General features: G+C 61.7%; 52 protein-coding genes (1 of these 52 only partly in view). 15 read left to right on the top strand and 37 right to left on the bottom strand.

Going from position 1 to position 56834, the window contains the following annotated elements:
* The 3 genes in view from uvrA to ATY78_RS25360 are tightly spaced (at most 24 nt apart) and all read left to right on the top strand, a layout consistent with a single transcriptional unit that may run on beyond the window.
* Nucleotides 1-886: the 3' portion of an excinuclease ABC subunit UvrA gene (gene uvrA / locus ATY78_RS25350; protein ID WP_088685052.1), read on the top strand. 2036 nt of this gene lie to the left of the window's left edge; only the last 886 of its 2922 coding nucleotides appear in the window; its start codon lies off the left edge, out of view; it ends in the stop codon at nt 884-886.
* Nucleotides 883-1344, top strand: coding sequence for a GNAT family N-acetyltransferase (locus tag ATY78_RS25355; RefSeq protein ID WP_088685053.1), 462 nt, complete (start codon nt 883-885; stop codon nt 1342-1344). Before uvrA ends, ATY78_RS25355 begins: the two co-directional genes overlap by 4 nt.
* A 24-nt stretch (nt 1345-1368) precedes the next feature.
* A complete protein-coding gene (locus ATY78_RS25360) occupies nt 1369-2175 on the top strand; it encodes a DUF72 domain-containing protein (RefSeq protein ID WP_088685054.1) in 807 nt (268 codons plus the stop codon).
* 100 nt (nt 2176-2275) lie between these two features.
* Here ATY78_RS25360 and ATY78_RS25365 read toward each other — a convergent pair whose 3' ends face one another.
* Entirely contained in the window at nt 2276-3295 is a 1020-nt protein-coding gene (locus tag ATY78_RS25365) for a DUF808 domain-containing protein (protein ID WP_088685055.1), read from the bottom strand.
* 180 nt (nt 3296-3475) lie between these two features.
* Nucleotides 3476-4945 carry an NAD(P)H-hydrate dehydratase gene (locus ATY78_RS25370; RefSeq protein ID WP_088685056.1) on the bottom strand — a complete coding sequence of 490 codons (1470 nt, stop codon included), beginning with the start codon at nt 4943-4945 and terminating at the stop codon, nt 3476-3478.
* 345 nt (nt 4946-5290) lie between these two features.
* On the opposite strand from ATY78_RS25370, the gene ATY78_RS25380 reads away from it, so the two are divergent.
* The 3 genes from ATY78_RS25380 to hspQ all read left to right on the top strand — a co-directional run bounded on the left by ATY78_RS25380 (nt 5291) and on the right by hspQ (nt 7619).
* Nucleotides 5291-5629 (top strand): P-II family nitrogen regulator, encoded by a 339-nt coding sequence (locus tag ATY78_RS25380; RefSeq protein WP_003539626.1) that lies wholly within the window; start codon nt 5291-5293, stop codon nt 5627-5629.
* 89 nt (nt 5630-5718) lie between these two features.
* The gene (gene glnA / locus ATY78_RS25385) at nt 5719-7128 is read left to right on the top strand and encodes a type I glutamate--ammonia ligase (protein WP_003579238.1); all 1410 of its coding nucleotides are present in this window, start codon (nt 5719-5721) and stop codon (nt 7126-7128) included.
* A gap of 161 nt (nt 7129-7289) precedes the next feature.
* Complete coding sequence (gene hspQ / locus ATY78_RS25390) at nt 7290-7619, top strand: heat shock protein HspQ (protein WP_088685058.1); 330 nt, start codon at nt 7290-7292, stop codon at nt 7617-7619.
* Between the two features lie 137 nt (nt 7620-7756).
* Here the strand turns inward: hspQ and ATY78_RS25395 are convergent, their stop codons facing one another.
* Entirely contained in the window at nt 7757-8407 is a 651-nt protein-coding gene (locus tag ATY78_RS25395; RefSeq protein ID WP_088685059.1) for an invasion associated locus B family protein, read from the bottom strand.
* Between the two features lie 284 nt (nt 8408-8691).
* On the opposite strand from ATY78_RS25395, the gene ATY78_RS25400 reads away from it, so the two are divergent.
* From ATY78_RS25400 to ATY78_RS29025, 3 genes are all read left to right on the top strand, one after another.
* Nucleotides 8692-10497, top strand: a complete 1806-nt coding sequence (locus ATY78_RS25400; protein ID WP_088685060.1) for an extracellular solute-binding protein — start codon at nt 8692-8694, stop codon at nt 10495-10497.
* Between the two features lie 62 nt (nt 10498-10559).
* On the top strand, nt 10560-11231 hold the full coding sequence (locus tag ATY78_RS25405) for a DsbA family oxidoreductase (RefSeq protein WP_088685061.1): 672 nt from the start codon (nt 10560-10562) through the stop codon (nt 11229-11231).
* An 8-nt stretch (nt 11232-11239) separates the two neighbouring features.
* Entirely contained in the window at nt 11240-11518 is a 279-nt protein-coding gene (locus tag ATY78_RS29025; RefSeq protein ID WP_280950461.1) for a GrpB family protein, read from the top strand.
* Here ATY78_RS29025 and ATY78_RS25415 read toward each other — a convergent pair.
* The 3 genes from ATY78_RS25415 to ATY78_RS25425 are packed head-to-tail and all read right to left on the bottom strand — an operon-like array spanning nt 11466 to nt 15755.
* A complete protein-coding gene (locus ATY78_RS25415; RefSeq protein ID WP_088685062.1) occupies nt 11466-11933 on the bottom strand; it encodes an OsmC family protein in 468 nt (155 codons plus the stop codon). The two genes, ATY78_RS29025 and ATY78_RS25415, sit on opposite strands and share 53 nt — an antisense overlap.
* A gap of 16 nt (nt 11934-11949) precedes the next feature.
* A complete protein-coding gene (gene mfd, locus ATY78_RS25420; protein WP_088685063.1) occupies nt 11950-15453 on the bottom strand; it encodes a transcription-repair coupling factor in 3504 nt (1167 codons plus the stop codon).
* The gene (locus tag ATY78_RS25425; protein WP_003579224.1) at nt 15450-15755 is read right to left on the bottom strand and encodes a succinate dehydrogenase assembly factor 2; all 306 of its coding nucleotides are present in this window, start codon (nt 15753-15755) and stop codon (nt 15450-15452) included. Before ATY78_RS25425 ends, mfd begins: the two co-directional genes overlap by 4 nt.
* 92 nt (nt 15756-15847) lie before the next feature.
* On the opposite strand from ATY78_RS25425, the gene recG reads away from it, so the two are divergent.
* Nucleotides 15848-17953, top strand: a complete 2106-nt coding sequence (recG, locus tag ATY78_RS25430) for an ATP-dependent DNA helicase RecG (protein ID WP_088685064.1) — start codon at nt 15848-15850, stop codon at nt 17951-17953.
* On the opposite strand, the gene ATY78_RS25435 is transcribed toward recG, so the two are convergent.
* From ATY78_RS25435 to pcsA, 14 genes are all read right to left on the bottom strand, one after another.
* On the bottom strand, nt 17950-18657 hold the full coding sequence (locus tag ATY78_RS25435; protein ID WP_088685065.1) for a DUF502 domain-containing protein: 708 nt from the start codon (nt 18655-18657) through the stop codon (nt 17950-17952). The genes recG and ATY78_RS25435 overlap by 4 nt on opposite strands.
* Before the next feature lie 136 nt (nt 18658-18793).
* Nucleotides 18794-20620, bottom strand: a complete 1827-nt coding sequence (gene glmS / locus ATY78_RS25440) for a glutamine--fructose-6-phosphate transaminase (isomerizing) (protein ID WP_088685066.1) — start codon at nt 20618-20620, stop codon at nt 18794-18796.
* 108 nt (nt 20621-20728) lie between these two features.
* Complete coding sequence (gene glmU / locus ATY78_RS25445) at nt 20729-22090, bottom strand: bifunctional UDP-N-acetylglucosamine diphosphorylase/glucosamine-1-phosphate N-acetyltransferase GlmU (RefSeq protein WP_088685067.1); 1362 nt, start codon at nt 22088-22090, stop codon at nt 20729-20731.
* A gap of 142 nt (nt 22091-22232) precedes the next feature.
* On the bottom strand, nt 22233-23018 hold the full coding sequence (locus ATY78_RS25450; RefSeq protein WP_088685148.1) for a FadR/GntR family transcriptional regulator: 786 nt from the start codon (nt 23016-23018) through the stop codon (nt 22233-22235).
* Nucleotides 23019-23034: 16 nt separating this feature from the next.
* Complete coding sequence (gene yjfF / locus ATY78_RS25455; RefSeq protein WP_088685068.1) at nt 23035-24003, bottom strand: galactofuranose ABC transporter, permease protein YjfF; 969 nt, start codon at nt 24001-24003, stop codon at nt 23035-23037.
* On the bottom strand, nt 24000-25013 hold the full coding sequence (locus ATY78_RS25460) for an ABC transporter permease (protein WP_088685069.1): 1014 nt from the start codon (nt 25011-25013) through the stop codon (nt 24000-24002). The genes yjfF and ATY78_RS25460 overlap by 4 nt, the downstream gene beginning before the upstream one ends.
* Nucleotides 25010-26533 carry a galactofuranose ABC transporter, ATP-binding protein YtfR gene (gene ytfR, locus ATY78_RS25465; protein WP_088685070.1) on the bottom strand — a complete coding sequence of 508 codons (1524 nt, stop codon included), beginning with the start codon at nt 26531-26533 and terminating at the stop codon, nt 25010-25012. Before ytfR ends, ATY78_RS25460 begins: the two co-directional genes overlap by 4 nt.
* A 223-nt stretch (nt 26534-26756) precedes the next feature.
* Nucleotides 26757-27719 (bottom strand): galactofuranose ABC transporter, galactofuranose-binding protein YtfQ, encoded by a 963-nt coding sequence (gene ytfQ, locus ATY78_RS25470; RefSeq protein ID WP_088685071.1) that lies wholly within the window; start codon nt 27717-27719, stop codon nt 26757-26759.
* A 145-nt stretch (nt 27720-27864) separates the two neighbouring features.
* The gene (locus tag ATY78_RS25475; protein ID WP_088685072.1) at nt 27865-28941 is read right to left on the bottom strand and encodes a BMP family ABC transporter substrate-binding protein; all 1077 of its coding nucleotides are present in this window, start codon (nt 28939-28941) and stop codon (nt 27865-27867) included.
* 55 nt (nt 28942-28996) lie between these two features.
* Nucleotides 28997-29917, bottom strand: coding sequence for an ABC transporter permease (locus tag ATY78_RS25480; protein WP_088685073.1), 921 nt, complete (start codon nt 29915-29917; stop codon nt 28997-28999).
* On the bottom strand, nt 29914-30996 hold the full coding sequence (locus ATY78_RS25485) for an ABC transporter permease (protein WP_088685074.1): 1083 nt from the start codon (nt 30994-30996) through the stop codon (nt 29914-29916). Before ATY78_RS25485 ends, ATY78_RS25480 begins: the two co-directional genes overlap by 4 nt.
* The gene (locus ATY78_RS25490; RefSeq protein WP_088685075.1) at nt 30986-32554 is read right to left on the bottom strand and encodes an ABC transporter ATP-binding protein; all 1569 of its coding nucleotides are present in this window, start codon (nt 32552-32554) and stop codon (nt 30986-30988) included. Before ATY78_RS25490 ends, ATY78_RS25485 begins: the two co-directional genes overlap by 11 nt.
* 40 nt (nt 32555-32594) lie before the next feature.
* Nucleotides 32595-33575, bottom strand: coding sequence for a quinone oxidoreductase (locus ATY78_RS25495; RefSeq protein ID WP_088685076.1), 981 nt, complete (start codon nt 33573-33575; stop codon nt 32595-32597).
* Nucleotides 33576-33587: 12 nt separating this feature from the next.
* On the bottom strand, nt 33588-34316 hold the full coding sequence (gene pcsA / locus ATY78_RS25500) for a phosphatidylcholine synthase (RefSeq protein ID WP_088674054.1): 729 nt from the start codon (nt 34314-34316) through the stop codon (nt 33588-33590).
* A 344-nt stretch (nt 34317-34660) separates the two neighbouring features.
* Here pcsA and ATY78_RS25505 point away from each other — a divergent pair, with 344 nt between their 5' ends.
* Nucleotides 34661-35473 (top strand): ferredoxin--NADP reductase, encoded by an 813-nt coding sequence (locus tag ATY78_RS25505; RefSeq protein ID WP_010060954.1) that lies wholly within the window; start codon nt 34661-34663, stop codon nt 35471-35473.
* A 50-nt stretch (nt 35474-35523) separates the two neighbouring features.
* Here ATY78_RS25505 and ATY78_RS25510 read toward each other — a convergent pair whose 3' ends face one another.
* From ATY78_RS25510 to ATY78_RS25565, 12 genes are all read right to left on the bottom strand, one after another.
* Complete coding sequence (locus ATY78_RS25510; RefSeq protein WP_088685077.1) at nt 35524-36138, bottom strand: GntR family transcriptional regulator; 615 nt, start codon at nt 36136-36138, stop codon at nt 35524-35526.
* Between the two features lie 105 nt (nt 36139-36243).
* Nucleotides 36244-36609 carry a VOC family protein gene (locus ATY78_RS25515; protein ID WP_088685078.1) on the bottom strand — a complete coding sequence of 122 codons (366 nt, stop codon included), beginning with the start codon at nt 36607-36609 and terminating at the stop codon, nt 36244-36246.
* A 69-nt stretch (nt 36610-36678) separates the two neighbouring features.
* Nucleotides 36679-37881: an ABC transporter permease gene (locus ATY78_RS25520; protein ID WP_088685079.1), complete on the bottom strand. Its 1203-nt coding sequence runs from the start codon at nt 37879-37881 to the stop codon at nt 36679-36681.
* Nucleotides 37871-38587, bottom strand: coding sequence for an ABC transporter ATP-binding protein (locus ATY78_RS25525; RefSeq protein ID WP_088685080.1), 717 nt, complete (start codon nt 38585-38587; stop codon nt 37871-37873). The genes ATY78_RS25520 and ATY78_RS25525 overlap by 11 nt, the downstream gene beginning before the upstream one ends.
* Before the next feature lie 12 nt (nt 38588-38599).
* Nucleotides 38600-39889 (bottom strand): efflux RND transporter periplasmic adaptor subunit, encoded by a 1290-nt coding sequence (locus tag ATY78_RS25530; protein WP_088685081.1) that lies wholly within the window; start codon nt 39887-39889, stop codon nt 38600-38602.
* Nucleotides 39890-40073: 184 nt separating this feature from the next.
* Entirely contained in the window at nt 40074-40448 is a 375-nt protein-coding gene (locus ATY78_RS25535; RefSeq protein ID WP_088685082.1) for a GFA family protein, read from the bottom strand.
* A 9-nt stretch (nt 40449-40457) separates the two neighbouring features.
* A complete protein-coding gene (locus ATY78_RS25540) occupies nt 40458-40667 on the bottom strand; it encodes a hypothetical protein (RefSeq protein ID WP_088685083.1) in 210 nt (69 codons plus the stop codon).
* A gap of 321 nt (nt 40668-40988) precedes the next feature.
* Nucleotides 40989-42068, bottom strand: coding sequence for a sn-glycerol-3-phosphate ABC transporter ATP-binding protein UgpC (ugpC, locus tag ATY78_RS25545; protein ID WP_088685084.1), 1080 nt, complete (start codon nt 42066-42068; stop codon nt 40989-40991).
* A gap of 18 nt (nt 42069-42086) precedes the next feature.
* The gene (locus ATY78_RS25550; protein WP_088685085.1) at nt 42087-43136 is read right to left on the bottom strand and encodes a carbohydrate ABC transporter permease; all 1050 of its coding nucleotides are present in this window, start codon (nt 43134-43136) and stop codon (nt 42087-42089) included.
* The gene (locus tag ATY78_RS25555) at nt 43133-44170 is read right to left on the bottom strand and encodes a sugar ABC transporter permease (RefSeq protein WP_088685086.1); all 1038 of its coding nucleotides are present in this window, start codon (nt 44168-44170) and stop codon (nt 43133-43135) included. The genes ATY78_RS25550 and ATY78_RS25555 overlap by 4 nt, the downstream gene beginning before the upstream one ends.
* Before the next feature lie 11 nt (nt 44171-44181).
* The gene (locus tag ATY78_RS25560) at nt 44182-45441 is read right to left on the bottom strand and encodes an ABC transporter substrate-binding protein (protein WP_088685087.1); all 1260 of its coding nucleotides are present in this window, start codon (nt 45439-45441) and stop codon (nt 44182-44184) included.
* Between the two features lie 65 nt (nt 45442-45506).
* Nucleotides 45507-48023: a hypothetical protein gene (locus ATY78_RS25565; RefSeq protein ID WP_088685088.1), complete on the bottom strand. Its 2517-nt coding sequence runs from the start codon at nt 48021-48023 to the stop codon at nt 45507-45509.
* Between the two features lie 219 nt (nt 48024-48242).
* On the opposite strand from ATY78_RS25565, the gene ATY78_RS25570 reads away from it, so the two are divergent.
* Nucleotides 48243-49298 carry a LacI family DNA-binding transcriptional regulator gene (locus tag ATY78_RS25570; protein ID WP_088685089.1) on the top strand — a complete coding sequence of 352 codons (1056 nt, stop codon included), beginning with the start codon at nt 48243-48245 and terminating at the stop codon, nt 49296-49298.
* Entirely contained in the window at nt 49295-49822 is a 528-nt protein-coding gene (locus tag ATY78_RS25575) for an NADPH-dependent FMN reductase (RefSeq protein ID WP_088685090.1), read from the top strand. Before ATY78_RS25570 ends, ATY78_RS25575 begins: the two co-directional genes overlap by 4 nt.
* Here the strand turns inward: ATY78_RS25575 and ATY78_RS25580 are convergent, their stop codons facing one another.
* The 5 genes from ATY78_RS25580 to ATY78_RS25600 are packed head-to-tail and all read right to left on the bottom strand — an operon-like array spanning nt 49823 to nt 54938.
* Nucleotides 49823-50566, bottom strand: a complete 744-nt coding sequence (locus tag ATY78_RS25580; RefSeq protein ID WP_088685091.1) for an ABC transporter ATP-binding protein — start codon at nt 50564-50566, stop codon at nt 49823-49825. It abuts the gene before it with no gap.
* Nucleotides 50563-51408, bottom strand: a complete 846-nt coding sequence (locus tag ATY78_RS25585; RefSeq protein ID WP_088685092.1) for an ABC transporter ATP-binding protein — start codon at nt 51406-51408, stop codon at nt 50563-50565. The genes ATY78_RS25580 and ATY78_RS25585 overlap by 4 nt, the downstream gene beginning before the upstream one ends.
* The gene (locus ATY78_RS25590; protein ID WP_088685093.1) at nt 51395-52297 is read right to left on the bottom strand and encodes an ABC transporter permease; all 903 of its coding nucleotides are present in this window, start codon (nt 52295-52297) and stop codon (nt 51395-51397) included. The genes ATY78_RS25585 and ATY78_RS25590 overlap by 14 nt, the downstream gene beginning before the upstream one ends.
* Nucleotides 52294-53322, bottom strand: a complete 1029-nt coding sequence (locus tag ATY78_RS25595) for an ABC transporter permease (protein WP_088685094.1) — start codon at nt 53320-53322, stop codon at nt 52294-52296. The genes ATY78_RS25590 and ATY78_RS25595 overlap by 4 nt, the downstream gene beginning before the upstream one ends.
* A 20-nt stretch (nt 53323-53342) precedes the next feature.
* Entirely contained in the window at nt 53343-54938 is a 1596-nt protein-coding gene (locus tag ATY78_RS25600) for an ABC transporter substrate-binding protein (protein WP_088685095.1), read from the bottom strand.
* A 134-nt stretch (nt 54939-55072) separates the two neighbouring features.
* Between ATY78_RS25600 and ATY78_RS25605 the strand changes: the two genes are divergently transcribed.
* Together ATY78_RS25605 and ATY78_RS25610 are read left to right on the top strand one after the other, a co-directional pair.
* Nucleotides 55073-55783, top strand: coding sequence for a FadR/GntR family transcriptional regulator (locus tag ATY78_RS25605; protein ID WP_088685096.1), 711 nt, complete (start codon nt 55073-55075; stop codon nt 55781-55783).
* Between the two features lie 64 nt (nt 55784-55847).
* Complete coding sequence (locus tag ATY78_RS25610) at nt 55848-56822, top strand: mannonate dehydratase (protein ID WP_088685097.1); 975 nt, start codon at nt 55848-55850, stop codon at nt 56820-56822.
* Nucleotides 56823-56834 lie beyond the last annotated feature (12 nt).

Genomic DNA, 56834 nt, shown 5'->3' on the forward strand with positions numbered 1-56834 from the left:
GGCGGCGCGCCGCGTCATGGGCGCGCGCGAAATTCCCGCCGACCACGACCGTATCGACGGTTTCGAGCATATCGACAAGGTAATCGACATCGACCAGTCGCCGATCGGCCGCACGCCGCGCTCGAACCCGGCGACCTATACCGGCGCCTTCACGCCGATCCGCGACTGGTTCGCCGGCCTGCCGGAAGCCAAGGCGCGCGGCTACCAGCCGGGCCGCTTCTCCTTCAACGTCAAGGGCGGCCGCTGCGAGGCCTGCCAGGGCGATGGCGTCATCAAGATCGAGATGCACTTCCTGCCCGATGTCTACGTCACCTGCGACGTCTGCCACGGCAAGCGCTATAACAGAGAGACGCTCGACGTCACCTTCAAGCAGAAGTCGATCGCCGACGTGCTCGACATGACGGTGGAGGAAGGCGTCGATTTCTTCGCGGCGGTGCCTGCCGTGCGCGACAAGCTGCAATCGCTGAAGGATGTCGGCCTCGGCTATATCAAGGTCGGCCAGCAGGCCAATACGCTTTCCGGCGGCGAAGCACAGCGCGTCAAGCTCGCCAAGGAGCTGTCGAAACGCTCGACCGGACGCACGCTCTACATTCTCGACGAACCGACGACCGGCCTGCATTTCCACGACGTCGCCAAGCTCTTGGAAATGCTGCACGAGCTGGTCAATCAGGGTAACTCCGTCGTGGTGATCGAGCACAATCTCGAAGTCATCAAGACCGCCGACTGGGTGCTCGATTTCGGTCCCGAAGGCGGCGATGGCGGCGGCGAGATCGTCGCGACCGGCACACCCGAGGCAATCGTCAAGGAGAAGCGTTCCTATACCGGACAGTTCCTTAAGGAGTTGCTGGAGCGGCGGCCGGCGAAGAAGGCGGTTGCGGCGGAATGACGATGCAGCTGGCGTCGCCCGATGATCTCCCGATGATCGCGACGCTGACGGCAGCCGCCTACCGGCCCTATACCGAGCTGTTCGGCGCTCCACCGATCCCGGTGACGGAGGATTACGCGCCGCGGATCGACCGCGGCGAGGTCTGGCTGCGCCACGTCGGCGGCGAAACGGCGGGCCTCGTCGTCATCGAGCGGCATTCCGATCACCTCATGCTGTTCAGCATCGCGGTCTCGCCGGCCTTTCAGGGCGCCGGACATGGGCTCTCGATGCTGCGCTGGCTCGAAGGCAAGGCGCGGGAATGGGACATTCCGGAGATCCGGCTCTACACCAATGCGCGGATGGAGCGAAATATCGCGCTTTATCGCGCCTTCGGATTTCAGGAAACGGGTCGCCGGCCGAGCCGTTACCGGCCAGGATGGACGCTCGTCGACATGGTGAAAGAGATCGAAGCAGCCTGAACGGCTGCAAACAGGGAGGACGACATGACGAAATCCGGCACTATCCGCACCGGCATCGGCGGCTGGACCTTCGAGCCCTGGCGCGGGCATTTCTTTCCCGATGACCTGAAACAGAAGGACGAGCTGCATTATGCCAGCCGTCAGCTGAAGGTCATCGAGGTAAACGGCACCTATTACAGCACGCAGAAGCCCGCGGTCTTTGCCAAATGGGCGGCTGATGTGCCCGATGGCTTCATCTTTTCGCTGAAGGCAACACGCTTCGTCACCAACCGGCGGGTACTGGCCGAGGCCGGTGAATCGATGGAGCGCTTCCTGTCATCCGGAATCAGCGAACTCGGCGATCATCTCGGGCCGCTGCTCTGGCAATTCGCGCCGACCAAGAAATTCGATGCGGAAGATTTCGAGGCCTTCCTGAAACTGCTGCCGGAAAAACAGGATGGGCTGAAACTGCGCCATGTGGTCGAGGTTCGGCACGATTCCTTCAAGGTGCCGGAATTCGTGGCGCTGCTTGCCAAATATGGCGTGGCGCCGGTGTGCGCCGAACATTTCGAATATCCGATGATCGCCGACGTCACGGCCGATTTCGTTTATGCCCGGCTGCAGAAGGGATCGGACGATATCGCTACCTGCTACCCTGACAAGGAGCTGAAGGCCTGGGCAAAGCGGCTCGAAACCTGGGCCGAAGGCAGGGTTCCTGACGACCTGCCGCTGATCGATGGTGATCGCAAGGTGAAGGCCGAGCCGCGCGACGTCTTCGCCTTCATGATCCACGAGGGCAAGGTCAATGCGCCGCACGGGGCAATCGCGCTGCAGCAGGCGCTGGCGAAATAAGCCGGGCCCATCTCGCGGCCAGCAGCGGCGTCGGCGCTCATCGCCATCAAGCGCTAAGAAGCCTGCGGAACCACGACTTTTGAGATGCGCAAACGCTGTTTCACTTCTTCCCGTCCGCCGGCGCCTCTTTCCGGTGGCGCGGCAGCAGTGATTTGATGTACCGCCACGTCGGCGAGACGACGTAGCCTGCGAGCGGGATTGCGATCAGACCGATGACAATACCGACGATGCCCGCCCCTGCGGCCTCGACGATCCAGCGCAGCACGGAAGGCAGAACGGGAACAGCATGCGCGGTCGCCTCGCCGGCATCATGGATCAGATGCGCAAGACCGCCCGCCCCATAGGTTTCGAGGCCGTGAACGATGATACCGCCACCGACCCAGATCATGGCGGCCGTTCCCACGATGCCGAGGACTTTCAGAAAATAAGGCATGCCAGTGACGAGCCCCCTTCCGATCGAACGCAAGACCGCGCCCATCGAAGATGCCGTGCGGACACGCGCCAGCATCAAGCCCAGATCATCGGCCTTCACGATAAGCGCCACGCCGCCATAGACAGCGGCAGTTATGCCCATTCCAACGACGGCAAGGATGATGGCCTGGGTAACCATGCCGCCTGAGGGCACCGCGCCGAGTGTGATCGCCATGATTTCGGCCGACAGGATGAAATCCGTCTTGATCGCGCCGGCAACTTTCTCGTCTTCTATCGATCTGGGATCGAGGCTCGTTGCCTCGAGGGCCGCCTCGTGAGCATGAGCCGCATGCGGCATGACCAGCCCGTAGACTTTTTCCACGCCCTCGTAGCAGAGATAAAGTCCGCCGATCATCAGCAGCGGTGTGATCGCCTGCGGTGCGACAAGGCTCAGGACGAGTGCTGCGGGGAGCAGGATCAGAAGCTTGTTCTTCAGCGAGCCCAGCGCGATCTTGCCGATGATCGGCAGTTCGCGTGCCGCCGAAAATCCGGTGACATAGCGGGGCGTGACCGCTGCATCGTCAATGACGACGCCAGCCGCTTTCGCGCCTGCCTTGGCAGCCTGACCGGCAATATCGTCGAGCGATGCCGCAGCCAACTTGGCCAATGCCGCGATATCATCAAGAAGGGCGATCAGGCCAACACTCATTCGAGCCTCCGTCGAAAGGCAGATTTACACAGAAAACGGGAAATCCATTACCCGAGACCTACTGCATAATTCCTTAAATCGAAATCGATCCAAGGATAAAATCGTTCAGTAATTTAAACTGTTGCAGCATCCCTCGCGTCGATAGAAGGAAGCGCGCATCGGAAAATCCTGGCGCAGGCGCTAAAGCGGCAACACCGCTGCCGCGAGCTCCTCCGCCGTCAGCCCCTTGCCGGCGCGATGGCCGGCCTGCCCATGCAGCCAGACACCGGCGGCCGCGGCCTCGAAGGCCGGCAGGCCCTGGGCGAGCAATCCGCCGATGATGCCGGCAAGCACGTCGCCGGAGCCGGCCGTGGCGAGCCATGCCGGGGCATTGGTGTTGATGAGCGCACGCCCGTCCGGCGAGGCGATGACGGTATCGGCCCCCTTATAAACGATCGCGGCATTGGCGCGGCGGGCGGCGGCCACTGCCTTGTCCACCTTGCCGAGCGATTTGTCGCCGCCGATATCGGGAAAGAGCCGCGTGAATTCGCCCTCGTGCGGCGTCAGCACCAGACGCGGCTCGCCGCGGAAAAGGTCATAGAGCTCATGCGGATCGTCCTTGAACGAGGAGATGCCATCGGCATCGAGCACCAGCCGGCGTTCGGCAAAGGCCTTGACGAAACCCCGCGCCCTGGCGCCGATACCGAAGCCGGGACCGAGGATGAAGGTCTGCATCCGTCGGTCGGAGAGCCAGTCTTCGAGCTCGGCTTCATCGTCGACCGCGTGCAGCATCACGGCAGTCAGATGGGCCGCATTCGCAGCCATCGCCGCCCGGGGCGCTGCGATCGTCACAAGGCCGGCGCCGGCCTTCAGGCCGGAGATGGCCGACATGCGCGCGGCGCCCGTCTTGTCAGCCTCGCCTGAGAAGACCACCAGATGGCCGCGCTTATATTTGTGTGTTTCCAGATGCTCGGCCGGCAGCACCCCTTTCCAGGCCTCGGGCGTGTTCTCGGCGACGATACCGCTTGCCTCGGCCCTGATGATGCGGGCGGGAATGCCGATATCGAACACCTCCAGCTCACCGCAAAGCTCCCTGCCCGGCATCAGGAGATGACCGGGCTTGCGCGTCATGAAGGTGATGGTGTTATGCGCTGCGAAGGCCGCGCCCAGCACCTTGCCGGTGCGGCCATCGATGCCGGACGGGAGATCGATGGCGAGCACGGGAAGGCCGGCCTCGGCGACGCGCCCGATCAAAGCACGCACATCCTCCGGCACCTCGCGGGTAAGCCCCGCACCGAACAGGCCGTCGATGACGACGTCGCCGGTTGCGGGCCGGTAGAGGCCGAGTCCCTGCCCCTTCAATGCGCAGCCGGCGCGGGCGCGGGCGGCATCGCCCCTCCGCCGGGAGGGATCACCGAGATGGAAGAGCGCCACCGCCGCCCCGCTCTCCCGCAGATGTCTTGCCGCGACATAGGCATCGCCGCCATTGTTGCCGGGGCCGCAGAGCACGACGAAACGCAGAGAGCCTGGATACAGCCGCAGCGCGGCTGCCGCGACGGCAGCACCCGCCCTCTCCATAAGGCCGAAAGAATCGATACCCGATGCGGCGGCGGCCGCATCTACGGCGGCCATTTCAGCGGGCGTGACGAGAAGGTCGGACAGATCGCTCATGGCCCTATTCAATTCAAAAAACGCCTAAAAAACAACCGCCCAGCACAACAAACAGAAGCACTCAATTTATGCATTTGCCTATATTTTAATCTCAATGGACCATATTTTCGTAATTGCGAATACGTGTGGATTTTCCGGCTTTCGATATGATTTTGATCGGCAGACGAAAGTTTTCCCATATCTCCGTCACCAAAACGACATAGAATCCCCCGCAAACGCACCGGTTTCGTCAAAAACGGCATCTTTTTTCGAAAAGATGGATTTCAAACTGGCATGATATCTGCATCATATCCGGCGAGCGGGAACGGTCCTGCCATAACGGGAGAAGCGGAGAGACATTTTCTCATGAAAAAGATCGAAGCGATCATAAAGCCCTTCAAGCTGGACGAAGTGAAGGAAGCCCTTCAGGAAGTCGGCCTGCAGGGTATCACAGTCACGGAAGCCAAAGGCTTCGGCCGTCAGAAGGGCCACACGGAACTCTACCGCGGAGCCGAATACGTCGTCGACTTCCTGCCGAAGGTAAAAGTCGAGGTCGTTCTGGCCGACGAAAACGCGGAAGCCGTCATCGACGCGATCCGCAAGGCGGCGCAGACCGGCCGCATCGGCGACGGAAAGATCTTCGTCTCCAATGTCGAAGAAGTTATCCGCATCCGTACCGGCGAGACCGGCATAGACGCCATCTGAGCCACTTTGCCAATCGCGCAAAGTCCGATACCGTCATCGCGAAATCGAACACCTACCTATTGTCATTGCAAATCGGAGGAACGTATTTAATGGCGACCGCAAGCGAAATTCTGAAGCAGATCAAGGAAAACGACGTGAAGTTCGTCGATCTGCGCTTCACCGACCCGAAGGGCAAACTGCAGCATGTGACGATGGACGTCGTCTGCGTCGACGAAGACATGTTCGCTGACGGCGTGATGTTCGACGGCTCCTCGATCGGTGGCTGGAAGGCCATCAACGAATCCGACATGGTGCTGATGCCCGATACCGAGACGGTGCATATGGACCCGTTCTTCGCTCAGTCGACCATGGTCATCATGTGCGATATCCTCGATCCGGTTTCCGGCGAGGCCTACAACCGCGATCCGCGCGGCACCGCCAAGAAGGCCGAAGCCTATCTCAAGGCATCCGGCATCGGCGACACGATCTTCGTCGGCCCCGAAGCCGAATTCTTCGTTTTCGACGACGTCAAGTACAAGGCCGATCCCTACAATACCGGCTTCAAGCTCGATTCGACCGAACTGCCGTCGAACGACGACACCGATTACGAAACCGGCAACCTCGGCCATCGCCCGCGCGTCAAGGGCGGCTATTTCCCGGTTCCTCCTGTCGACAGCGCCCAGGACATGCGCTCGGAGATGCTGACGGTGCTCTCGGAAATGGGCGTCGTCGTCGAAAAGCATCACCATGAAGTGGCTGCCGCCCAGCACGAACTCGGCATCAAGTTCGACACGCTGGTGCGCAACGCCGACAAGATGCAGATCTACAAATATGTCGTGCATCAGGTGGCGAACGCCTACGGCAAGACGGCGACCTTCATGCCGAAGCCGATTTTCGGCGACAACGGCTCGGGCATGCACGTGCACCAGTCGATCTGGAAGGGCGGCAAGCCGACCTTCGCCGGCGACGAATATGCAGGCCTTTCGGAAAGCTGCCTCTACTATATCGGCGGCATCATCAAGCATGCCAAGGCGATCAACGCCTTCACCAATCCGTCGACGAACTCCTACAAGCGTCTCGTCCCGGGTTATGAAGCGCCGGTCCTGCTGGCCTATTCGGCCCGCAACCGCTCGGCATCCTGCCGCATTCCGTTCGGCTCCAACCCGAAGGCCAAGCGCGTCGAAGTCCGCTTCCCGGATCCGACCGCCAACCCCTACCTCGCCTTCGCCGCCATGCTGATGGCCGGCCTCGACGGCATCAAGAACAAGATCCATCCCGGCAAGGCCATGGACAAGGATCTCTACGACCTGCCGCCGAAGGAGCTGAAGAAAATCCCGACCGTCTGCGGCTCGTTGCGCGAAGCGCTCGAAAGCCTCGACAAGGACCGCAAGTTCCTGACGGCAGGCGGCGTCTTCGATGACGACCAGATCGACGCCTTCATCGAACTGAAGATGGCGGAAGTGATGCGTTTCGAAATGACGCCGCACCCGGTCGAATACGACATGTACTACTCGGCCTGATCGGCCCGAACACGGAAAGCCCCGGTCCCGCCGGGGCTTTCGCCTCCCAGGTCACGGACGGCAGATGGCGAGGACATGACGTTCATGTGACGAACGGCGCTCAAAAATCTTGATTTATGGAGCGCCAATCACCAACTTTGGTGATGAAAGGAAGTCGTACCATGAAAGAAAGAGTTGCAAAGTTCAGTATTGGCGAAGTGGTCCGGCATAAGGTTTTTCCGTTTCGCGGCGTCATCTTCGACGTCGATCCGGAGTTCGCGAATACGGAAGAATGGTGGAATTCGATTCCTGCCGAGGTGCGTCCGAGCAAGGACCAGCCCTTCTATCACCTGCTCGCCGAAAATGACGAAAGCGAATATGTCGCTTATGTCTCCGAGCAGAACCTTGTGAACGACGAAAGCGGTACGCCGCTTCGCAATCCGCAGATCTACCAGATTTTCGATCAGGCCCCGTCCGGGCAGCTCAAACCCAAGATGAGTTTCGCCCATTGATATCGGTCTGACTGCTGAATGAACCAAGGCCTCGCATCTCCCAGCGGGGCCTTTTTCTTTGCGCGATGGCGGGCACATCCTTGTGCAACAAAAAACCCGGCGCGAAGCCGGGTTTCTGTTCAAGCCTGTCGGCTGAATTACTGCGCCTTGGCTGCCTTCTGGGCGTCTTCCAGCTTCTTGCGGGCTTCCTCGGCCTTCTTCTGCATGCCTTCCTGCAGGCTGCGCTGGGTCTCAGCAAGCTTGGATTCGGAGACTGGTTCGCCGTCATAAGCGCCGGTGAAGCCTTCGAGCGAGATCTTGATCGGGGTCGGGGCACGGCGGAAGTTGATCGAGGTGAAGATCACGTCGCTGCCCTTCTTGAGGCTGGCGATCATCGCGTCGGTCAGCGGAACTTCGGCGGTGCACTTGTCCGGCAGGCAGACGACGTAGTCGAGCTTCTGACCCTTGCCACCGTCGATCTGCATCATGATGCCCGGGGGAATCAGGCGCGCGCTGGGGACGGAAACCTGGAGGAGCTTGCGGTTGATCTTGCCGGAAACCGAGATCAGACCGGCAGCCGTGACGAATTGACCACCATTGGCAAGGATCAGGTTCTGGACGACGCAGATGTCGTTGTCTTCCTGCTTGCTGCAGGTCTTGTACCAACCGAGCTTGGGCGCGCCGACACCTTGGGCCGGCGCCTGCGCCGCCGCATCCTGTGCGAAGGAGGAGACCGGTGCCGAAGCGCCGAACACCACTGCCAGAACGGACAGTGCTGCCCGCATTTTCTTTTCAGACTTGAACATCATAACGAATTCCGTCTCCTGATATCCGTTCGGAGCAGCGACGTGCCGCCCCAACCATCGGGTCGTTCGGCACTCCACCTCATGGAAAAATAAGGCAAATGCATGACCCCGAAACTTCGGGTTCACCTGTTACATCGCAGCGTTCAAGATATCCAGCATTTCTTTGGCAATTCGGGCAGCAATTTCGTCGCCAGGCCAAAGAAATGGCGTCTACGTGTTGGAATCGGTCGACCAGATGGTAATCTCGCGGTGAATCATGCCCGTTTTCACGGATCAAGGATTGCTGAATGCTCCGGATTGTCGTCCCCCTCGTCCTTTCGCTGCTGCTTTGCGGCACTGTTGCTGCCGAACCGCTGCACGGTATTGCGATGCATGGCGAGCCGGCCCTGCCGCCTGACTACAAGCACTTCCCTTACGTCAATCCGGACGTCAAGAAAGGCGGCAAGATCACTTACGGCGTCGTCGGCACCTTCGACAATCTCAACCCCTTCATCCTGAAGAGCATGCGCACGACGGCGCGCGGCATGTGGGACCCCGAGTATGGCAATCTCGTCTACGATTCGCTGATGCAGCGCTCCAGGGACGAGCCCTTCACGCTTTACGGCCTGCTTGCCGAAACCGTCGAATGGGACGAGGCTAGGAGCTTCATCCAGTTCAACCTCAACCCGAAGGCGAAATGGTCCGACGGCCAGCCGGTGACGCCTGAAGACGTGATGTTCACCTTCGATCTGTTGCGCGACAAGGGCCTGCCGCGTTATTCGATCCCGCTGAAAACCGTCGCCAAGATGGAAAAGGCCGGCGAGTATAGCGTGCGTTTGACCTTCAACGATGAAGCTAACCGCGAGACGCCGCTGATCTTGGGCCTTTTCCCGGTGCTTCCAAAACATGCGCTCGATCCCGAAACCTTCGACCGCACGTCGTTGACGCCGCCGGTCGGTTCCGGTCCCTACAAGGTAAAGACGATAAAGCCTGGTGAAAGCATCACCTATGAGCGTGATCCGAACTATTGGGGCAAAGACATTCCCGCCAAGATCGGCACCGACAATTACGACCAGATCACCGTCCAATATTTCCTACAGGACACCTCGCTGTTCGAGGCCTTCAAGAAGGGCGACGTAGACCTCTATCCTGAGGGTAATCCCGGCCATTGGGCCAATGCTTATGATTTCCCCGCCGCCACCTCCGGGGCTGTGATCAAGGACGTGTTTACGCCGAAACTGCCGAGCGGCATGTTCGGCTTCGTGTTCAACACGCGCCGGCCGATTTTTGCCGATCCAAAAGTGCGTGAAGGCCTGTCGCTGGTGTTCGATTTCGAGTGGGCGAATAAGAACCTCTATTCCGGCGCCTATAAGCGAACGCAGAGCTTCTGGCAGAATTCCGAGCTTTCGAGCTTCGGCATTCCGGCCAGTGCGGCCGAGCTTGCCCTGCTCGGGCCGATCAAGGACAAAATCGCGCCCGCGATCCTCGACGGCACCTATAAGCTGCCAGTCACCGACAGCTCCGGTCGCGACCGCAACGTGCTGAAGCAGGCTGTCGATCTGTTGAAACGGGGCGGTTACACGATTCAGGGCGGCAAGATGGCCGATGCCTCGGGTCATCAGCTCGCCTTCGAAATCATGACGCAGAATGCCGACCAAGAGAAACTTGCCATCGCCTATCAGCGTTCGCTGCAGACGATCGGCATTACCGTTTCGATCCGCACGGTCGATGATTCGCAATATCAAAGTCGGACGAACAGCCGTGATTATGACATGATCATCAAGGCCTATGTGTCAACGCTGTCGCCTGGAATAGAGCAGGTCGGTCGCTGGTCGTCAGCCGTGCGTGCAAAGGAGGGTAACGACACCTTTGCCGGCGCCAACGATCCCGATCTCGACACGCTGATCGACCATCTACTGAGAGTGCGCTCGACGGAAGAGTTCACCGCGGCCGTGCGCGCCTACGACCGACTGCTACTTTCGGGCCATTACGTGCTGCCACTTTATCATATCGGCCAGCAATGGGTGGCGCGCAGCAAGCGCATCGGCCATCCCGATACGATGCCGCTTTACGGCTATCAGCTGCCGGTATGGTGGGATGCGAGCGTGCAGTAAACGCCGCCGAACCGCCGCGGCCCCATGTCTCTCCGGAGACGCATAGAACAAGGAAGACCCTCATGGAGCGTATCACCATCGACGTCGTCTCGGACGTCGTCTGCCCCTGGTGCTATCTCGGCAAGGCGCGGCTGGAGCTCGCCATCGCCGAAGTGCAGGACGAGATCGGCGTCGACATCAACTGGCGGCCGTACCGCCTGAATCCGGACTATCCCAAGGAAGGCGTCGACCAGAAGAAGGCGTTGGCGCAGAAGCTCGGCGGCGAGGAGCGCGTGGCGCAGGCGCACAAGATGCTCACCGACCTCGGCCGAGAGGTCGGCATCGCCTTCGATTTCGAAGCGATCAAGATCGGCCCGAACACGCTCGACGCCCACCGGCTGGTCCATTGGGCGATGGTCGAAGGCCGCGAAAAGCAGGACAAGGTCGTCACTGCCCTGTTCAAGGCGAATTTCGAGGAAGGCCGCAATGTCGGCGATCACGCGGTACTGCTCGATATCGCCGAAAAGGCCGGCCTCGACCGCTCGGTCATCGCCTCGCTGCTGACCTCCGATGCCGATAGCAATCTCGTCACCAGTGAAATCACGGCGGCACAGGAGATGGGCGTCAACGGTGTGCCGTTCTTCATCTTCGACCAGCAATATGCCGTCAGCGGCGCGCAGACGCCCGACGTGCTGGCGAATGCGCTGCGCGACATCGCCAAGGCAAAGGCCGAGGCGCGGTCGGGGCTGAACTGAGTCTATCGATGCGAATCGAGATCGAACTGCCGCGACAAAGTTGGGCCGAGGATTTCGCAGCGCTCAAGCGCGCCATCATGCGTGCAGCACCCGCCGGAGCCTATCTGCATCATATTGGCTCGACGGCGATTTCCGGCCTTCCAGCAAAGGATATCATCGATCTCCAGTTGTCGGCTGGTCGGAGCCGCCAGGTGACTGAGGCCACCAGCTTTTATTTCACGCAATGCTGCAAGGTCAGCCCAAAACCGGAATGCAGCGCACCTCGGTCTTCACCGAATTGGCGATGAAGCATTCGTCGTGCGCGCGATGGTGCAGGGCTTCGAGCTCGCTCAGCGAGGGCTGCTTTTCGCCAGTGAAAACGACATGCGGCCTCAGCGTCACCACGGTCATGGCGAGGCGGCCTTCGTCATTCTTCTCCATGACGCCCTCGGCCGCATCAGTGTAGCCGTCGACGCAAAAGCCCTGTTTGGCTGAAATCGACAGGAACCAGAGCATGTGACAACTGGAGAGCGAGGCGACGAAGGCCTCCTCCGGATCGACCGCGTCTTCGGCCGAATAGGGCAGCGGAACGACGTGCGAGGAAGAGGACGCCCTCACCTCGACCCCGCCGTCGAAGGTCCAGCGATGGACGCGGCTGTAGCGGTTGTCGGTGAAAGTTTCGCCGTTCCGCTCCCAGGCGATCGTTGCGCCATATGTCGCCATACCTATCTCCCTCTGTTTACTTCGCCATCTCCGCCAATTGCGTCATGATAACAGCGGCACCCTGCAGGCGCTTCTCCGGTGTCGGCAGGTCGCGGGTCAGGAACAGGCTGTGGTCGGGGCGGATCTTCGCCATCGTGCCCTGCTTGCCGATATAGCCGACGAGATTTGCCGGATTGGGAAATTCCTTGTTGCGGAACTGCACGACGACGCCCTTCGGGCCGGCGTCGAGCTTTTCGACATTGGCGGTGCGGCAGAGCGACTTGATATAGACGATCTTCAGGAGATGCTGGACTTCGACCGGCATCGGCCCGAAGCGGTCGATCATCTCGGCGCCAAAACCGTCGATCTCCTTGAGCTCGGTGATTTCGCCGAGACGGCGGTACAGCGCCATGCGCAGATGCAGGTCGGGCACATAGTTCTCGGGGATCATCACCGTGGTGCCGACCGATATTTGCGGCGACCAGCCGGTATCCTGGATCTCGTCGACACCCTTGACCTCGGCGACCGCCTCCTCCAGCATCTGCTGATAGAGTTCGAAGCCCACTTCCTTGATGTGGCCGGACTGCTCCTCGCCGAGCAGATTGCCGGCGCCGCGGATATCGAGATCGTGGCTTGCGAGCTGGAAACCGGCGCCGAGCGTGTCGAGGGACTGCAATACCTTGAGCCGGCGCTCGGCCGTTGCCGTCAGCACCTTGTTGACAGGCAAGGTGAAGAGCGCGAAGGCGCGCACCTTCGAGCGGCCGACGCGGCCACGCAGCTGGTAGAGCTGGGCCAGGCCGAACATATCGGCGCGGTGGACGATCAGCGTATTGGCCGTCGGCACGTCGAGGCCGGATTCGACGATGGTGGTCGAGAGCAGCACATCGTAACGGCCTTCATAGAAGGCGTTCATGATGTCTTCGAGTTCACCGGCCGGCATCTGGCCGTGGGCGACGGCGACCTTCAATTCCGGAACGTCGGACTGCAGGAAGGCGTGCACGTCAGCGAGATCGGCAAGCCTGGGGCAGACATAGAAGCTCTGGCCGCCGCGATAATGCTCGCGCATCAGTGTCTCGCGGATGACCAAGCTATCGAAGGGCGAGATGAAGGTGCGCACCGCCATGCGGTCGACCGGCGGCGTTGTGATCAGCGACAGTTCGCGCACGCCGGTCATAGCCAGCTGCAGCGTGCGCGGGATCGGCGTTGCCGACAGGGTCAGCACGTGCACGTCGCTCTTCAGCTCCTTCAGCCGCTCCTTGTGCTTGACGCCGAAATGCTGCTCTTCGTCGATGATCAGCAGGCCGAGATTGGCGAATTTGATGCCTGCGCCGAGCAGCGCATGGGTGCCGACGACGATATCGGTCTTGCCGTCGGCCACTTCCTTTTTGGTCAGTGCCAGCTCCTTCGAGCCGACAAGGCGCGAAGCCTGCTGGACGCGCACAGGCAGACCACGGAAACGCTCGGAAAATGTCTTGAAATGTTGGCGGGCAAGCAGCGTCGTCGGCACGACGACGGCAACCTGGACGCCGTTCATCGCCGCGACGAAGGCGGCGCGCAGCGCCACCTCCGTCTTGCCGAAGCCGACGTCGCCGCAGATCAGGCGGTCCATCGGCCGGCCGGCGCCGAGATCGGAGCGCACCGCATCGATGGCGTTGTCCTGGTCTTCGGTCTCGTCATAGGGGAAGCGGGCGGCAAATTCGTCATAAAGACCGTCCGGCGCCGTCAGCATCGGCGCATGGCGAGTCAGGCGCTCGGCTGCAATGCGGATCAGTGCATCGGCCATGTCGAGCAGGCGTCGCTTGAGCTTCGCCTTGCGCATCTGCCATGCGCCGCCACCGAGCTTATCGAGTTGGGCTTCGGTACCCTCGCCGCCGTAGCGCGAGAGGAGATCGATGTTTTCGACCGGCAGGAAGAGCTTGGCCTCGTCGGCATATTGCAGTTCGAGGCAGGCATGCGGAGCACCCGCCGCCTCGATGGTCCGGAGCCCCACGAAGCGGCCGATGCCGTGTTCGGCATGGACGACGATCGAGCCTTCGTCGAGGCCCGCGACCTCCGAGATGAAGTCGGCGGCGCGCTTGCGGCGCTTGGAGCGGCGCACCATGCGGTCGCCGAGAATATCCTGTTCGCCGATGACGATGAGATCGCCGGCCTCGAAGCCGGATTCGAGATTGAGCACGGCAGCGGCCGCCTCGCCTTTGCCCAGCGAACCGAGCTCCTTCAGCGCCTCGATCGGTTTTATCTTTTCGAGGCCGTGTTCATTCAGCACCTGCAGCAGGCGCTCCAGCGAGCCCTCGGTCCAGGCAGTGACGAGCACTTTTGCCCCGCCGGCGCGCCGATCGGCGATGTGCTTGACGACGGCGTCGAATACGTTGACGCGCTCAGCATCGCCGCCGCCTTCGGCATTGGAGCGAGCCCAGCGCAGGCCCTGGCGGGCGTCGATATTGACGACCCGCCTCGCCTCGCCTTCATGTTCGTTGAAGGGGCTGATGCGGACGGCTCCGAGCGCATCCAGGGTTTTTGCGAAAAGCTTGCCGTCGAGATAGAGCTGGCCCGGCGTCACCGGCTTGTAGGGCGTGCCCTGCGCCATCTGGCCCTTCGCCGGCTGGCCGGAATTCAGGCGGGCGTCGTAATAATCGAAGACGAGCTTGGAGCGTTCTTCGGCTGCTTCACGCACGGTATGATCGGTCACGATACGGAAGCCGCTCAAATAATCGAAGACGGTATCGAGCTTCTCATAGAAGAGCGGCAGCCAATGCTCCATGCCGGGGTAGCGCCGGCCTTCGGAAACAGCGAGATAAAGCGCGTCGTCGCGCGTCGTTGCGCCGAAAGCCGAGAGATAGTTCTTACGGAAGCGGCTGATCGTATCCGGGGTCAGCGTCACCTCGCTCATCGGGTTGAGATCCAGCGAGCGCACCTGGCCCGTCGTGCGCTGGCTGGCGGGATCGAAGCTGCGGATCGATTCCAGCGTATCGCCGAAGAAATCGAGGCGGACCGGCTCTTCCGAACCTGGCACGAAGACATCGAGAATGCCGCCGCGCACGGCATATTCGCCGACCTCGCGAACGGTCGCGACGCGATCGAAGCCGTTACGCTCCAGGCGGCCGGCAAGATCGTCCATGCGCAGCTGGTTGCCGGGACGGGCCGAAAAGCTCAGGCTTTCGATCACATCCTGCGGCGCCACCTTCTGCAGCATGGCATTGGCGGTGACGAGCACGATTGCTGCATGCGGTTTCTTGCGGTGGGCGATGAGGCCGCCGAGCGCGGCAAGCCGGCGGGCCGAGGTATCGGCGCTCGGCGAGACGCGGTCGTAAGGCAGACAGTCCCAGGCCGGCAGGGTGAGAACCGGAATGTCGGGGGCGACGAAGCCGAGCATCTGTTCCAGATCGGCCATGCGGTGGCCGTCCGACATGACATAGGCGACCGGTTCTCCCGCTCGCGCGAGTTCGGCGAGCAGCAGCGGTTCGAGGCCGGCAGGCACGTTGCCGATCGTCAGCGGCTCGGCAATGGCCGCAAGCTTCTTCGCATCGAAACCAGGGATCATTCCGGCGTCCTGAGGGGCTTGTCGAAATCGGGCGTATAGGCGGCAAGGCGGGCAAACATCGGTGTCTGGAAACGCTCAGGCACCGGCCATGTTCCCATGATCCAGCGGACGAGATCGTTGTCCTCTTCGGCCATGATCGTCTCGAACTCGTCGAGTTCGGCTTCCGAAAGCGTCGCGATTTCGGCTTCGGCGAACTGGCCGAAGACCAGATCCATCTCGCGTATGCCGCGATGCCAGCAGCGGAAAAGGATCCGGCGGCGGCGCGGGTCGAGACCGGCACTCGTGAGCGTCACACCTGTCATGGCATTACCTTCCTGTTGATGCGCCTCTATAGACCCTCGAAAGCGGCTTGTCAGCCTTGCCAAGGCCGCATTGTTCATCGCATTTTGGCCGCATGCGCCCCGCCATTCTCGATCCGCTGTTTTCTCCCATTTCGGGCCTTCCGGGCGTCGGCCCGAAGATCGCAGAACTGCTCGTCAAGCTGCTCGGGCGCGAGACAGCGGAGGATTGCCGGGTCATCGATCTGCTGTTCCACGCGCCCTTCTCGCTGATCGACCGCCGTAACCAGCCAGGAATCGCCCGCACGCCGCAGGGCGCGATCGTCACGATCACGGCGCGCGTCGACCGGCATCAGGTGCCGCCGCGCGGCAAGAGCAACATCCCCTACCGCGTCTTTCTGCATGACGAGACCGGCGAGCTGACCTTGGTTTTCTTCCGCGGCCAGGCGGCATGGCTGGAAAAGCAGCTGCCTGTTGATGCCGAAGTGACGGTCAGCGGCAAGATCGACTGGTTCAACGGCCGCGCCTCGATGGTGCATCCCGACTATATCGTCAAGGCGGAGGAGGCGGAGAACCTGCCGCTCGTCGAGCCCATCTATCCGCTGACGGCGGGGCTTTCGCCGAAGACATTGCGCAAGATCATCGATGCCGCCCTGCCGCGGTTTCCGGAGATGCCGGAATGGATCGATCTGGCGCTGACGCAAAAACAGGGCCTGCCGTCGATCCGCGACAGCTTCCTCATGCTGCACGAGCCGCGCGACCCCGGAGATATCGACCCGCAGGCCCCCGCCCGGCGGCGGCTCGCCTATGACGAGTTCCTCGCCGGCCAGCTGTCGCTCAGCCTGGTGCGCCAGAGGCTGCGCAAGGTGGCAGGCCAGCCAGTGCACGCGACCGGCGAAATCAGCGGCAAGATTTTGAAGACATTGCCTTTCTCGCTCACCGGTAGCCAGAACGAGGCGATCGCCGACATTTTGAAGGACATGGCCGGAACCGAGCGCATGCTGCGGCTGCTGCAGGGTGATGTCGGCGCCGGCAAGACGCTGGTGGCGCTGATGGCGATGGCGGCCGTGATCGAAAGCGGCGGCCAGGCCGTGCTGATGGCGCCGACCGAAATCCTGGCGCGACAGCATCACGCGACGATCTCGAAATTCGCCGCCTCATCAGGGCTCGGCATCGAGGTGCTGACCGGGCGCACCAAGGGACGCGAACGGGAAAAGATCGTCGAGCGCATCGCCTCCGGCGAAGCGCAAATCATCATCGGCACGCATGCATTGTTCCAGGACAGCGTCGCTTACGCCAACCTGATGCTTGCCGTCGTCGACGAGCAGCACCGTTTCGGCGTGCATCAGCGCCTGAGGCTGACGGCCAAGGGCATCTCTCCGCACATGCTCGTCATGACGGCGACGCCGATCCCGCGCACGCTGGTGCTTGCCGCCTTCGGAGACATGGACGTCTCCAAGCTCACAGAGAAACCGGCCGGCCGCAAGCCGATCCAGACAATCACCGTGCCAATGGAGCGGACGGGCGAGATCGTCGAGCGGCTGCAGGGCGCGATCGCCGAGGGTAAGAAAGCCTATTGGATCTGCCCGCTGGTCGAAGAATCCGAAGAACTAGACCTGATGTCGGCCGAAGAGCGGCATGCGACGCTCGTCTCCGCTCTCGGTCCTGGTATCGGCCTCATCCACGGCCGCATGAGCGGACCGGAAAAGGATGCGGCGATGATGGCGTTCAAGAACGGAGAGACCCGGCTCCTCGTCGCCACAACAGTCGTCGAAGTCGGCGTCGACGTGCCTGATGCGACGATCATGGTGATCGAACATGCCGAGCGCTTCGGCCTGGCGCAACTGCATCAGTTGCGCGGCCGCGTCGGGCGCGGCGACGAGGCTTCGACCTGCATCCTGCTCTACAAGGGGCCGCTTGGCGAAACCGGCCACGCCAGGCTGTCGATCATGCGGGAAACGGAAGACGGCTTCCGTATCGCCGAGGAAGACCTGAAACTGCGCGGCGAAGGCGAATTGCTCGGCACCCGCCAATCCGGCACGCCGGGCTTCCGCATCGCCAGCCTCGAGGCGCATGCCGACCTGCTCGATATCGCCCGCAAGGACGCGGCCTATCTGATCGAGCGCGATCCGGAACTGACCAGCGAAAGAGGACAGGCGATCCGCACCCTGCTCTATCTCTTCCGCCGCGACGAGGCGATCCGGTTTTTGAGAGCGGGTTAATCGGCCTTCGACACCGCCACTGGCTTCGGCCGAGACAGATGCTTCTGCTTCGGCTCGGACGGCTTATGTTCAGGGGCGACGAGGCCGCCTGAAATCAGGTACTTGGCGGCGTCTTCCGGGCTCATGTCGAGCAGGACGATCTTCTCGCGAGGCACGAAGATCAGGAAACCCGCCGTCGGCACCGGTGTCGGCGGCAGGAAGACGGCGACCATGTCCTGTCCCATCGCATTGAACTTCGACGCGATTTCGCCCTTGGCATCGGTGGCGATGAAGACCAGCGCCCAGAGGCCGGGACCGGGATATTCGATGAGGCCGACCTTCTTGAAGGAATTCGACTGTTCCTTCAGCACGGTTTCGAAAATCTGCTTCACGCTTCTGTAAATCGTGCGCACCAGCGGCATGCGCTGGACGACCGATTCGCCAAAGCGGACGATGCTCTGGCCGATCAGGTTCTTGCCGAGAAAACCGACGACGGTGATCAGGACGACGGCGATCAGCAGGCCGAAACCAGGAATGGCGAAATTGAGATAGCTTTCCGGATTCCAGCGCGCCGGAATATAGGGCCTGACCCAGCTGTCCGACCAGTGAATGAAGGTCCAGGTCAGCCAGATGGTAATCGCAATCGGCGCGCAGATGATCAAACCTGCGAGAAAATTATTCCTCAGCCGGGTCGCGACCGGCATTCGGGGGACGTTGTCGGTCATCGTTTCCTGACGAACTCCATTTCGGTCCTGGACAGGCCGGAACGCCGGCCCTTCCCCCTTTGTCCGCACGGTAAAATTGCCAGAATTCGGCACGCCGCACAATACGTTTCAGCGTGCCGCGCCGGCCACGGAGGGCTTATTCCACGGTCACGGATTTCGCCAGATTACGCGGCTGGTCAACGTCGGTGCCCATGAAGACGGCGGTGTGATAGGCGAGCAGCTGGATCGGCAGCGAGAAGATCATCGGCGCGATGATTTCATCGACGACAGGCAGGGTGATCGTCGCCATCGTCGGCAGTTTCGAAGCCGCAGCACCCGCCTCATCGGTGATGAAGATGATGCGGCCGCCGCGGGCTGCGACCTCCTGCATGTTCGAAACGGTCTTTTCGAAGAAACGGTCGTAAGGGGCGATGACGATCACAGGCATGTTCTCGTCGATCAGCGCGATCGGGCCGTGCTTCAATTCGCCAGCCGCATAACCCTCGGCGTGGATATAGGAGATTTCCTTGAGCTTCAGCGCACCTTCCATGGCGAGCGGGAAACTGGTGCCGCGGCCGAGATAGAGCACGTCCTTGCACTTGGCGAGTTCGCGGGACAGGCTTTCCATCTGCGGCTGAATGAGGTTCAGCACCCGGCTCATGATGCGCGGCATTTCGGCGAGATGGCGCACCAGCGCCCTCTCCTCCTCCGCACTCACGGTACCGCGCGCCTTGCCGGCGCCGATCGCGAGCGATGCGAGAACGGCAAGCTGGCAGGTGAAAGCCTTGGTCGAGGCGACACCGATTTCGGGGCCTGCCATGATCGGGAAGACGGCGTCGGATTCGCGGGCGATCGTCGATTCGCGGACGTTGACGACGGCGCCGATCTTCAAGTCGTTCTCCCGGCAATAGCGCAGCGATGCCAGCGTATCGGCGGTCTCGCCCGACTGCGAGATGAAGAGTGCGGCCTGAGACGGCGAGAGCGGCATTTCGCGATAGCGGAACTCGGAGGCGACGTCGATCTCGACAGGCAGGCGGGCATAACGCTCGAACCAGTACTTGCCGACGAGGCCGGCGAGATAGGCCGTGCCACAGGCCGAGATCGCAAGGCCGGTCGCCGCCTTGAAGTCGATCGCGGCGGCGTTGGCGCCGATCGTGTTCTCGGCGAAATCCACGTAATGGCTGAGCGCGTGGGAGATGACCTCCGGCTGCTCGTAGATTTCCTTTTCCATGAAATGGCGGTGATTGCCCTTGTCGACGACATAGGCGGTCGCCTGCGAGATCTGGCGGGCGCGCTTGACCGGCTTGCCGGTGAAATCGAGAACCGAGACGCTGTCGCGGGTGATGACGGCACAGTCGCCGTCGACGAGATAGGTGATTTCGTTGGTAAAGGGCGAGAGCGCGATCGCATCCGATCCCAGGAACATCTCGCCGCGGCCGTAGCCGACGGCGAGCGGCGGGCCGGAACGAGCGGCCATGATCGTGCCGGGATCGGCCTTCAACATGACGGCCAGCGCATAGGCGCCGGTCACCCGGTTCAGCATCTTCAGCATGGCGGCGCGCGGCTCCAGACCCTCGCGCAGATATTTCGCCATCAGCTGGGCGACGACTTCGGTATCGGTCTGGGTTTGAAAGACCGCACCCTGCTCGGTCAGTTCGTCGCGCAGCTCGGAGAAATTCTCGATGATGCCGTTATGGACGACGGCGACGCCTTCGACGAAATGCGGATGGGCATTGGTCTCGTTTGGAACGCCGTGGGTCGCCCAGCGCGTATGAGCGATGCCGACTACACCTGGCAGCGGTTCGGCGTCGAGGCGCTTCTCCAGATTGAAGAGCTTGCCCTCGGCGCGACGGCGGTCCATCACGCCCTCATGGATGGTGGCGACACCGGCGGAATCATAACCGCGATATTCGAGACGCTTCAGCGCATCGACCAGGCGCCCGGCAACAGGCTGAGTTCCGACGATCCCCACAATGCCGCACATACAATATCCCCATGAGCCTCTGATAATGAGGCCACTCCTAACGATTTCCGCTTATTTCTCAATGGCCTCGGCGGTCACTTTCAATTTCCGCCGGTTACGCAAGGCCGCTCAAGCCTTGGCCTTCTTGGCGGCCTTGATGGCAAGCGCGCGCTCGCGCAGCAGCGTCGCGCGGCCGGGCTTGATCTCCTGCCGGGCACGGCCGAGCGCCAGGGCATCGGCCGGCACATCGACGGTTATGACGCTGCCGGAGGCGATGTAAGCGCCGTCGCCGATCGTCACCGGCGCGACCAGCGAGGAGTTGGAGCCGATGAAGGCGTTTTCGCCGATCACCGTTTCGCTCTTGTTGACGCCGTCATAATTGCAGGTGATCGTGCCTGCGCCGATATTGCTGCCGGCGCCGATGACGGCATCGCCGATATAGGTGAGATGATTGACCTTGGCGCCCTTACCGACCCGGCCGTTCTTGACCTCGCAGAAATTGCCGACCTTCGAACCGTTGGCGAGATCCGCGCCCGGCCGCAGCCGCGCGAAGGGGCCGACGGTCGCGCCCTCGCTGACATGGGCGCCTTCGATATGCGAGAAGGCATGAATGACGGCGCCGCTGTCGATCACAGCGCCGGGGCCGAAGACGACATTCGGTTCGATCAGCGCATCCTGGCCGATGACGGTGTCGTAGGAGAGAAAGACCGTTTCCGGCGCGATCATCGTGACGCCCGCCAGCATCATCTCGTGGCGGCGGCGTTCCTGCCAGAAGCGCTCGATGACGGCGAGTTCGGCGCGGGTGTTGCAGCCGGTCATTTCGATCTCGGGGGCATCGACGGCGGTGACGCGGCCGCCGAGCGAACGGGCGATCTCGACGAGATCGGTCAGATAGAATTCGCCCTTGGCATTGGCGTTGCCGATGCGCGAGAGAAGATCGAGCGCCTTGCGGCCATTGATCGCCATCAGCCCGCTGTTGCACCAGGTCACGGTGCGTTCGGCGTCGGTCGCATCCTTCTCCTCGCGAATGGCGATGAGTTCGCCGTCCTTGACGAGCAGGCGGCCGTAGCCGGTCGGGCGATCGGTGTGGAAGCCGATGACGACGACATCGCTGCCATCGGCAAGGCCCTGGCGGGCGGCTTTCAGCGGTCCGTCGGTCTGGAGCGGCACGTCGCCATAGGTGACGAGGATATCGTCATAACCTTTGGCGATCGCTTCGCGCGCCGCCAGCACCGCATGACCGGTACCGAGGCGTTCCTTCTGCAGATAGGATTGTATGCCGACGCCGCCGACGCTTCCTGCCTTCGCCACCTCCTCGGCATCACGGCCGACGACGAGCGCGACGGACGAAATGCCGGCGGAGGCGACCGCATCGACCACATGGGCAATCATCGGCCGTCCGGCGACCGGATGCAGCACCTTGGATTTCGACGATTTCATCCGCGTGCTGTCACCGGCGGCAAGGATGACGGCAAGACAAGTACGTTCCATGATCTGCTCCGCGAATCCGCGCCGTGAGGCGGCTTTGTTGCCTCATACTGCATAATTCCTGAAATCGGAATCGATTTTCGGAAAGCACGCGACGGAGATCGAAACAGAAAAGACGCGCGGCCTTGTCGGGGCAAGCACGCTTTCACAAAGGTGAAATAGCGGGCGAAATCGGCTCCAGGACGGCGGGGGAACCGCGGGTCGCGAAGGCTTCGTGCACGTGATCGCGGCCGTCCAGAATGACGAGCTCCATCGCGCTGCGGGCGGCAGCCGCGTCACCGGACGCGATTGCATCGACGATGCGCATATGGGTATCGGCGATATAGGCAAAGCCCTTTTCGGCAGGCGGCGTGCTCATGCGGAACATACCGACGAGAGCCGCTTCGATGAGACTGCCCAGCGTCCGCATGAAGGGATTGTGCGAGGCTTCGGCGAGCGCCAGATGAAAATGCAGGTCGGCGAGCGCCAGGCTGTCGGCGGTATGGCCGCTTGCTGCCATCTCGAGCGCCAGCCCGCGCAGCATCTCGATATCCTCTGCATTCGCCCGTTCAGCAACAAGGCCGGCGGCGAAGGGTTCGACGGCGAGACGGATATCGTAAAGCTGCAGCAGGAACTCTTCCGTCACGCCGTTGTCGAAGTGCCAGGCGATGATTTCGCTGTCGAACATGTTCCACAGGTTCTTCTCGGTGACACGCGTGCCGACCCGCGCCTTGGCGACGACCATGCCCTTGGCGGCTAGCGTCTTCATCGTCTCACGCAACACGGTCCGGGACACCTTGAAACGTTGCGCCAGCTCGGTATCCCCGGGCAGGATCGAGCCTACCGGATAGATGCCGGCAACGATCGCCTTGCCGAGCTCATCGACCACCTGGGCGTGGCTCGTCCGCGTTCTGCGCCCCGTCTTGCGTGTCTCGTCCAATTTGTTGCGCAAGCGATCCGTCTCCCCCTCAGGCATACCTCTTGTTCAGACTGGAAAGGAACAGGATTGCCTTCTGCATCAGGATGAATGCAAACAGCAGGAGGCCGATCAGGATCTTGGTCCACCAGCTCGACAGCGTACCGTCGAAGGTGATGTAGGTCTGAATGAGCCCCTGGATCAGGATGCCGATCAAGGTTCCTGCTACGAATCCCGCCCCCCCGGTCAACAGCGTCCCTCCGATGACGACTGCCGCGATGGCATCGAGTTCGACGCCCACTGCTGCAAGGGAATATCCGGCAGAGGTGTACAGCGAAAAAACGATTCCGGATAGGCCTGCAAGAAAACCCGACAGCGCATAGATCTGGATCGTCGTGCGGCCGACCGGTACGCCCATCAGCCGGGCCGTCTGCGGGCCGCCACCGAGCGCATAAACATTGGTGCCGAAACGGGTGCGCTGGGCGATGAAGATGCCGGCGGCAAAGACCAGGAGCATGATGCCGCCGATCAGCGTCAGCCGTCCGCCGCCGGGCAGGCGCCAATAGAGGCCCGTCAGCGTCGAATAATATTCGTGGTCGATCGGGATGCTGTCGATCGAGAGCACGAAAGCCATGCCGCGCGCCAGGAACATGCCGGCGAGCGTGACGATGAAGGCCGGCATCTCGAGATAGTGGATGATCGCTCCCATGATGGCGCCGAAGGCCGTGGTGATCACGAGGACGAGCGCGAAGGCAAGCAGCGGATGGATCGAAGTGTTCTGCAGGATCACCGCCAGGAAAACGCCGGTGAAGGCGATGACCGAACCGATCGACAGATCGATGCCACCGGAGATGATGACGAAGGTCATGCCGACGGCGGCGATCCCGAGGAAAGCGTTGTCGGTCAAAAGATTGCCGATGACCCGCGTCGACAGCATGTTCGGATATTGCAGCGTGCAGCCGGCATAGGCGAGCACGAAGATGACGATGGTCGCAAGCAGCGGCAGGTATTTGGAATTCATTTCGGCTGCTCCCTTCCGCCCTGCCGGCGGCTGGCGAAGATGGCGAGCGATTGCATCGCCGGCGACTGGATGACGAGGATGACGATGATGATGACGGCCTTGATGATCAGGTTGAATTCCGGCGGGAAGCCTGAGGACAGGATACCGGTGTTCACCGCCTGGATGATCATGGCGCCGATCAGCGATCCGAGGATGCTGAAGCGGCCGCCGAGCAGCGAATTGCCGCCGACCACCACCGCAAGAATGGCGTCGAGTTCCAGCCACAGGCCGGCATTGTTGGCATCGGCGCCCTTGATATCGGCTGCGACGATGATGCCCGATATCGCGGCGCAGAGCCCGCTCAGCATGTAGACCGCCATCAGCAGCACCGGGGTCTGGATGCCCGAAAGCGTGCTGGCGCGACGGTTGATGCCGACGGCTTCGATCAGCATGCCGAGCGCCGTGCGGCGGACCAGCAGGATGACCAGCAGGCCGACGAGCAGCCAGATGACGACAGGCATCGGCAGGAGGGCCATGGAGCCGCTGCCGAAGAAGATCAGGCCATCATCGTTGAAGGTCAGGATCGCGCCTTCGGTGATGAGCTGGGCGATGCCGCGCCCGGCGACCATCAGCACCAGCGTGGCGATGATCGGCTGGATGTTGAGGACCGCCACCAGGAAACCATTCCAGACGCCACAGGCAAGCCCGATCGCCAACGTCAGGAAAATTGTGTAAGCAACTGAATTACCTGCAACAATCGACGATGCGGCGACAGCGCCGCAGATGGCGACGACCGCGCCCACCGAAAGGTCGATGCCCTTGGTGGCGATCACCAACGTCATGCCGATCGCCAGTAACGCCACCGGCGCGCCGCGGTTCAGCACGTCGATCAAGCTGCCATAGAGGCGTCCGTTCTGAACCACGATATTAAAAAACTGCGGCGACGTTATGAAATTCAATAGAAGAATGACAACGAGCGCGATCAATTGCGGCGCCAGGCGATAGGCCAGCGCCTTCAGTGAGGACCTCATGCCTCCTCCATCTTATGTTCGGCGGCGGCGATGGCCTCGACGATGCCGGCGGCGGTGATACGCTCGCCTGTAAGTTCAGCGATATGCTGCCTGTCACGAAGTACGATGACACGTGAACTATAGGCGACAAGCTCTTCAAGTTCCGAGGAAATTACGATCAGCGACATGCCATCGGCGCAGAGCTGTTCGATAAGCCGGATGATCTCGGCATGAGCACCGACATCGATGCCGCGGGTCGGCTCGTCGAGGATCAGAAACTTGGGATTGGTCGCCAGCCAGCGGGCCAGGATCGCCTTCTGCTGGTTCCCACCGGAGAGCAGCCGGATCGGTTTCTCGCGGTCGGTGGTGCGGATGTCGAGCGCCTTGATGTAGCGATCGGCGAGCGCATTCTGCTCGGCGCGCGACAACGGCCGCGTCCAGCCGCGGCGGGCCTGCAGCGCGAGCGCGATGTTTTCCCTGATCGAAAGGTCGCCGACGATGCCGTCGGTCTTGCGGTCCTCGGGGCAGAAGCCGAAACCTTTTTCGATCGCGGCGCGCGGACTCGAAAGCGTCACCGGCTGGCCGTCGATCGTGGCGCTGCCGCTGTCGGCGTGTTCAACGCCAAAGAGAAGCTCGGCGGTTTCGGTGCGGCCGGAGCCGAGCAGCCCGGCAACACCGACCACCTCCCCGGCGCGCACCTCAAGGTCGAAAGGCTTGACCTTGCCGCGTTTGCCGTAACCTGAGAAACGGTATCGGACCTCGCCCGCCGCGACACTACGCTCCTTCGCCGCCTCTTCGGCATGCGCCAGCTCGCGGCCGAGCATCATGGCAATCAGGCTTTGGCGCGGCAGATCGGCGGCGTCGCGGGTGCCGACGAGCTTGCCGTTGCGCAGCACTGTGATGCGGTCGCTGATCGCATAGACCTGCTCGAGAAAATGAGTGATGAAAACGATGCCCAGCCCGCGTTTCTTCAGGTCTTCGATGATGCGGAAGAGCAGCGCCACTTCCTGATTGTCGAGGCTTGCCGTGGGCTCATCCAGGATCAGCACCTTGCCGGAGAGATCGACGGCACGGGCGATGGCGACAACCTGCTGGACGGCGACGGAGAAACGGCTGAGCTCTGAAGTGACGTCGATGTCGATGCCGTAACCGGCAAGCAGTTCGCGCGCCTTGCGGTTCATGGCGCACACGTCGGTCATGCCGAAGCGTCTCGGCTGGCGTCCGAGAAAGAGATTTTCGGCGACACTCAGATTGGAGAGGAGGTTGACCTCCTGGTAGACGGTGCCGATGCCGAGCTTCTGGGCGGCGAGCGTATTGGCCGGATTGATTTCCTGGCCATCCAGCGTCAGGCTGCCCTGGTCACGATGATAGGCGCCGGTGATGCACTTGATCAGCGTCGACTTGCCGGCACCGTTCTCGCCAAGCAGCGCGTGCACCTCGCCCTTGCGCAGCGTGAAATCGACCTTGTCCAACGCCACCGCGCCGGGAAAGAATTTCGATATTCCGGAAGCCGCGAGAACGTTCTCGAAATCGTGAATCATAAGGGTCTGTTTTCCTGATATCGACGTCAAAAGCCGCGCCGCGGCCGGACATGAAGTCCCAGGGCGGCAAAGGCGGTTCCGCACCGGTCCATGACGAGCCGGTGCGGTTCTGCAGCGTCCCCGCGTCTTCAGACGCATCAAGGACGCTGCAGCGCTTTGAATTGCTGCATAATTTTCCGCTAAATCAATTCCGATTCAAGCAATTATGCAGTGTCAAATCAGATCAGTAGCCCTGACCCTTCTTCTCTTCGTAGACCTTCATCGGCTCGTCGGCAGGCGTGTAGAGCTTGGACTCGGTCTGGATCCACTTCGGCGGAGCCTTCTTGTCCTTCAGATAGGCGTCGAGTGCATCGAAAGCCGGACCTGCCATATTCGGCGTCAGCTCGACCGTAGCATTGGCTTCGCCTTCGGACATGGCCTTGAAGATATCGGGCACGGCGTCGATGGAGACGACGAGGATATCCTTGCCGGGCTTCAGGCCGGCTTCCTTGATCGCCTGGATGGCGCCGACGGCCATGTCGTCGTTATGGGCGTAGAGAGCGCAGATGTCCTTGCCGCCATTCTCGGCCTTCAGGAAGCTTTCCATGACTTCCTTGCCCTTGGTACGGGTGAAGTCGCCGGTCTGGCTGCGAACGATCTTGAGGTTGTCATGGCCGGCAAGAGCTTCTTCAAAGCCCTTCTTGCGGGCGATGGCCGGAGAAGAACCGGTCGTGCCCTGCAGCTCGACGACGTTGCACTTCTTGTCGCCTACGGTCTTGACCAGGAAATCGCCGGCGACCTTGCCCTCATGCACGAGATCCGACGTAACCGCCGTCAGGTAGAGATCGTCCGGAGCCTTGATGGTACGATCGAGAAGGATGACCGGGATCTTGGCTTCCTTGGCTTCCTTCAGAACGTCGTCCCAGCCGGTTTCGACGACCGGAGCAATGAGAATGGCATCGACGCCCTGGGCGATAAAGGAACGCAGAGCCTTAATCTGGTTTTCCTGCTTCTGCTGCGCATCGGCAAACTTCAGATCGATGCCGCGCTTCTTGGCCTGCTCCTTGGTCACGGTCGTTTCAGCCGCACGCCAGCCCGATTCCGAACCAATCTGCGAGAAACCGACAGTGAGGCCGGCGGCCGAAGCCGAACCGAACATGCAGGCAGCCAGAATCGTGGCACTCAAAAGTGCAGTCTTCAATTTCATGATTTCCTCCCAATGCCGCATCTCGCGGCGCAGGGTCAAAAAATCATATAGTATTACTTTTGTAAATCAGAATCTTTGCATGCGGCGCAGCAAAAAAAGGGCGCCCGCAAGGGGCGCCCTTCGCAATTGCAAAATAGTTGACGGCTTATTGCGCCGGCAGCTTGTCGTCGACGCCTTCGACATAGAAGTTCATGCCGAGCAGCGTGCCGTCATCGGCCTTTTCGCCCGCCTTCAGCCAGGGCGTACCGTCCTGCTTGTTGATCGGGCCGGTGAAGGGATGCAGTTCGCCAGACTTGATCTTGGCTTCGGTTTCCTCTGCCATCTTCTTCACGTCGTCAGGCATGTTGGTGTAGGGCGCCATCTTCAGAATGCCGTCCTTGAGGCCGTCCCAGCTCTGCTCCGACTTCCAGGTGCCGTCCAGAAGGGCGTGGACACGCTTGGAGTAGTACGTGCCCCACGTGTCGACGATCGCCGTCAGCTGAGCCTTCGGGCCTGCCGCAATCATGTCGGACGCCTGGCCGAAAGCATGGATGCCGCGTTCTTCGGCAACCTGCATCGGCGCAGTCGTATCGGTGTGCTGCGTCAAGACGTCGACACCCTGGTCGACCATCGCCTTGGCGGCATCGGCTTCCTTGCCGGGATCGAACCAGGTGTTGACCCAGATGACCTTCAGCTTGAAGCTCGGATCGATCGACTTGGCGCCCTGCTCGAAGGAGTTGATGCCCATGACCACTTCGGGAATCGGGAAGGAGGCGATGTAGGCCGCGCCGTGATTCTTCGAGGTCTTCGCGGCGATCTGGCCGAGGATATAGCGGCCTTCGTAGAAGCGCGAATTATAGGTCGCGAGATTGGGGCCGGCCTTATAGCCGGTGCCGTGCTCGAACTTCACATCCGGGAACTTGGCGGCAACCTTCACGGTCGCATCCATGAAGCCGAAGGACGTCGTGAAGATCAGCTTGCAGCCGGAACGGGCAAGGCGCTCGATGGCGCGCTCGGCATCCGGGCCTTCCGGCACGTTTTCGAGGTAAGGCGTTTCGATCTTGTCGCCGAATTCGGCCTGGACCTGCTGGCGGCCGAGGTCATGGGCCTGCGAATAACCGCCGTCGGTATGCGAACCGACATAGACGAAGCAGATCTTTGTCTTGTCCGCCGCCTGAGCGGCAGAGGAGATGCCGATCACGGCGGCAGCCGAGGCGGCAAGGGTGAATGCGAACTTCTTCATGGTGACCCCTGTTGGTTTGAAGTTATTCCGGAAACCCGTCTTTGATCTTGTTGCTTTATCGCTCCGGCACGAAGGCTTTTCCAAGCGACGCGGGCGTGTTGATCAACGTCGTGCGCCGATTATGGGAAATGATGATGAGAACCACAATAGTCGCGGCATAGGGCAGCATCGAGAGGAACTGCGAGGGAATGCCGAGACCGAAGGCCTGCGCGTGAAGCTGCAGGATGGTGACCGCACCGAAGAGATAGCCTCCGGCAAAGACTCGCCACGGCCGCCAGGAGGCGAAAACGACAAGCGCCAGCGTGATCCAGCCGCGACCGGCCGACATGTTCTCCGCCCATTGCGGCGTGTAGACGAGCGAAAGCTGCGCACCGGCGAGACCGGCGCAGGCGCCGCCGAACATCACTGCCAGATAGCGCGTGCGGATGACGTGAATGCCGAGCGCATGGGCCGAGCCGTGATTGTCACCGATTGCCCTGAGTTTCAGTCCGGTCCGGCTACGGAACAGGAACCAGCTGACGCCGACCACGAGCGCTATCGAAAGATAGAAGATCAGATCCTGTTTGAAGAGCACGGGACCGACGAGCGGGATATCCGACAGAACGGGAATGACGATCTCTTCCAGCCGAATTCCGGGCACGCTGACATAGGCCTCGCCGAGCATGCCGGATGCGCCGAGGCCGAGAAGGGTGAGCGCCAGCCCGGTCGCCACCTGGTTCGTCACGAGCGTCAATGTCAGGACGGCGAACAGAAGCGAGAAAAGCGCGCCTGAGGCAATGCCGCAGACGATGCCGACATAGGGCGAACCCGACATCTGCGCACCGGCAAAAGCAGCGACCGCGCCCATGATCATCATGCCTTCGACGCCCAGGTTCAGAACGCCGGAGCGCTCCGTTACGAGTTCGCCGAGCGCTGCGATAACAAGCGGTGTGGAGGCTGTGATGACGGTCAGAAGAATGGCTTCGAAGATGCTCATGCCCCGCCTCTCACCCGCGACCAGACAATGCGGATTTTGTAATAGATCAGCGTATCGCAGGAGAGCACGAAGAAGAGCAGCAAGCCCTGGAAAACGCGGGTGACCTTGTCGGAGACGCCGATCGAAAGCTGCGCGGCCTCGCCGCCGAGATAGGTGAGCGCCAACACCAGGCCGGAAGCGATGATGCCGAGCGGATTGAGGCGGCCGAGGAAGGCGACGATGATGGCGGTGAAGCCGTAACCCGGCGAGATCGCCGGCTGCAGGTGGCCGATCGAACCGGAAACCTCGGCTATCCCGGCAAGGCCGGCGAGCGCGCCGGAGAAGAGAAAGCTGAACCAGATCATTTTCCTCGAGGAAAAGCCGGCGAAGCGCCCTGCCCGCTCGGACTGGCCGAGCACCACGATCTCGAAGCCCTTCAGCGTAAAACGCAGCATGAACCAGACGCCGATCGCGGCGATGATGGCGAAAATGAAACCCCAATGGGCGCGGCCCGATTCCTCCCAGATCGCCGGCAGCACCGCTTCCGGTGCGAAATCACGCGAGACAGGGAAATTGAAACCCTTCGGATCACGCCAGGCACCGCGGATCAGCCAGTCGAGATAGAGCTGGGCGATATAGACCAGCATCAGCGATGTCAGGATCTCGTTGGTGTTGAAATGGGCCTTCAAAAGCGCCGGAATGGCAGCAAAAAGCGCGCCGCCGAGTGCGCCGAGCACCAGCATCAGCGGCAGCACGAGCGGAGAATGCCAGTCGTAAAAGACGATCGGGATATAGGAGCCGGTGATGGCGCCAATGGTGAACTGCCCCTCGGCGCCGATGTTCCAGTTATTCGAGCGATAGCAGACGGCCAGGCCGACGGCGATCAGGATCAGCGGCGCCGCCTTGATCGCCAGTTCATGCAGCGACCAGACCTCGAGCAGCGGCTCGACGAAGAATGCATCGAGCGCCTCGACGGGGTCTTTGCCGAGCATGGCGAACATGATGGCGCCGAAGGCCAAGGTCAGGACGAGCGCCAGCAGCGGCGAGACGAAACCGAAAAGCTTCGAGACGTCAGCGCGTTTTTCGAGCTCAATGCGCATGGGCTGCCTCCGCGGCAGAACTGCTCTCGTGCAGGCCGCCCATCAGCAAGCCGATCTTTTCGCGCGTCAGCTCGCCCGCCGGGAACGGCCTGGAAAGGCGGCCTTCGGAGATGACGGCGATATCGGTCGCCACTTCGAAGATCTCGTCGAGATCCTGGCTGATGACGACGACGGCGGAACCGCTTCTTGCGAGATCGACCAGCGCCTGGCGGATACGGCTTGCCGCCCCGGCATCCACGCCCCAGGTCGGCTGGTTGACGACGAGCACAGCCGGCTGGCGGTCGAGCTCACGGCCGACGATGAATTTCTGCAGGTTGCCGCCGGACAAGGAGCCGGCGGCCGGATCATCGCCGCTCTTGCGGACATCCATTGCCTCGGAAATGCGCCTGGCTGCGGATTTTACCGCACCGGAGCGGATCATGCCGAGCAGGCCGAGAAAGGCCTTGCGATCGGACTGGCTGCGGGCAAGAACGAGATTGTCGGACAGTTTCATGGCGGAGACGGCGGCATGGCCGTGACGCTCCTCCGGCACGAAGCCGGCGCCGAGAAGGCGGCGGGCGGTAATGCCCTGATTGCCGACAGGTTTCTTGCGGATGACGATCGCCTCAGCCGAAGCGACCGGATATTCACCGGAGAGAGCATCGAAGAGCTCGCTCTGGCCGTTGCCCGCCACACCGGCAATGGCCAAAATCTCACCGGAGCGCACCGTCATAGACACATCACGGAGCTGCATGGCAAAGGGAGTGCGCGACGCGACGGAAAGGTTGGCGACAGCCAGTTGCTCCTCGCCTTTGTCGCTACGCTCCGGATGCGTGACGGCAGCCACCTCGCTGCCGACCATCATGCGGGCGAGCGAGGCCGGTGTTTCCTGCTTCGGATCGCAGGCGCCGGTCACGCGGCCATGGCGCAGCACGGTGGCGCGGTCGCAGATACGCTGCACCTCTTCCAGCCGGTGACTGATGTAAAGAACCGAACGCCCCTCGGCCCGCAGCTTGAAGAGAGTTTCGAACAGCTTGTCGGCTTCCTGCGGCGTCAGCACCGAGGTCGGCTCGTCGAGAATGATTAGCTTCGGGTTCTGCAGCAGCGCGCGGACGATCTCGATGCGCTGGCGCTCGCCGACCGAGAGATCGGCGACATGGGCATGCGGATCGAGCGGCAGGCCGTAGGCGACAGACAGCGCCCTCGCCTCTTCGGCGATCCTGTCGATCGGGATGGCATCATCGAGCGACAGCGCGATGTTTTCGGCAACCGTCAGCGCCTCGAACAGGGAGAAATGCTGGAAGACCATGCCGATGCCGAGCTTGCGGGCCTCACCCGGCGAGGTAATCGAAACCGGCGCGCCCTGCCAGAGGATTCCCCCGTGCGTCGGCTCAAGAACGCCGAACAGCATCTTCACCAGCGTGGATTTGCCTGCGCCGTTTTCGCCGAGAAGCGCATGAATTTCGCCCGGCGCGATATTGAGATCGATTTCATTGCAGGCGGCAAAGCCGCCGAAGAACTTGGTCAGCTTCTGGACCGATAACAACGCACCGGAATCCGGCACATTCAATGGCGACACGTTCCCCTCATTTCTTCTGCCGACCGGTCCGTTTCGGATCTCATGGAATCAGCAGCGTCGTTCCGGTTGTTTTTCTTGTTTCCAGATCCGCGTGAGCCCGCCCAACCTCACGCAGCGGATAGGTTTGATTGACATTGATACGCACTTTGTTGCTTTGCACAACATCAAATAGCGCGTTTGCACTGTCGATCAGTTCCTGGCGCGCGGCGATATAGGTGAAGAGGGTCGGGCGCGTTGCGAAAAGCGAACCTTTCTGCGCCAGTGCGGAGAGGGTGAAATTCTCGATCGGGCCGGAGGATTGGCCGAAAGAGGCGAAGAGGCCGCGCGGCTTCAGGCAGTCGAGAGACTGTGGAAAAGTATCGCGGCCGATCGAATCATAGACGACATCCACGCCCTTGCCGCCCGTAATCTCGCGAACACGGCCGAGGAAATCTTCGCTCTTGTAATTGATGACGTGATCGTAGCCATGGGCGAGCGCCAGCTCGATCTTGTCTTCAGAGCCTGCCGTGCCGATGACGGTGGCGCCGAGCGCCTTTGCCCACTGGCCGGCGATCAGACCGACGCCGCCAGCCGCGGCATGGAACAGGAGCACCGTCCCGGGGCCGACCTTGAAGGTGCGGTTGAGCAGATATTCGGCGGTCATGCCCTTCAGCATCATTGCCGCGGCCGTTTCGAGCTCGATGCCGTCAGGCACATGCACCAGATGCCGCGTCTCGACATTGCGTTCGGCGCTATAGGCGCCGTCGGCGCTGGCATAGGCGACACGGTCGCCGACCTTGAAATCCGTAACACCAGGGCCAACCGACGTCACGGTGCCGGCACCCTCCTTGCCGGCGACGAAGGGCAGATGCGGCGCCTTGTAGGTGCCGTTGCGGAAATAGACGTCGATAAAGTTGAGGCCGACCGCCGCCTGCCTGATCTGCACCTCGCCCGCCGAGGGCTCGGGAAGATCGACCTCGACATAGTCGAAAACCTCCGGGCCGCCTGTCCTGGAGAATGAAACCGCCTGCGTCTTCGTCATCTTGGCTTATCCCTATGCTTCGCGTCCGAGGGCGGGGAAGAATTGCAGCACCGCGCCGATAACGTAAAGATAGAGCCCGGTCACGATGAAGAGAATGAGCGCCCATTCCGGCGTTTCGAAATGCATCAGCAGCGAATAGACGCCGAGCGCCGACCACAGCAGGAAGATGCCGAGATTGAGCGGGCGCAGTCTTTTCACGCGGACCGGATGCAGGAAATTGATCGGCAGGAAAGTCAGCACCACCGAGATGGTCACGACGACAAGCGCCGTGGTGGCGCTGGCATCGATGACGAACAGGGTGAAGACGATCATATTCCAGACGACGGGAAAGCCGGAGAAGAAATACTCGTCCGTCTTCATGCCCATATCGGCATAGTAGATGGCACTGGAAACGACGATCATGCCGGCGGCGGCGAAGGACCATGGCTCGCCGATCATGCCGCTCTGATAGAGCGCAAACGCCGGCAGGAGCACATAGGTGACGTAATCGATGATATTGTCGAGCGTGTCACCCGACCAGTTCGGCAGCACTTCCTTGACGCGCACCTTGCGGGCGATCGGCCCGTCTATGCCGTCGACGAGAAGGGCAAGGCCCAGCCACCAGAACATGTCGATGAAGCGGTGCTCGGCGGCGGCAACGACGCCGAGAAAGGCAAGGAAAGAGCCGGACGCCGTCAGGATATGGACGGAAAAGGCGCGCATCTCCGCGTAAGGAACACGCTTGTAGTTGAAAATCTTCATATTCCCCCGACCGCCTATCGCGCTCGCCCCGGCAAGCATGTTTTTTCGCCATCATCACCGGACCCTGTTTCTGTAGCGGGTTCGACGCCGTAGGTCTTTGTTGTCGCACCGCTTTTGCCGAAAAATCTGCATCCGGCAGCGACGCGCCGCTCTAATATGCATCCTTTGCCGGGCTTCGCCAGCGGGAAATACGACATTCCCCGCTCACCTTGAATCCTGACAATAACACGCATATTTCCCTTCATGAGCGCTGTGTGGAATGGAATGCCTTTAATTCCGGCCCGATATGTAATATCTGCCTCGCATCCGATAAGTTTATCGACGAAACGGGATCCTCTACCGCAATGAACGCGCCTGCAAAGACCGAAGACTTCGCCTCGTCCATCCCCGCCGGCGTCTACGCCGAGACGGTGCTTGCCGTGACGCATTATACCGACCGGCTCTTTCGCTTCACGATGACCCGGCCGCAGGGCTTCCGTTTCCGTTCCGGCGAATTCGCGATGATCGGCCTGATGGTCGAGGGCAAGCCGGTCTTCCGCGCCTATTCGATCGCCAGCCCCGCCTGGGCCGAAGAGCTCGAATTCTTTTCCATCAAGGTGCCGGACGGTCCCCTCACCTCGCATCTGCAGGCGATCAAGCCGGGCGACCAGGTGCTGATGCGCAAGAAGCCGACGGGCACGCTGGTGCTCGACGCGCTGACGCCCGGACGCCGTCTCTACATGTTCTCGACCGGAACGGGCGTTGCGCCTTTTGCCAGCCTGATCCGCGACCCCGAGACCTATGAAAAGTTCGAGGAAGTCATCCTCACCCATACCACGCGCGACGTTGCCGAACTGAAATACGGCTTCGACCTCGTGCATGAGATCCAGAACGATGAGTTGCTGAAGGAAGTGGTCGGCGACAAGCTGCGCCATTACGCGACCGTCACGCGCGAGGATTTCGAATATCGCGGCCGTATCACCGACCTCATCTCCTCCGGCAAGCTGTTTACCGATCTCGGCGTGCCGCCGCTCGATCCGGCAATCGACCGCGGCATGATCTGCGGCTCCTCGGCCATGCTGAAGGATACCAAGGAACTGCTCGAAAAGGCCGGCCTCAATGAAGGCGCCAACAGCAAGCCCGCCGAATTCGTCATCGAGCGCGCTTTCGTCGGCTGACGCTCTTTCGACAATCAGACCTTACAACGGCTCCGGAAACGGGGCCGTTTCTATATGTGGGCGAGATAGTCGATCAAAACCGTCATGGCAGCCCGCGCCTCGGCCGGCTTGCCCGCATGAATGGCGCGGATGACGGCGACATGCAGCGCGATGGAGCGATCCATGCGCTCCGGACTTGCGGTGGAGTACCAAAGACGACGTGAATGCGTCTGCACCGGGCCGAGCGCTGACGTGATGAAACCATTCGGACAGGCATCCTCGAGGATTTCGTCGAAGGCCTTGTCGGCGGCGAAGAAACCGGCGAGATCACCGGTCACGGCGCATTCTTCCATCGCACGGGCGCAATCGACGAGACGCGCGCGCTGTCCATCACTCGCATGCTCCGCGACGAGGCTTGCCGCGATCGGCTCCAACTCACGCCGCACCTGCATGACATTGCCATGATCCTCAGGCCCGATCTCGGCGACCTGCAGCCCAACGCGCGGCTTCACGAGGATCAGCCCCTGCCAGGCAAGCTTCTGGATCGCTTCACGCACCGGCGTCCGTCCATGGCCTGCCATATCGATCAGCTGCTTTTCCGTGACGAACGCCCCGGGCTTCAGCGCCAACGTGACGATCAGATGCTCCAGCGCGAGATAGGCAAGATGGCTCTGTGACGTCTGCATGCCGAAATCCGAACCTGATATACAATAATCTGAAATGCCCGAAAACCCGAGGCAAGTCACGCTGATATATCATAACGGAGACAGATAGATAACATACTTTGAGGATCAAACGCCGTCTTTGCGAAAAGCCCGGCTGGAAACCGAGATCGAATTTTGACACGGGTCCTTTGTATTGGCGAATACATAGCCATCAGCTTCATGGAGAGGGCCAAACTGCAGGCCGTTCTCCGCGCTTTGCGTGCAAAAGGCCTCGACATCCGCCACATCGAATACGAGCTTGATGATGGATTGGCCGCTCCGCTGTCCCTTGGCTGCCTGATGAAGCATTATATTGACGCCGCCCTCCTGGGCGACGAGTTCGACGATCCTGTCGCCAGGCAGACTGATCGCCGTGAAACCGAAATGCTTCTCATAAAACCGTGCCGTTTCCTCGACGTTCCTGGCGTAGATCACCAGTCTGTTGAGCGGCATGATGTTACTCCTTACGTTCGGTTCACAAGAGTAGAAGGGCTTGGCGCGTTTCCCACCACGAACCATTTCTTATTCATGCCGCAACGCCTCGATCGGATTCAACTGCGCAGCCCTCCTCGCCGGGAAATAGCCGAAAATCATGCCGATTGCGGCGGAGAAGAGGAAGGCGACGGCGATCATCATCGGGCTGAAGACGAAAGGTACTTTCAGGAGGGTCACGGCGCCAAAGCCGAGGCTCAAGCCCAGTATGATGCCGGTGATGCCGCCGAAGAGCGAGAGCGCTACCGCTTCGACCAGGAATTGAGTGAGCACCTGGTTTTCGAGCGCGCCGATCGCCAGGCGGATGCCGATCTCGCGGGTTCGCTCGGTGACGGAGACAAGCATGATGTTCATGATGCCGATGCCGCCGACGAGGAGGCTGATTGCGGCGACGGCGCCGAGCAGGCCGGTCAAGAGCGTCGTCGTGCCGGTCATCGCCTCGGCGATCTGCGTCATGTCGTTGACGTTGAAATCGTCCTGCCGGCCGGGAATGATCTTGCGGCGTTCGCGCAGGAGATTTTCGACATCGGACTGCACCTTGGCGGTCGATACGCCGTCGCGGGCGGAAATGACGATACTCGGCACATTGGAACTGCCGCTGATGCGCCGCTGGAATACTTTGACCGGCATGATCACGACGTCGTCCTGGTCGTTGCCCATGCCGGACTGGCCGCGCTTGGCGAGCACGCCGATGACGGGGCATGAGACCTTGCCGACGCGGATCTGCTGGCCGGTCGGATCGGCTGCGCCGAAGAGCTGCTCGCGGACCGTGCCGCCGATGATGCAACGCGACTGGCCGCGTTCCTCGGCCGGCGTGAAATTGCGCCCGAGCGTCAGATCCCAGTCCTGGGCGACGAGATAGTCGTTGGTGGTGCCGTAAACGGTGGTGGAATGGTTTTGCCCGCCGAAGATGACGGTCGCCGTCGACTGGTTGGCCGGCGCGACCGCCCGCAGGCCCGAAACCTGATCGCGGATCGCCGCCACATCCTTCAGCGAGAAGCGCCGCGCCTCGGAACTTGCGCGGCCGGGACCGAACTGGCCGGGACGGACGAACAGCATGTTGGTGCCGAGCCGCGAGAGCTCAGTCGAAACCTGCGCGGTTGTGCCGTTACCGATCGTCACCAGCGCGATGACGGCGGCGACGCCGATGACGACGCCGAGCACGGTCAGGAACGAGCGCAGCATGTTGCGGCAGATGGCGCGCAGCGCGAGCTTCAGCGTCTCAAAGAACATGATCCGCCCTCCTCCGGTGCTCGGCTTCCGTCTCCAGCTTGCCGTCGACGAAACGGAGCAACCGCTGCGCATAGGCGGCGATATCGGGCTCGTGCGTGACCATGACGATGGTAATGCCCTGCTCGCGGTTCAGCCTCGTCATCAGATCCATGATCTCGACGCTGGTCTTCGTGTCGAGATTGCCTGTGGGTTCGTCGGCGAGCAGCAGCGCCGGCTCGGTGACGATAGCGCGGGCGATGGCGACGCGCTGTTGCTGGCCACCGGATAGTTCCTGTGTTTTGTGATGCTCGCGGCCGGAAAGGCCGACCAGCGCCAAGGCCTCGCGCGCCCGCTCACGCCGTTCGCGCACCGCCATGCCGCGATAGATCAGCGGCAGCTCGACATTCTCGACGGCCGAGGTACGCGACAGGAGATTGAAGCCCTGGAAGACGAAGCCGAGCATATGGCGGCGCAACAGCGTCAACTGGCTGCGGTCGAAGCCGCTGGTCGGGATGCCCTGGAAGATGTAGTCGCCACCGCTCGGCACGTCGAGGCAGCCGAGAATGTTCATCGCCGTCGACTTGCCGGAGCCAGACGGCCCCATGATCGCGACGAACTCACGGGCGTTGATCGCAAGGTCGACACGATCGAGCGCGCGGATCGCCGCCTCGCCCTCGCCGTAGATTTTCGAGACCTGCCTGAATTCGATGAGCGGCGGGCTTGCCATCCGTCTCTCCGCCTAGTTCGTCCGCACCGTGGTGTCCGTCACCACGGCGTCGTTTTCCTTGATTTCGCCGGAGACGACCTGGGTGAACTGGCCATCGGACGAACCAACCTGGATGACGACGGACGCGGGGCGGCCATTGCGCAAGACCCAAACGCGGCGCTCTGTGCCGGTCAGCGCCGGACCGGCATTGCGGCGCTGGCGCGGCGGACCGAAGAGGCCGAAAATGCCGCGGCCACGCGTCTCAGTCTGCGGCGGGGCATAACGCAGCGCGCTGTTCGCCACCATTAGCGTATTCTTGACGGCCTCGACGGTGATGTCGGCAGTCGCCGTCATGCCGGGACGCAGCAGCAGGTCGGCGTTGTCGACTGAAAGTACGGCCTTGTAGGTCACGACATTGTTGACCACTTCGGAGGCGAAGCGGATCTGCTCGATCTCGGCGGGGAAGTTCCGGTCGGGATAGGCGTCCACGGTAAACTTCGCCTTCTGGCCGACGGCGATCTGGCCGACATCGGCCTCGTCGACATCGACCTGCAACTCCATTTTCTTCAGGTCGCCGGCGATGGTGAAGAGGACCGGGGCCGACAGCGAGGCTGCGACCGTGGCGCCGGGATTGACGGAGCGGGTGAGGATCACGCCGTCGATCGGCGAGACGATCTTCGCTTTGGCGAGGTTGACCTCGGCAAGCTGCAGGTCTGCCTCCGAGGCCAGCACCTCGGCCTCGTTGATCTGTTTTGCGGCGACGGCGGAATCATATTTGTAGGTGGCGTCGTCGAGGCTCTGCTGGGTGGAGACGTTGCTCCTGACCAGGCTCTTCAGCCGTTCCAGCGAGGTGCTTGCCGATTCCAAATCCGCATTGGCCTTGGCGACATTCGCCTTGGCCGAATTCAGCTTGGCGCGCGAACTCTTCACATCCGCCTCGAGCTTGTTGGTATCGAGTTGAGCCAGTACGTCGCCGGATTTGATGGCGCTGTTGTAATCGACGTTGACGTCGCGAACCGTGCCGGAAAGCTCGCTCGATATATCGACCTGCTCGGTCGGCTGCACCGAGCCGGTGGCGGTGACGAGCACCGTCAGGTCGCCGCGTTTTACCGGCTGTGTGGCGTAGCTCACTTCGCTGCGCCCGCGACCTATATAGATGTAGGCGGCGACTGCGGCAGCGGCGACGACGACGAGAAGAACGAGCAGGCGTCCGCGCCAGCGGCGTCGCTTGCCCTGCTTTCCCGAGGCGGCAAGAACCGCTGCGAGGTCAGGCGTTGCGCCGGCCTTTGCCCCGGTTTCGTTGCCGCTTACGATTTTGTTCATGTCGTCCTCGATCCGTCAGTGGCCGCTTCGGCCTCCGCAGCGAAGTAATCACACCGCAGATGAACCGGCGATTAGCGCTGTCGCCGGAGTGCCACGGAATTGCGGATGGGTGAAATGAAATATTGGTAAGAAAAGTCAAGTTTCGGTGCGGCGGAGCATGTCGCGCAAAACCGTACAGCGTCCGTCAGTCCGCATCCTCGGTAAATTGGTCCGCGCCGGGCAAAGCATGCAGCCATGGTTCGCGCCGTTTGGTCCAGACCTCGTAGCCGGGGGCAAGGTCGGTCGGTGGACCATCGAGGGACCCGAGGCGGATTTCAACTGCGGCGTCCTGGAGACAAAAGAGCCTGCCGCCGCAGACAGGGCAGAAGCTGCGGCCGGCGAACGTGGCGATTTCGCCGCTATGGGAGAAAGCCTGACGCGGCCAGACGGCGAAGTAAACGAAGGCGGAGCCGCTCGTTTTGCGGCAATCGGCACAATGGCAGAGGCCGACGCGAAGCGGCTCACCTTCCACTTTGTAGGCGACCGCCCCGCAAAGGCAGCTTCCGGTTCGGGTCCTCATGGCGGACCGTCAGGAATCCAGATTGGTCGGCAGGCCGGGCGGGCGCCGCTTCGCCGCCATCAACAGGTCGAGCTCGGTGGCGGATGGGCCGAACTTTTCGTAGAGCCGTTTCGCCTCCTTGTCGTCGAGCCGATATTTTCTCGCAAACTCGCTCATACTGTAGGGGCGGCCACGCAAAACTCTTCGCGCCGGGGTCGCCGTGTTCGGTGCGTCGGTCATGTTTTCCTCCTTTCGTAGGTGTTCTCTAAGCTAGAGCGACATATCCGTTTGAAAAGAGCCGGCGTGCCGCATCGAGCCTATCGGCGCGAGTGGATGAGGTTGATTTTCCTGGAACCTTCGGCTGAAAACGCCGTTCCCGAGTGGAGGTTGCGGACCGCGCCAAGCGGACGCGGCGGTGCTGGAGAACAACGGGCTTTTTCCGCTTTCTCCCGATGGCCGACGAAACGGCAGACGAGCTCCCTACCCGCCCGGTCCGCTTCCTCATCCCCTATTTTCGAGGCGAGATCAGGAAACATTAAAACGGGGAACGCATGCGCAGGCTCAAGACAGGCGCCGACCGTCCTCGCCGAAAAGATGCAGCACCGCGGGATCAAGATGCAGCGGCAGGCTGTCGCCGGATTTCATCCGCTGCTGGCCGGCGAAGACGGCAATCAGCTTCTTTCCCGCCGCATCGGCATGCACGACCGTCTCGGAGCCCAATTCCTCGACGAGTGTGACGCGTGTGTCCAGCCTGCTATCGGAGCCCGCGTCGGCAAGGGTGATGTGTTGTGGCCGGATGCCGATGCTGACCCTCTCGCCGATCGGATGCACCTCCCGGGCAACAGCGGAAAGACGATGGCCGCCAACTGTTTCGACTTGCGTGAAACCGCCTTCGTGACCGGTGACCGACCCCTCCAGGAAATTCATGTGCGGCGCGCCGATGAAGCCGGCGACGAAGCGGTTCGCGGGCTTATTGTAAAGCTCCAGCGGGGTCCCCACCTGCTCGATCCTGCCGCCTCTCAGCACGACGATGCGGTTTGCAAGCGTCATCGCCTCGACCTGATCGTGAGTGACATAGATCATCGTCGCCTTCAGGCGAGCATGAAGGGCGGCGAGCTCGGCGCGCATGCTCACCCTGAGCTCTGCATCGAGATTGGACAGCGGCTCGTCGAGCAGGAAGGCATCCGGCCGGCGGACGATGGCGCGGCCGATCGCGACGCGCTGGCGCTGACCGCCGGAAAGCTGGCCCGGACGGCGCTGCAGGAAGGGTTCGATCTCCAGCATGCGCGCGGCGTCGGCAATGCGCGCCTCGATCTCGGCCTTGGCCACCTTGGTATTCTCCAAGCCGAAGGCCAGATTCTCGCGCACGCTCATATGCGGATAGAGCGCGTAGGATTGGAAGACCATGGCGAGACCGCGGTCGGCGGCGGTGATGGCGGTGACGTCCTTGCCGTCGATGAGGATGCTGCCGCCCGTCGGCTTGTCGAGACCGGCGATCAGGCGCAGCAGCGTCGATTTCCCGCAGCCGGACGGGCCGACGAAAGCGACGAATTCGCCGTCTCTTACGTCAAGCGAGACATCGCGAATGACCTCGACGGAGCCGAAATTCTTGACGATGTTCCTGAGCTCGAGCCCGCTCATGCGCTCTCCTGTTTCATGTTATTTCAGTCCGGAGCCGGCGATACCAGTCGTGATGAAGCGTTGCAGGAAGACGAAGATCAGCACGACGGGGATCATCGAAACGACGGTCATGGCGAGGATGTAGTGCCATTGGACGTTGAGTTCGCCGGCATAGACGTTGAGTCCGACCTGCAGCGTGTAGAGTTCCTTGCGCGAGAGCACGATCAGCGGCCAGAGGAAATCATTCCAGCGCCAGACGACCGAGAAGATCGCCAGCACCGCCAGCGCCGGCGCCGACAGCGGCAGGATGATGCGCCAGTAGATCTGCCATTCGCTCGCCTTGTCCATGCGCGCGGCGTCGATCAGCTCGTCGGGGATCGTCAGCATGTATTGGCGCAGCAGGAAGACGCCTGTCGGCGTGGCGACCGTCGGCAGGATGACGCCCCAGAGGCTGTCGAAGAGGTTCAGCGTGCCGATGACGGAGTAGAGCGGCACGACGATCACCGAAAGCGGCACCATCAGCGTCGCCAGGATCATCAGCATGACGGCAGTACGGCCGGGAAACTGGTATTTCGACAGCGCGAAGGCGGCCATGGAATTGACGAGCAACGTAATGGCCGTCGCCACCACGGTTACGAAGACGGAGTTGCGCAGGAACTGGAAGAAATCGAAACGCCGGAAGGGTTCGGTGTAGTTGCCCCCGGCGAATTCGACCTCACGCACCGGCGTGCGGTCCTTGATGTTGACCTTGACGATTTCGCCCGGCTGTTTCGGATCGACCATCTGACCCATGATGCCGATCCGGCGGACTTCGGCGAGCACCCGGGTGCTGCCGTCCGGCATCGTGACATTATAGAGCGGCAGCGGCTTGTCGTAGCCGGGCACCACGGCCTGTTGGGTGACATAAGGCAGGAAGGACGGCGGGAACTCGGCAAGGGCCGCCGGCGTCTTGAATGAGGAGAAGACCAGCCAGATGGCCGGGCCGAACATCAGGAAGACACCCGAGATCAGCCAGATCCAGGTAACGACATCGGTCCAGTGCCAGCCGCGGCCGCGGCGACGCAGCAGGAAGGCGCCGACAGCGCTCATTGGCGTGTTCCCTTCTTCTCGTTGCGGTTGCTGACCCCGAGCTGGATCAGCGTCAGTACGACGAGCACGAGGCCCATCAGGATCGAGGCGGCCGATGCGAGCCCCGGATTGCGCAACGAACTCGCAAAGCCGGTCTCGTAAATATACTGGGTGATGTACATGGTGCTGGTGCCCGGCCCGCCGCCGGTGAGCACGAAGACCTCATCGAATATCTGCACGGCGCGGATCAGTGCCAGCACCAGGACGACGATGAGGTTCGGCATCAGTAGCGGCAGGGTGATGCGCCGGAAAATCCGGGTGGGGCTCGCCTTGTCCATCGCGGCCGCCTCGTAGAGATCTTTAGGGATCGCCTGCAGGCCGGCGAGCAGGATCAGCGCGTAGAAGCCCATATGCGCCCAGACCGAGACGAAGACGGCGAAGAAGAAGGCCCAGAAGCGATCGCTGAGCCAGGAGAACGGTTCGAAGCCGAAGGGGCTCAGTGCATAGTTCAGCAGACCTTCGCGCTGGAGGATCCATTTCCAGATCAGGCCAACGACGACGGGCGACAGCAGCACCGGGAAGAAGAAGACGGCGCGCCAGAAGCCGCGATTGGAAAGCTCGCGATTGAGGATCAGCGCCGTCGTGAGCGCCGTGATCAGCATCGCGGTAACTTGAAAGACGACGAAGACGGCGGTGTTGCGCACGGCCGCCCAGAAGGTATCGGCCGCGCAGGTCGCCGGGTCGAGATAGCTGCCGCAATCGAAGAGGAGGCGGTACTGGTCGGCGCCGACATAGGTCCGGCTCTGAAGGAAGATGGCGCTGCCGCTCGTCGTCGAATAGATGAAATTGATGACCAGCGGCAGCAGCACGAAGACCGTGAAAATCAGCATGTTGGGCGCCAGGAAGACGCCCGCCATGCCGTTCAGCCCGGTCAGCTTCTGCCAGGCGCGCATGGGAATATCGACGATCCCCATGAGAAGCCGGACAGGCGCATGGAGCGCCTGCCGCAGACCGGCTTTCGCCGGCGGTTCTGGGGAAACAGTCTTCGGAGCCATCTGTTCTTCCGTCAGTTGGCGGCGACCTTGGCCTTGATGTCCTCGTCGATGCGCGCATAGGCGTCGTCGAGCTTCATTTCGCCGGCGATCACCTGGCTGATGCGGGCAACGATGGCGCTGTAGTACGCATCCGACCACTTCCAGCCCGGCAGCTTCATCGCGGGCGCCGCCGTCTGGCCGGCCGCTGCGACGAAGGCCGTCAGCGCCGCTTTCACATGCGGATTGTCGGTCTTGAAGTTCACCTGGCCGGCAGCCACCCCCTTATGCGCGGGAATGAACAGGCTGCGCTCGGCGAACTCCTTCTGCACGTCGGCACTTGCCAGATAATCCATCACCTTGGCGACATCCTTGGGGTTCTTGGTGTACTTGACGGCGACGAGACCGGCGCCGCCCTGCATGCCGGAGCAGGCAACCGTGCCGCAGGGGCTACCGGTCATGACCCAATCGAAATTGTCGCCGATCTTCTGGGCGAAGCCGGAAATCTGCCAACTGCCCGAATAAAAATAGGCAAGCCCTCCATTGATGAAGTCTTCGGCCGCGGAGCGATAGGTGGTGCCGGCGGCACTCACCCAGACGTCCTTGTTGACGGTGCCGTCCTCGTTCCATTTGACGAAGCGGCTGAGGAAATCCTTGGCGCCCTGGTCGATCGGTGCGGGCTTGCCATCGGCGGCGATATAGTTGGCGCCGTAGGAGATGTTCGGGCCGGAGACGCGGTGGCCGGAGCGGTCGATCGCCATGGCGAAGACCTTCTGACTGTCGGCGACCTTCTTGGCCGCCGCCGCCCAATCGTCCCAGGTTGCCTTCGGTCCGGGAATTTCAACGCCGGCCTGATCGAACAGCGTCTTGTTGACGAAGCCGCCGGTCAGCGTCAGCTGCGTCATGAAGCCGGTGATGGCGTTCGAGCCGTCAGGACGCATCCAGTCGGCCTGGGCGCCGAAATTGTCGTCCCAGTATTTCGCGTCGGTGAGGTAAGGGCGAAGATCGAGCCAATGCTGCGCCGGCGCCTTCAGATTGGTGACGCGGGCGATATCAGGCCCCTTCCCGGCTTCCAGCTGCACCGGCAGCTGTTCCTTGACGACGTCATAGGAGACTTCGTCGAGGATGACGTTGATGTCGGGATTGGCCTTTGAGAAGCGCGACAGCAGGTCCTTGATGACCTCGCCTTCGCCGCCGTCGGAATACCACATGATGCGCACGTCGCCGGCATGAGCTGCTACGGAACTCAAGAGAACAGCAGCGAAAGCCGCGCCGATCGATTTCATTCTGGCCATTTTCTCCTCCTCCTGACCGATGAATTGCTGCGCCCGGCCGGTCCTCCACCTGCCGGACACTTCGTCTACGAGGCCGCGCGCCGAGGCTGCCTGCCCGGTATCGTGAGATGTACCGCGTCTCCCCGCACCGACCAGTCCGAAGGACTGAGAATGCGGCCTTCGGCGCGCACGGTGCCGTCTTCTTCGAAAACGACCTGGCCATAATCGGGATCGACGACGATCAATGCGCCCTCGTCATCCCGGCGGGCAGAGAGCCCGGCAAAACGCGCCTGCATGCCGTCAAGGCCGCCTTCCCGCTTGAGATCGGAGAGGCGCACGATCCAGCGGCTCTTCCGACCGGCCAGCCGCAGTTCCATATCCGTCGTCGGGCCTTCCTTGACGGGCGTCAGCATTCCGCTGCCGATGAGCAGCGCCAGGCCGCTACCAGAGCGGGCGAGTGCCAAGTTGCCATCAACCACGCTGTCGTCGAAGGCTTCCACCGGGAACCAGGCATGGGTGAAATCCGGCTGACCCTCATGGATGTCGAAATCGAGGATCGCGAGATCACGATACTGATGTACGCGCGGAAGCGTTCCGCAGCCGCCCCAGAAGCTTGGCCGGCCGTAGCCGAACTGGATGGTTTCGCCGGGATGGTTGATCCAGATCTGCGCTTCCGGCCGCGTGCCCAAGCGCAGGTGCAGCACCGTCTCCTGGTAGCCCCAGGCGCCGGGGCGATAATGCGCGATGGTGCCGAGTGCGGTGTCGCGCGTCTTGTAGTGATAAAGGGCGGCGAAACGGTTCTCGCCCTGGGAAAAGGTCCATTCCTGCGCATCATCGGCGTCATGGGCGGCGATTGCCGCAAGCTCTTCGGGAAAATGCAGGCCATGATCACGGATGCAGACGGCAAGCTGTGGCAAGGCATGGACGCGCCGGCCGTACCAGCCGCGCCCCCAGAGCAGGCGGGCGATGGCCGACAGTTCGACCGAACGGCCGGGACGCAGCGTATGTTCGTAGGAGCGGCCCTGGCTGCCGGTCAGCATGCCATGATGGGCCGAGCGGGCGACGATCTCCATCAGGCGAACGATGCTGGCGCTCGCGCGGCTGCGGATCGCCTCATCCGGCGCACAGGCGGCGAGCGCCGTCAGGCCCTTGAGGTCGATCGGGAAATAGGGAACGGAATTCCACTCGGCCATTTCCCAGCACTCGAAATGATCGAGCCAGGCGCGAACGCGCTCTTCGCCGACCTTCATCTGTTCGGCGCCCGTGCGGCCGGACCTGATGAAGACGGCCTCGGGGAAAAGCCTGCCACCGAGATAGGCGGCGGTATGGAAGAGAAGCGCGTGGTTTTCCGAAAAATACCACTGAACGTCGTTGCCCGGCTCGTCCATCCAATAGCGGTAACGGAGGACGGCGTGTTCAATCCTCTCCCGCAGCGCCGGCGACAGCAGATCGCTCCAGCGCGTATAGGCAAACAGCAGCGGCACCAGCACGAAATCGGCGCAGTCGTGGCAATCCTCGATGACGGGCAGCATGGCCGCTATCATCGCCTCGGTCTCCTCGCCGCCCTGCCCCAGCGCCAGGCGCGCAAAGGCGCAGACGGTATCGGGCTCGGAATGCGCAGCAACCTTCGCAAGCGCCTCGGCGACGCGGTCCTCCAGCGCAGCGGGCGCTTCCCCCTGCGGATGACAGATCTCGACGCCGAGCGTGCGGCCGACGGAAAACTCGCCGGTTTTGAAGGCGATGCGGAAGTGACGGAAATCGGCGGGCATACGCGCCGAGGTGCCAAGCTCAAGCTTGGTTGCACCCTTCTCCAGCGCGAAATCATAGGCGAAGCGTTCGACCGACATGAAGTCGCCTTCGATCTCGACATGGCAGGTCAGCGCCACCGGCAGCGGCCTGGGAAAAAGGATCGTCACGTCCTCGCCGAGATAGGCGGTGCGGTCGAAGCGCATGCCTTCGAGGATCGCCTCCAGCACATCCGCGTCACCGGCGGCGGTCGGAACGGGAAGCGATGTTTCGACCTCAGGTCCTTCGAGATAATCCAGCTGGAAATAGAAACGGGCGTCACGCTCGGCGAGATCGTCGAAATAGACGCGGATCTCGTTGAGGCCGGCGGACAGCTCGACCTCGAATATCTGCTGGGCTTCGAGATTGCGCTCGTATGGCGCCATGAAACCCTTTTCGCTGCCGTTGACGAAAAGGATGGCGCCGCCGCAGGTCGACAGGCGCAGCTTGGCGGGGCCAGCCGATCGGGCATCGAGGAAGGTGCGCGCCCAGCAGCCGATGCGCGTCGGGCGAAACCAGAAGCCGGAGAGATCGACACGTGGCGACGCGAAGGGAAGCCACCAGCGGATAGCCTCGAAGTCGGCTGAAGGTTGCGGCCGCCGGCTGGAGAAAGCTTTCTTGAATTCAGTGCGGCAGGGATATTCATGCGGAATGAAATTCTTCGTCTTGGTGACGAAGAAGAAGGGATCCATCCTGCCTTCCATCGGGCGGTCGGCGACATCGTACCGCTCCTGCCATAGGCTTGAGAGCTGCCAATAGACGATCGGGGTTTGCTTCGCGGTTGTGCGACGAAGATAGGATTGCTGTTCGGCGGCCATGCTTCAGCCCGCTCTGGAACAGCTGGAGCATGTGACGCTTTTCGGCATCATGCTCGAACCTTGAGACGCCGGGCGCAAAGCCGACGCATGGACTGCCCGTCAAGCCGCATCTTCAGCCTCCCTGCTTTGTTGCGGACTCCTCGCGACAATTGTGCATAGGCATTCCATTTGCGCAATGTGAAAGATTTTTGCATAACAGAGAGGGAGCGAGGAGATGTCATGGCAGCGGAGCAGAAAAAAGGCAGGCGCACGCGCCTCGACGATATTGCCGCCAGATGCGGCGTATCGATCAGCACCGTGTCGCGGGCGCTGGCCGGCGAAAAGGGCGTGAGGCCCGAGATCCGCAAGCTAGTGCTGGAAACGGCAAGCGAGGTCAGCTACGCCCTGCCGGCGAGCGTCGCGGGCAAAAAGGTGATGCTCGTCGCCTCCGGTGCGGCGATGATCGATTATGTTCGTAACCAGTTCACGCTCTACGTGCTCGAAGGACTGAATGCCCGCGCAGCCGCCCTCGGCATCGAGATGGCGATGCGCCCCATCGCCGACCAGGCGGATGAAGCGCGCGTCATCGCCGAGATGCGGGACGATGCGAGCTTCGGCGGCATGCTGATCCTGACCGTCGACGAGGAGGATATGCTTGCCGCGGCCGCCGATCTCGGAAAGCCCGTCGTGCTCGTCAACAGCGACGATCCCTATATGCGGCTTTCGAGTGTGACGCCCTGCAACCGTTCGGCCGCCTTCATCGCCGCGGAGCGGCTGATCGAGGCGGGGCATCAACGCATCTTGTTCATGCTGCGGCCGGGACGGCGGACGATCGAGCGACGCCTGGAGGGCTGGCGCGATGCCCTGCTGCATCACGGGCTGACGGCCGATGCCGATCTGGTGCTCGAAGTCGACGACTGGCTGCCGGAACTCGGCGCCGAGGCCGTCACCCGGCTCATCAGCGAGAAGGGCCTGTTCTTCACAGCCATTCTGACGGCAGGCGACAGTCTCGCCAACGGCGCCGTGCGCGGATTGCAGGCGATGGGTTATGCCGTGCCCCAAGACATTTCCGTCATGGGCATAGACGATCTGCCGCAATCGGCTTTTCTCAATCCGCCGCTCTCGACCGTTCACATTCCGATGCGCGAACTCGGCGCCACCGCGCTCGATCTGCTGCGCGACATGATGCTCGGCCTTGCGACGCCGCGGCGGCGCGTCGAGCTTTCCTGCCATCTCGTCGAAAGGGGCAGCGTTGCTGCCGTCAGGCGCCTGCAGGAGGTTATGCCGCGATCATGAAATTCCTGGCAATATCCGGAAGCGCCCGCCGGGCCTCCACCAACACCGCCATGCTCTATGCTTTTCAGTCGGTTGCGGGCGCGACGCATCAGGTTTCGGTCTATGACCGCTTGGGAGAACTTCCCGTCTTTTCGCCCGACTTGGAGCAGGAACCTCCGCCTGAAGTGGTGGCCTTTGCGAACGCGATCGCGGATGCCGACGGGCTCATCTTGGCAAGCCCCGAATATATCAGGTCTATTCCCGGCGGACTGAAGAACGCCATCGACTGGCTCGTCTCCCGCAACGAAGTGATCGGCAAACCGATCGTGCTTGCGCACGCGTCGCATCGCGGCGACGACATGCTGCACCAGCTTCGCACCGTTCTCGCCACACTGAGCGATCGCTTCAACGAAAAACTCTTCCTTCGCCTCCATCTGATGAAGCTTTCACCGGATGAGATTGGCGAGCAGCTTTCCCAGCCTCAGCGTCAGGACGAGATGCGCCGTTTCCTCGACGCTTTCGCAAGCTATTGCAGAACACCCTGATCAAGCTTCCATGAAGCTCGCTTCGAACAGCTCTCGCGCATAGGCATCATGCGTGATGCCGGCCTGCAGATCTTCCTTCGTGAGTTCATCCACGAAGCCGCCATCCTTCATGATCAGTACCCGGTCGCACATATGGGCGATCACAGCGAGATCGTGGCTGACGAGCAGATAGGTCAGTCCCTTCTCTTCGCGTTGATCGGCAAGCAGGTTCAGGATTTCGGCCTGGACGGAAACGTCGAGCGCCGATGTCGGTTCGTCGAGCAGCAGGATCGGCGGCGACAGGATGAGTGCCCGGGCGATCGCCACGCGCTGCCTCTGGCCGCCGGAAAGCTCGTGCGGAAAACGACTTGCAAAGCTTGCAGGAAGCCCCACCTGGATCAATGCCTTTTCGACCTTGGACCAGATATCGGAATGTCCCATGGCGCGCAGCGGCTCGGCCAGTGCGGTGCCGATACGATGGCGAGGATGCAGAGACCCGTAGGGGTCCTGAAACACCATCTGGGCTGAGGTCAGTTCCTCGCGGGAGCGCTTCTTTCCGATCGGTTTTCCGCCGAGCTCGATCCGGCCCGTCCAACCACTTTCCATCCCGGCGAGGCAACGCAGCACGGTCGATTTACCGCATCCGGATTCACCGACGATGCCGAGTGTTTCGCCAGGATTGACCTGAAAGCTGATGCCCCTGACGACATGGTTCCTGTTCTTGCCTGAGGCGAAGACGACATCGAGGTCCCGCACGTTGATCATTGCGCCGTCTCCAGATCGAGTTTCGCCCTGTCGAGAACCGCAAGCCGGCGAACCGGGTTCTTCGGGTCGGGCAGCGCTGATATCAGCCCGCGGGTATAGGGATGGCGAGCCTCTTCCAGGCTGGTCAGGGTTTCCACGATCTTGCCAGCATACATGACGATGATGCGCTCGCAGAAGGCGGCAACCATGCGGATGTCGTGGCTGATCAGGAGCAGGCCCGAATTGTTCTCCCGCACCAGTTCGTCGAGCAGCAGGAGCACATCCTTCCGTACGCTGACATCGAGCGCGGAGGTCGGCTCGTCGGCGATGACGAGCTTCGGCCGCGCCAGCAGCATCATCGCGATCATCACACGCTGGCCCATGCCGCCTGAAATCTGGTGGGGATAAAGCGCCATGACCCGCTCCGGATCGCTGATCCGCACGCGCTCGAGCATGGCGCGGACAGCATCCTGCGCCGGCTTGCCGCGAAGGCCGAGGTGAAGGCGTGCGGCCTCGGCGATCTGCTTGCCGATCGAGAGCACCGGATTCAGGGAATAGCGCGGATCCTGCATGATCAGCGCGATATCCTTGCCGCGAAGCGCGCCCATCTGACGCTCGGTCTTCGAGAGAAGCGAACTGCCTGTCAGATCCAGACGCTCGGCAGAAACCACGGCGGCCGGCGGCAGAAGGCGCATGACGGCGCGGCCGGTCGTCGATTTTCCGGAGCCGGATTCGCCGACGATGCCGACACGTTCTCGTCCGACGTCGAAACTGACATTGGACACGGCGGGGACCGCGCCTCGCCCGAAACGGACGCTCAAGTCCTTGACTGACAGAACGGGCTGGAGATCACGATCTTGCATGGCGGGGATCCAGAATGTCGCGCAGAGCATCTCCGGCGATGTTGAAGGCAAGGCTCGTCAGCAGGATGGCGATACCCGGCATGACGGCGACCCACCAGTAATCGAGCATGAACTTGCGGCCGTTGGAGATCATCGCGCCCCATTCCGGCGCGGGCGGCTGAGCGCCGAGGCCGAGAAAGCCGAGCGAGGCGGCGGTCAGGATGATGCCCGCCATGTTCAGCGTCAGGCGCACGATGACCGAGGGAATGCACATGGGTGCGATATAGAGGAGAAGAATGCGGATCGGCGACGCGCCATAAAGGCGGGCAGCGACGACATAATCGGCATTTCTGACGACAAGCGCCTCCGCGCGGGCAAGCCTTGCGATCGGCGGCCATGCCGTGAGCGAGATGGCGATGATCGCCGTGCCCAGCCCCGCGCCGAGTGCTGCGGCAAAGGCGAGCGCCAGGATCAGCGACGGGAAGGAAAGAACGATATCCGTGGTGCGCATCAGAAAGGCGTCGGTATTGCCGCCGAAGAAGCCGGCGACGACGCCGATCAGCAGCCCGATCGGCCCGACGATCAGGGAAACCGCAAGCACGGTCTGGATGGTGATGCGCGTACCGAAGATGAGGCGGCTCAGAATATCCCGCCCGAATTCGTCCGTACCCGCCAGGTGAGCGAGGCTCGGAGGCTGCAAGGCATCGCCAAGCGCCTGTATGGTCGGATCATAGGGCGCCAGAAGCGGTGCGAAGATCGCGACGAAGCAGAGAATGCCGAGGACGGCGAAGCCGGCAAGGCCGAGCGGTTCGTCGGCCAGTTTGCGGCCGGCGCGGGCAAAGGAAGCGGCAACCCGGCTCGGCACGCTTGGAGGACGGATCTGAATCTCGCTGTGAACGGCATCGCTCATCGGGCCACCTCCCTCATGCGCGGATCAAGGACGGCGTAGGCGACGTCGGCCAGGAAGTTCAGGAACATGAAGATGAATCCCACGATGATGGTGGCTGCGACGATGGCGTTCATATCGCCGATCATCAGCGCGTTGGTCATATATTGGCCGATGCCCGGCCAGGAGAAGACGATCTCGGTGACGACGGCGCCTTCGAGAAGCCCGCCATAGGAAATGGCAAGGATGGTGATCAGCTGCACCGCGATATTCGGCAGGACGTGGCGCAGAACAGTGCCGGTCGGGCTGACACCCTTGGCGCGGGCGGCAATCACATAATCCTGGCTCAACTGCTCCAGCGTGAAGCTGCGGGTCATGCGCGTGATATAGGCCATGGCGGCATAGGCAAGGATGCAGGCCGGCAGAATGATATGGCCAAGCGCATTCCAGAAGATCTCGGTCTCGCCCTGCAGGAGGCTGTCGACCAACAGCAGCCCGGTCTGCGGCGTGACGAGCCCTTCGTAAAACACGTCGACCCTGCCCGGCCCGCCGACCCAGTTCAGGCTGGCATAGAAGATGACGAGCCCGACGATGCCGAACCAGAAAACCGGGATCGAATGACCGACGAGGGCAACCACGCGGGCGATCTTGTCGATCAAGCTGTCGCGAAACAGGGCCGCGACCAGGCCAAGCGGGACACCGACGAAGGTCGAAATTATCACGGCAAGCGTGGCGAGTTCGAACGTCGCCGGGAAGGCCTGAGCGAGGTCCGAAGAGACGGGATTGCCGGTGAGCACGGCCGTGCCGAAATCACCATGGGCCAATCCGTTCAGATAGAGGAAAAACTGCTGGTAGATTGGCAGATCGAGGCCGAGGCGCGTGCGCATCGCCGCATAGGCTGCGGGATCGGCGAGCTCGCCGACGATCGCGCCGACGGGATCAGTGGGCAGGACGCGGCCGATCACGAAGGTGACGCAGAGGAGGATGAACAGGCTGACCAGCAAATGCGCCAGGCGTCGGCCAAATTCGGCTACAGAGAGTTCCTTCATGATCGGCTGCCTCGGGAGTATTACTGGGCTTCAGACTTGGTGACGTTCTCGAGACGCGTCAGCTGGGTCGGATGCCCCACATATCCTTGCACCTTGCTCGACAGGACGATCGGCTCGAAGCGTTCGAACATCGGAAGCACTGCCGGGTTCTGCTCGACGAACATCTTCTGCATTTCGACATAGAGCTCGCCGCGCTTCTTGGCGTCCGGCTCCATCGATGCCTTTGCCGTCAGGGCCGTGAGTTCCGGAATGTCCCAGGCCGAGCGCCAGACGAAGTTGCCGGCATTGTTGGCTTCCTTGGAATTGTCCGGATTGGACGAGAACTGCTCCATCGAACCGAGGACATTCGGCATGTAGGCGCTGGTCTGCGGGATCAGCAGATCGAAATCCCGGGCGCGGTGGGCGGCGATGATTTCCGAGCCGTTGCCCTGCTGGATATCGATCTTGATGCCAACCTGGGCGAGCGATGCCTGGATGGCCGTGGCGAGATCGATGCGCGGCGTCTGGGCGATGGTCTTCAGCGACAGCGAAAAGCCGTCTTTGAACCCTGCCTCGGCCAACAGCTGCTTGGATTTTTCGACGTCGAGATGCCAATCGGGATTGGGGATCGCATATTCGAAATTCTCCGGAACGGGCACGTTTCTCGCCCGCCCGTAAGGACCCATGATCGTCTTTTCGATGCCCTTGTAGTCGATACCGTAGGCAATGGCCTCGCGAACCTTCGGGTTGGAGAGGTACTTGTTGCCGGCATTCATCGACAGCACGTAAAAGCCGCCGGTGGGAATCCGCTGGATCGTAAAGCCCTTCTTATCGTTGAAGGTCGCAAGATCGGCTGCCGTCAGCGCGCTGGCAATATCGATGTCACCGCGGTCGAGCATCAATCGCTCGACCTGGCTCTCCGGAACGTGGCGAACGATGACGCGCTTCATTTTCGGAGCGCCGGCCACATAATCCTTGTTGGCGTCGAGGATCACGAGTTCGTTCGGAGACCAGCGATTGAGGGTGAACGGACCGGAGCCGGCCGAGTGCGTGCGCATCCAGGCATTGCCCCAGTCGTTGTCGGCAACATGCTTCTGCACTTCGACACTGTCGACCACGCTGGTGGTCGAGGCCGCGAGCCGGTAGAGCAGCATCTCGGCAGTCACCTGGCCGGAAAAATCGATGCGAACCGTCTTGTCGTCGACCGCCGTGACGAGCTTGTCGACGTTGTTCTTGTCATAGCCGACGCGCTTGAGGTTTGCGGCAGCAGCCTGGTCGAGCTTCAGGAGCCGTCCCAGCGAATAGACGACATCCTTCGATGTCACCGGATTGCCGGAGGCGAAATTGGCCTCGCGCAGCGTGAAGGTGATGCCCTTGTCGTCAACCTTCCAGCTTTCCGCCAGTTGCGGCACGATCTCGCCGTCCGGCGTACTGTTGACCAGCCGATCGTAGAGATTCGACATGATCTCGACCGCTTTTCCCTCCGTCGCCTGATGCGGATCGAGAGACAGAACCTGTGCCAGCGATGTCCCGATCACCAGCTGGTCCTTCGGTGTGGCGGCATAGAGCTGAGGCGCTGCGATCGTCAGCGCGCCGATGACGGCACCGACGAACAGGCCCTTGGAAAAATGCTTCATTGTAACTCCTCCCTGGATTACTATAAGAAAGACATATTATGTCGTCCGTATGTCGTATTATGATTTAACGAAGTCGAATATGATTTGCAAGAGCCGAGCGGAAGACGTGATGCAAAGGGAATTGGGGAACGGATATGACGACACTCAGCCGCGGTCGGCAAAGACTGGCACAGCAGGTCATCGATCAGCTGCGGGCGCAAATCGAAACGGGCAAGCTGCGCGTCGGCGACCAGCTGCCGACAGAACCGCAGCTGGAAGCCACCTTCGGCGTCAGCCGCACTGTCGTGCGCGAGGCGATTGCCGATCTCAGGGCAGCCGGCTTCGTCAGGCCGATCCAGGGCAAAGGCGTCTTCGTCGCCGATCCGAAGGCGCATTCGGTGCTGTCGCTGACGCCGGTGGAAATCAAAAGCATTCCGGAAACCCTGGAATTGCTGGAGTTTCGCATGGCGGCAGAAGGTGAAGCGGCCGCAATCGCAGCCTATCGCCGCACCGCCGAGCAGGAGGCGGCCATTCGCGAGGCCAACCGCCGGATGGCGCAGTTGATCGAGAGTGGACAGCAGACGGTGGAGGCCGATTATGCCTTCCACATGGCGATTGCCGCAGCAACGAACAACCGATTCTATGTCGACGTGCTGCGCCATTTCGGCCCGCGCGCCATCCCTCGCGGCCAGTTTCCGACGCTGCCCGAGGCCAATGACCGCGACTATCTGCAGAAGGTATATGCCGAACATGTCGAGATCCTCTCGGCGATTGCCGATCAGGATCCGGAACGCGCCCGCCAAACAATGCGCGCCCATATGATGGCAAGCCAGCGCCGCTACCGGATGCTCGCCGAACAGCAATAGGGCTCGACACCTCTTAAAATTCATATTATGTCATATGACATCGTAAATTTCAGAGGGATTGGGAATGTATCTGGGAACACAGGTGGCCGCCCGCGACGACGACGATTATCGCATCTTCGCGCAACTGGGCGTCAAGCATATCAGCGCCGATCCGCCGGGAGCGCCGAGCAGCTGGACGCTTGCCGATATCGAGCGTCATCGCGACAAGGTCGAGAGCTTCGGGCTGATCCTCGACATGATCCAGCTCCCCCTGCCCTCGCAGCCGATCGAAAAGGCTTCCTATCCCGATATCCTGCTCGCCGGTCCCGAGCGCGACCGGCAGATCGACGCCGTCTGCAAGATGATCGAGAATGTCGCGGCCGCCGGCATTCCGGCGGTGAAATATAATCTCAACCTGATCGGCATTCCCCGCACGCCGGATGAACCGGGGCGCGGCGGCTCGCTGAACGCCAGCTTCCGCTGGGACAAGACGGACCAGCAGGCAGCACCGGGCCTTGCCGGCGTTTTGTCCGAGGACGAAAACTGGGAAAGGATCGACTATTTCCTGGAGCGCGTCGTTCCCGTCGCCGAAAGCAACCGCGTCCGGCTCGCCTGCCATCCGCACGATCCCTATACGCCGCCGGGCTATCGCGGCGTCACGCGCGTGCTCGGCACGGTCGAAGGCTTGAAGAAGTTCGTGCTGATGCGCGAAAACCCCTATCACGGCCTCAATTTCTGCCAGGGCTCGGTCGGCGAGATGCTCGAAAATCCCGGCGAGGAAATCGACGACATCATCCGCTGGTTCGGCCAGCGCAACAAGATTTTCAACGTCCACTTCCGCAACATTCGCGGCGGCAAGCTTTCCTTCATGGAAACCTTCCCTGACGAGGGCGACATGGACATGGCCCGTTCGGCCAGGATCTACAAGGAAGTCGGCTTCAAATATATGCTGATGCCCGATCATGTGCCGACCGTCAGCGGGAAGGACCCTTCCGCCACGGCCTTCGCCTTCTGCTACGGCTATATCGCGGCACTTCTGCAGACGCTCGAAAGCGCCTGACACGGCCGATTT

The organism is Rhizobium sp. R635 (assembly GCF_002211285.1).
Lineage (GTDB): Bacteria > Pseudomonadota > Alphaproteobacteria > Rhizobiales > Rhizobiaceae > Rhizobium.

Excerpts from the sequence above, each read along its gene's own strand:
- ATY78_RS25355 (WP_088685053.1), top strand. The coding sequence starts at position 883 with ATGACGATGCAGCTGGCGTCGCCCGATGATCTCCCGATGATCGCGACG.
- ATY78_RS25360 (WP_088685054.1), top strand. The coding sequence starts at position 1,369 with ATGACGAAATCCGGCACTATCCGCACCGGCATCGGCGGCTGGACCTTC.
- ATY78_RS25365 (WP_088685055.1), bottom strand. The coding sequence starts at position 3,295 with ATGAGTGTTGGCCTGATCGCCCTTCTTGATGATATCGCGGCATTGGCC.
- ATY78_RS25370 (WP_088685056.1), bottom strand. The coding sequence starts at position 4,945 with ATGAGCGATCTGTCCGACCTTCTCGTCACGCCCGCTGAAATGGCCGCC.
- ATY78_RS25380 (WP_003539626.1), top strand. The coding sequence starts at position 5,291 with ATGAAAAAGATCGAAGCGATCATAAAGCCCTTCAAGCTGGACGAAGTG.
- glnA (WP_003579238.1), top strand. The coding sequence starts at position 5,719 with ATGGCGACCGCAAGCGAAATTCTGAAGCAGATCAAGGAAAACGACGTG.
- hspQ (WP_088685058.1), top strand. The coding sequence starts at position 7,290 with ATGAAAGAAAGAGTTGCAAAGTTCAGTATTGGCGAAGTGGTCCGGCAT.
- ATY78_RS25395 (WP_088685059.1), bottom strand. The coding sequence starts at position 8,407 with ATGATGTTCAAGTCTGAAAAGAAAATGCGGGCAGCACTGTCCGTTCTG.
- ATY78_RS25400 (WP_088685060.1), top strand. The coding sequence starts at position 8,692 with ATGCTCCGGATTGTCGTCCCCCTCGTCCTTTCGCTGCTGCTTTGCGGC.
- ATY78_RS25405 (WP_088685061.1), top strand. The coding sequence starts at position 10,560 with ATGGAGCGTATCACCATCGACGTCGTCTCGGACGTCGTCTGCCCCTGG.
- ATY78_RS29025 (WP_280950461.1), top strand. The coding sequence starts at position 11,240 with ATGCGAATCGAGATCGAACTGCCGCGACAAAGTTGGGCCGAGGATTTC.
- ATY78_RS25415 (WP_088685062.1), bottom strand. The coding sequence starts at position 11,933 with ATGGCGACATATGGCGCAACGATCGCCTGGGAGCGGAACGGCGAAACT.
- mfd (WP_088685063.1), bottom strand. The coding sequence starts at position 15,453 with ATGATCCCTGGTTTCGATGCGAAGAAGCTTGCGGCCATTGCCGAGCCG.
- ATY78_RS25425 (WP_003579224.1), bottom strand. The coding sequence starts at position 15,755 with ATGACAGGTGTGACGCTCACGAGTGCCGGTCTCGACCCGCGCCGCCGC.
- recG (WP_088685064.1), top strand. The coding sequence starts at position 15,848 with ATGCGCCCCGCCATTCTCGATCCGCTGTTTTCTCCCATTTCGGGCCTT.
- ATY78_RS25435 (WP_088685065.1), bottom strand. The coding sequence starts at position 18,657 with ATGACCGACAACGTCCCCCGAATGCCGGTCGCGACCCGGCTGAGGAAT.
- glmS (WP_088685066.1), bottom strand. The coding sequence starts at position 20,620 with ATGTGCGGCATTGTGGGGATCGTCGGAACTCAGCCTGTTGCCGGGCGC.
- glmU (WP_088685067.1), bottom strand. The coding sequence starts at position 22,090 with ATGGAACGTACTTGTCTTGCCGTCATCCTTGCCGCCGGTGACAGCACG.
- yjfF (WP_088685068.1), bottom strand. The coding sequence starts at position 24,003 with ATGAATTCCAAATACCTGCCGCTGCTTGCGACCATCGTCATCTTCGTG.
- ATY78_RS25460 (WP_088685069.1), bottom strand. The coding sequence starts at position 25,013 with ATGAGGTCCTCACTGAAGGCGCTGGCCTATCGCCTGGCGCCGCAATTG.
- ytfR (WP_088685070.1), bottom strand. The coding sequence starts at position 26,533 with ATGATTCACGATTTCGAGAACGTTCTCGCGGCTTCCGGAATATCGAAA.
- ytfQ (WP_088685071.1), bottom strand. The coding sequence starts at position 27,719 with ATGAAATTGAAGACTGCACTTTTGAGTGCCACGATTCTGGCTGCCTGC.
- ATY78_RS25475 (WP_088685072.1), bottom strand. The coding sequence starts at position 28,941 with ATGAAGAAGTTCGCATTCACCCTTGCCGCCTCGGCTGCCGCCGTGATC.
- ATY78_RS25480 (WP_088685073.1), bottom strand. The coding sequence starts at position 29,917 with ATGAGCATCTTCGAAGCCATTCTTCTGACCGTCATCACAGCCTCCACA.
- ATY78_RS25485 (WP_088685074.1), bottom strand. The coding sequence starts at position 30,996 with ATGCGCATTGAGCTCGAAAAACGCGCTGACGTCTCGAAGCTTTTCGGT.
- ATY78_RS25495 (WP_088685076.1), bottom strand. The coding sequence starts at position 33,575 with ATGACGAAGACGCAGGCGGTTTCATTCTCCAGGACAGGCGGCCCGGAG.
- pcsA (WP_088674054.1), bottom strand. The coding sequence starts at position 34,316 with ATGAAGATTTTCAACTACAAGCGTGTTCCTTACGCGGAGATGCGCGCC.
- ATY78_RS25505 (WP_010060954.1), top strand. The coding sequence starts at position 34,661 with ATGAACGCGCCTGCAAAGACCGAAGACTTCGCCTCGTCCATCCCCGCC.
- ATY78_RS25510 (WP_088685077.1), bottom strand. The coding sequence starts at position 36,138 with ATGCAGACGTCACAGAGCCATCTTGCCTATCTCGCGCTGGAGCATCTG.
- ATY78_RS25515 (WP_088685078.1), bottom strand. The coding sequence starts at position 36,609 with ATGCCGCTCAACAGACTGGTGATCTACGCCAGGAACGTCGAGGAAACG.
- ATY78_RS25520 (WP_088685079.1), bottom strand. The coding sequence starts at position 37,881 with ATGTTCTTTGAGACGCTGAAGCTCGCGCTGCGCGCCATCTGCCGCAAC.
- ATY78_RS25525 (WP_088685080.1), bottom strand. The coding sequence starts at position 38,587 with ATGGCAAGCCCGCCGCTCATCGAATTCAGGCAGGTCTCGAAAATCTAC.
- ATY78_RS25530 (WP_088685081.1), bottom strand. The coding sequence starts at position 39,889 with ATGAACAAAATCGTAAGCGGCAACGAAACCGGGGCAAAGGCCGGCGCA.
- ATY78_RS25535 (WP_088685082.1), bottom strand. The coding sequence starts at position 40,448 with ATGAGGACCCGAACCGGAAGCTGCCTTTGCGGGGCGGTCGCCTACAAA.
- ATY78_RS25540 (WP_088685083.1), bottom strand. The coding sequence starts at position 40,667 with ATGACCGACGCACCGAACACGGCGACCCCGGCGCGAAGAGTTTTGCGT.
- ugpC (WP_088685084.1), bottom strand. The coding sequence starts at position 42,068 with ATGAGCGGGCTCGAGCTCAGGAACATCGTCAAGAATTTCGGCTCCGTC.
- ATY78_RS25550 (WP_088685085.1), bottom strand. The coding sequence starts at position 43,136 with ATGAGCGCTGTCGGCGCCTTCCTGCTGCGTCGCCGCGGCCGCGGCTGG.
- ATY78_RS25555 (WP_088685086.1), bottom strand. The coding sequence starts at position 44,170 with ATGGCTCCGAAGACTGTTTCCCCAGAACCGCCGGCGAAAGCCGGTCTG.
- ATY78_RS25560 (WP_088685087.1), bottom strand. The coding sequence starts at position 45,441 with ATGGCCAGAATGAAATCGATCGGCGCGGCTTTCGCTGCTGTTCTCTTG.
- ATY78_RS25565 (WP_088685088.1), bottom strand. The coding sequence starts at position 48,023 with ATGGCCGCCGAACAGCAATCCTATCTTCGTCGCACAACCGCGAAGCAA.
- ATY78_RS25570 (WP_088685089.1), top strand. The coding sequence starts at position 48,243 with ATGGCAGCGGAGCAGAAAAAAGGCAGGCGCACGCGCCTCGACGATATT.
- ATY78_RS25575 (WP_088685090.1), top strand. The coding sequence starts at position 49,295 with ATGAAATTCCTGGCAATATCCGGAAGCGCCCGCCGGGCCTCCACCAAC.
- ATY78_RS25580 (WP_088685091.1), bottom strand. The coding sequence starts at position 50,566 with ATGATCAACGTGCGGGACCTCGATGTCGTCTTCGCCTCAGGCAAGAAC.
- ATY78_RS25585 (WP_088685092.1), bottom strand. The coding sequence starts at position 51,408 with ATGCAAGATCGTGATCTCCAGCCCGTTCTGTCAGTCAAGGACTTGAGC.
- ATY78_RS25590 (WP_088685093.1), bottom strand. The coding sequence starts at position 52,297 with ATGAGCGATGCCGTTCACAGCGAGATTCAGATCCGTCCTCCAAGCGTG.
- ATY78_RS25595 (WP_088685094.1), bottom strand. The coding sequence starts at position 53,322 with ATGAAGGAACTCTCTGTAGCCGAATTTGGCCGACGCCTGGCGCATTTG.
- ATY78_RS25600 (WP_088685095.1), bottom strand. The coding sequence starts at position 54,938 with ATGAAGCATTTTTCCAAGGGCCTGTTCGTCGGTGCCGTCATCGGCGCG.
- ATY78_RS25605 (WP_088685096.1), top strand. The coding sequence starts at position 55,073 with ATGACGACACTCAGCCGCGGTCGGCAAAGACTGGCACAGCAGGTCATC.
- ATY78_RS25610 (WP_088685097.1), top strand. The coding sequence starts at position 55,848 with ATGTATCTGGGAACACAGGTGGCCGCCCGCGACGACGACGATTATCGC.